Raw genomic sequence first — 56375 nt, 5'->3', positions numbered from 1 at the left:
CAGCGGCTGGAACAGCGTGTCGCGCAACGCGGGCGGCACCCCGGCGCCGTCATCGATCACGTCCAGCCGCAGCGCGCTGCGCAGCATCCGCTCGCCCAGCCGCACGCCGTGTTCGGCCCGCGTGCGCAGGGTGAGCGTCTGCGCGCCGGCCTCGCGCGCGTTGCGCGCCAGGTTCAGCAGCACCTGCAGCAGGCGGTCGGCGTCGGCGGGGAAGTCCGGCAGGCTGGGGTCGTAGTCGTGGCGCAGCGCGAGCGGCGCGGGCTCGGCCTCCAGCAGATCGTCCAGACGCTCCAGCAGGTGATGGATGTTCACCGGCGCCAACCGCGGCGCGCCGTCGTGATGCAGCAGGCGGTTGGCCAGCGCGGCGAGGCGGTCCGCCTCGGCGATCACCATGCCGGCCAGCGCCTGCAGGTCCGCGTCGTCCAGCCGCCGCTGCAGCAGCTGCGCCGCACCGCGCAGGCCGGCCAGCGGGTTCTTCACCTCGTGCGCGAAACCGCGCAGCGTCGCCGACAGCGGCGAGGCCGCCGCGGCCGGCTCGGCCAGCGCGTGCACTTCCAGCAGCAGTTGCCCGTCGAACGGCTGCAGGCTCAGGTCCGCCTGCCACTCGGTGCCGCGCTGGGTGGTCAGCGCCACGCCGCGCAGCTGCAGCGCGCGCTCCTCGTCCAGCGCCCGCCGCGCCTGCGCCAGCACCGCCGCGTCGTCCGCAAACATCAGCGCCGCCGGCTGCCCCACCAGGCTGCGCGTCCCCAGCGCCAACCGCTCGGCCAGCGCCGGATTCAGCCACGTCACGCGCAGTTCGGCGTCGACCAGGGCCAGCCCGGTCGCCATCTGCTCCGCCAGCGGACGCCAGGATGCGTTGCTCATTGCACCATCATGGGGAATGGATCGATGTGGTGCAATGCGTGCGGATCGGAGGGATCCTTACCGCTACCGGCGTTGTTCCCAATCACATAGTTTGTGCGGCTTTTACAGACTTTGGCGTTCGGCCGCCGAACAAACTATGGCTTTCAAGCAAGGACGCTTTACCACGCAAATTCAATGCGTTGCTTGGAAATCGCGGCCGGATATGGCGCTCCATGGAATGTCATCGGTACTGACGCAGCTAAAGTGCTGCCGAACCTGAAGTCCATCAGTGCGGGCGCCACTTCCGGCCAGATGGAAGTCGAACCCTCTCAGGTGCCGATCAGCCCACCCATACTTGCCTTGGGCGACCGATCACCCGCAAGCAGCCCCCCCCACCGGCATACGCAACGCCGGCTTTCGGCCAGAAGCGGTCAGTCAGTGCCTGATGACAGGGTGTATGGGGATAACGTGTCTTTGGGGTACGGTTGCGGGTCTGAGCGGAAGCCGAGTGATGGCACGGTATGAGATCAGCGATCTGCAATTTCCACGCGCAGTGTGTATGGAGTGTCATCGTCCTGATCTAGCCAGGTGCCAGTCAGTACTTTGGTCCCGCCCAGCCCGCCAACCAGCTGGAGCTGGGCCTCAATGGCAGAGCGACAGGGCTCTTCATCAGGCACCTCGAATCGACCCTCGCCTCGAAAATGCCACCCTCGCTCGCGATCCAACTGACATGAGCCTCGGAACGATCCTTCCTCGGCATGGACGCCCTCGAAGTAGATCGTAAAGAAACGGTCCTGGTCGCTCTCCCAAGTTACGATCGTCGCCTCATAACGGTCCGTGCGACTCTGGCCGCGCTGCAGGGTGAGGGTTCCACAGTCCATGCTTTTCTATTTCTTTTTGTTTTGACGTTCGCGCAGTGCCGCCCCTGCGACACTCCGGACTACCTTTGACTTGGATGTTTTTAGCAAGTGACCAGCTTCTTTTGCCACTCGCTTGCTCGTTCCAGCACTCTTCTTCGCGGCCATGTCACTCTCCTGTTGTAGGTCTTGCAAAAAAATAGCGCTTAGTAGAAACCGAACCCCGGGGTTCTGCACGGCATTTTCGGCTACGCCCGGCACCTTGTTAATTCGCCTTCTTAAGTAGAAACCGGTGCTCACCTTTTAGTGGGGCTTGCTCTGGCTGCTCAGGTAACCTCGCATATCAATGGCTTAGTGAGCGTAACGATTTGTGCAGACGAGAACAATGGCCTAACGAGCACTGCATTGGCCCTCCGTCCTTTTTAGCGACTGTCCGCCTTGGTCGAAAGCAGATCTTGTAGATCAAAGGTCGAAAGGCCCGCTTAGCGCCAAGGCGCGGGCAATCGCCAGCGATCGAATCCGAGAATAGTCTTCGGTTCCCAAAACGCGGCGAAGCTCCTTCATAACCAAATGCTGTAGATTGACCACAACCTGATCTGCATCGGCTGGCTGGGACTCCTCAAAGAGCGGCTCGAACTTCAGACCTACCAGCTCGCACCAGTTTCGATGCGCTAGTTCGTACTGCGCATTCCATGTCTGGCCACGATCGGCAGCGTTTTCGGTGTACCCGGCAGCGACTGCCATCTTCCAAATGCAGTCTTCAAGTTTCAGCAGTTCTTTGTCGGTCTCAGAAGTGACCCACAAAGAGTGCTCTCGTCGCACAGCCGACAACCTCTGCGACAAGCCTAGATGACCGCCGCGCGGGCCCTCTCTGACGATCTCTCCAATAACATTAGACAATTCGTCGGCGTACGCTTTTGCGAACACCGCATAGTTTTCGAATGCCGCTTTTGCCATGGGGGATCCCACACCGAGCGCAATCGCTGAATTTCTATCTGATAGCTCAATAGCCCGCTCGTGGGCTCGCTGATCTCGGAAGAGTTGCCAAGGGATCGCTGCCAAGCTCACTGCGCCAGGCGCTGCAACGATTGCCCCAAGCAACGTCGGCCCAATGCAGTAGGCCAGCAATCCGCATCCAGCAGCGATCGCTACGAAAAGTATGTAACCGACAACGGTTCGCCAGTTCTTCTTCATCAGTGCGTTTCGCTCCTTTTTACGACAGCACAAATGATCCCGAGAACGTCCGCTTCGGGTCGAAAACGGACTGCGTAGAATTCATTCCGGCTTGAAGTCCGTGTCCATCATCATCCGATAATGGTCTCCCTGCTGAAGGTTGTCGAAGATGCGTCTGAAGACCTTTAGGTAGAGAACATCCGCGTCACCGTTCGGAACCATGTACAGGTCATCGTGGACCGCATGAGACCCATCATTTGCCCATGACAGCAAGGCCCTGGCCGCGATCTTCTCGTCACCGACAAGGCCATCGCAGGCTTTGTCGACGTCCAGCCCACCGAGAAGCTTGAAGTAGCTGTCGAAGATTCGGCGCATGGTGTTCGGCAAGGTCAAGGAAGAGCGTGTGCAGAATTTTGTGTAACCGGGATTCGAGTTACAGCTGAGGGAGTCGTTCCTCGAACTGGATCGTAAAGCGGTTGAGCGCGGCCTTCCAATCACGGATCGGCAGCGTCCATTTCTTGCTGATGTTGCGCAGGGCCAGATAGAACAGCTTCACCAGTGCCTCGTCGCTCGGGAAGGCCCCGCGGTGCTTGGTCAGCTTGCGCAGGCTCATGTTCACCGACTCGATGGCGTTGGTCGTGTAGATCACCTTGCGGATCTCTGGCGGGTAGTCGAAGAACGGGATCAGGCGCGGCCAGTTGCGTCGCCAGGACTGCCCGATCGGCAGGTATTCCTTGTCCCAGCGGGCCTCGAACTCGGCGAGCCGCTGCTCGGCCTCCTCGGCGGTGGCACAGGTGTAGATGCGCTTGAGGTCGGCGGCCACCTCCGGCCGTCGCTTCCACGACACGTAGTTCAGGCTGTGCCGCACCATGTGTACGAGGCACAACTGCACCGTCGTGTGCGGGAATACGGTCTCGATCGCTTCGGGGAAACCCTTCAGGCCGTCGACGCAGGCGATGAAGATGTCCTGCACCCCGCGGTTGCGCAGCTCGGTCACCACCTGCAGCCAGAACTTGGCGCCCTCGGTCTGCGCCAGCCACAGCCCAAGGACCTCCTTCTCGCCGGCCATGGTGATGCCAATGGCCAGGTAGACCGCCTTCACCCGCACCGCGCCCTCGCGCACCTTCACATGGATGCAGTCCAGGTAGACGATCGGATACACCGGATCGAGCGGCCGGCCTTGCCAGGCCTTCACCTCGTCGATCACTGCATCGGTGACCGAGGAGATCAGGCTCGGCGAGACCTCCGTGCCATACATCTCTTCCAGGTGCGCCTGGATCTCGCGCACCGTCATGCCGCGGGCGTAGAGCGACAGGATCTTGTCGTCGAAGCCGCTCCAGCGAGTCTGGTGCTTGGGAATCAGCTTCGGCTCGAAGCTGCCGTGCCGGTCGCGCGGGATCTCGATCGGCAGCTCGCCGAACTCGCCCTTGAGCGTCTTGCGGCTGCGGCCGTTGCGGGTGTTGCCGGCCGGGTTGGCCACCGGCTCGTGCTTATCGTGACCGAGGTGCTCGGTCATCTCCGCATCCAGCGCCTTCTCGACCAGCAGCTTGGTCAGCTGCTTGAGCAGGCCGTTCTCGCCGATCAGGTCTTCGGGCTTCTTGTAGTTCGCCAACAGGCTGCTAAGCAGCTCGTCGGGCACCTCGTGTTTGCGTGGACTCATGGTCTCTCCGGGTCTGGCGGCAGTGTCCTGCCTGGGACCCGGTTACACAAAATCTAGGACACGCCCTATCCAGACGTCACATTAGACGTCCATCTGGACAATGCTTTCGCGGATCTCGTGAGCGGGGGCTATGACTTGGGTTTCAGGCTAGGCGAGTACGTCAACCCGGAAACCGTTGCGTTCCCGGTCGGACCATGGCTGCGACAAATCGCCGTTGCGTCGCCATCTTATGTTGCTGCACATGGAATTCCTCGCCATCCCCGCGATCTGACGGAGCACAGTTGCATCAACTGGCGACAGAGCGTCGGCGAGACTCCCTATCATTGGGAGTTCAGTCGGGGCGCTGAGCGTGTGGCGGTCGCTGTGCAGGGGCCTTTGATTCTGAATGATCGAGGAGCGGCAGTTCGGGCAGCTGTGGATGGAATCGGCATTGCCATGTGGGTTGAGCACAGACTGCGGCACTGGATCGACACAGGACAACTCATACCGCTACTGGAAGACTGGTCGCCGCCCTATCCGGGGTTTTACCTGTATTACTATCGTGATCGTCACATGAGTCTTGCGACGCGCGCGGTGGTTTCGTTTTTGCGTAAGACAGATGAGCTCGACCGCGACAGCACTCTTTGATCGCGGGCATCACAAGCCAAACCCGGTAGCCATGTTATGGCTTCCCAGCTTGCATCAGCGAAGCGGGCGGAAAAAAGCACGGACATCCTCGACCAGAAGCTGTGGCTGCTCAAGCGCCGCAAAGTGGCCACCACGGGGCATGGACGTCCAACGCTGCACATTGAAGACGCGCTCGACCCACGATCGAGGCGGTGTAGGCAGTTCGCGCGGGAAAGCGGCCACTCCCAATGGGGTGGCTAAGCGTTCTGATGCCTCGAAGGTCAGTGGACGAAGTCGGTTCTCCTTGTAGATCCGGAACGATGCATCCAGCATCCGACCGAACCAATAGATGGATACGTCGGTCAGCAGTTCATCCATGGTGAAAACACGCTCGACGTCACCATCGCAATCGCTCCAGGCGCGGAATTTCTCCACGATCCATGCCGCCAAGCCCGCAGGAGAGTCGGTCATCGCATAAGCCAACGTCTGAGGCTTTGTCGCCTGTTCGGCCGCATAAGCACCCTCCGAACTTGACCACGCTGCAGCCGTATCAAGGTAGGCCTGCTCTTGCGTCGTTACGGGAGGCGATCCAGGCCCGAGTGGTGGCCGGTAGCTGCCCGGGATGTAGTTCACATGGACACCGATGACCCGTTCTGGAAAGCAGCGTGCCAGCCACGTCGACACCCCTGCTCCGATGTCGCCACCTTGCGCCGCGAAGCGCTCGTAGCCTAGCCCGTTCATGAGCTTGACCCACCATCCGGCAATGCTGAATGCGCTCATGCCTGGCGAAGCCGGTGGCGCGGAAAAGCCAAAGCCCGGCAATGATGGGACGACGACGTGGAATGCATCGGCAGGATCGCCACCGTGGGCGCCCGGGTCTGCGAGCAACGGAATGACCCGCTCCATCTCGATGAAGGATCCCGGCCACCCGTGCGTGAGCACCAACGGCATGGGTGACGGGCCATTGCCTGGCTGATGGATGAAGTGAAGATCCTGTCCGTCCACCGTCGCCATGTACTGGGGCAAACGGTTTAGACGTGCTTCCTGGGCGCGCCAGTCAAACCGATCCGACCAATGTTCGACCAGGCGACGCATAAATGTGAGGCTGGCCCCGTCATCCCACTGATCGGCATCCATTGCAGCCGGCCATCGCGTCGCACGTAACCGCCTTGACAGATCTTCGATGCTCTCATCGGGGATGTTGATCTTGAAATCGCGCAGGTTCATCGATTGGCACTCTATGACGGCTCGTATGGGGACAGGGGCTTTTGCACCGGCTCTCGGTATTCCACGAGCAGTCCCCTCGTATGGTCTTGAATGGACGCCTGCAGAATGGATGGTCCCGAGAGGCGCACGATCTCAGTTCGGTAGATCACATCATGCGGATACCGCCGTAACGGCCACAGATAGCCCGAATTTTCAGCAGCAGGATGCGACGGAGAATATCGGGGGCAGTTCTATTCCAGGTGGCCTGTGACAAACGCGGTTGTGAGCGCATCGAAGACCGCTGATGAGCGCTGCAGGCGTGCGACAGTTCGCGCCCCCTCGGCAGCGGCGACCACCGCATTGGCGATGGAATAGGCGCGGCTTTTAGGATGACCACATGCGCGGAAGTGATCGGAGATGATCTCCGTGGTGTCCGCAAATCCACGGGCAACACGCTTGGTCAGGTCAGCATCGATGGATGGCAGCTCATTCGCGAGGTTTTGCATCAGGCAGCCATACTGATAATCAGTCGCTGCCATCTCGGCGGCGAATACCTTGAAGAGCTCGCGGATGAATCCAGCCGCGTCCCCCGAAGTCCGGGAGGATATCTGACGCAACACGGCCTTGCGGGCGTCGACATAATGATCGATCGCCTCCTCTGCGAGCTGCGCTTTCCCCCTGGGAAAGTGGAAGTAGAAAGATCCCTTTGGGGCTCCGCTTTCCGTGAGGATCTGCGTCAAACCGGTCGCGGTATATCCCTGGATGCGAAAAAGGCGCTCGGCGGTAGCGATCGCGCGTGATCGGGCCTCAGTCCTGGTTGTCATGCGTGGATCCGTGGGCAGCACTGAATGCAAGGTATGGCGATTGACATAGTATGTCAATCGCCATAATATGGCATTCGCCATATGTCTTGCCGCCGGCGGCCTTCGCTACGGGATGGGTCGCTCGATGCAGTGACCGGCCGAGCGGGCAATCGCTCGCCACACGTTCCACAAGATCCTCAGGAGAAGTTGGCATGACCCTTCCGTCCTTCGCCGCAGGGCAACTACCTCAAGGGATCCGCTCCCGCCTCATCCCGGGGGTCAACGGACTCGATATGCATATCCTCGAGGCCGGTCACGAGCTGCCAGGCAGACCTCTAATTGTGTTGCTCCACGGATTCCCTGACCTGGCCTACGGCTGGCGCTTCCTGCTTCCAATCCTGGCTGCATCCGGTTGTCACGTCGTTGCGCCTGATCTTCGCGGATATGGCCGTACCACGGGGTGGCAAGACGCTTACGACACACCCTTGGCCCCTTTCAGCCTTCTCAACATGGCCCGCGATACCCTCGCGTTGGTCTTGGCCCTGGGGTACCGCCAAGCCGCCACGGTGATCGGGCACGATATCGGCTCGCCGGTATCGGCTTATTGCGCGCTTGCCCGGCCCGATGTCTTCCGCTCCGTCGTGTTCATGAGTGCGCCGTTTCCAGGTCCTCCGGCATTTCCTTTCGACACTGCGCAACATGACGGGTCTTCGGCCATCCCGAACGCTGGAATGGCAAATCTGGCTAAGGCCCTGGGTGCGCTTCACCCTCCCAGAAAGCATTACCAGCAGTACCTGAGCTCAGAGCAAGCTGATGCGGACATGTCCGATCCCCCGCAAGGCCTGCATGCCTTTCTCAGGGCGTTCTTCCACGTCAAGAGCGGCGATTGGCCGCAAAACGACCCGCATGTACTGCCGGGCAGCGCTGCTGAGGACATCGCCCGGATGCCCGCGTATTACGTCATGGACCTGGAAAAGACGATGCCAGAAGCGGTTGCACCCTTCCATCCGTCCGCTGCCGAGGTTCGAGCCTGCACCTGGCTCAGCGAAGCGGAGCTTGAGGTCTATGTCGAGGAGTACGGGCGCACTGGCTTTCAGGGCGCCCTGCAAGCCTATCGGGTCCTTTCCGATCCGGCTCTGAACGACGAACTCAGGCTGCTTTCGGGTAAGACCATCGACGTGCCGTCCCTCTTCATCGGTGGGGAAAAGGACTGGGGAACGTATGCGACGCCGGGGGCCTTGGATTTGATGAAGTCGAGGGCGACCACGCGCCTGCACGGCATCGAGATGATTGATGGCGCCGGTCACTGGATTCAACAGGAGCAGCCGGTTCGACTAGGCGAGCGGCTGCTTGACTTCATAAAGGGAGCCGGTGCGGGGCCATAGGGTCAGTACCAGTGTCGATCGATGCACAGGATCCTGGACTTGCCTGCTCGGGCTGTACCCCGATCGCAACAATCGGTGTGGACGGTACGTCGATCTTGCTGACCACCCTGACGGCACAGTCGCGCGGTGGAGGGTGTAACGGGTGGCGGAGTCGGTTCACCTCGCCACCCGCATCAGTCGCAAGGGCACTCGGAGCTACCCATCCGTCGACCGCGTCACCTCCTCCCAAGTCTGGATGTCCTCGGCCATCGCGGCGAGTTTGTCTCGTACAAGCGAAAGCGCGTCACTCCCCAGCAGCAGGTGTGCGGGCGGGGCTGGATGATCGATCAAAGCCAGAATGGCCTGGGCCGCCTTCGCGGGATCCCCCAGCTGCTTGCCGCTCTTTTCGCGCCGGGCAAGCCGGATGGGATCAAACATGGCGTCGTAGTCGGAAATGCTCCTGGGAGATCGTTGCATCGATCGCCCAGCCCAGTCGGTCCTGAAGCTTCCCGGAGCCACGGCAGTCACATGCACGCCGAACGGCTTAAGCTCCTTGCCAAGCACTTCGCTGATGCCCTCGAGCGCAAACTTGCTGCCACAGTAGTAAGCGATACCCGGCATCGTGATGAAGCCACCCATCGAGGTGATGTTCACGATGTGGCCACTGCGACGCTTGCGAAAGCGCGGCACGAACGCGTGCGTCATTGCCACGGCACCGAAGACGTTTACTTCGAACTGGTGCCGCATCTCCTCAAGCGGAGATTCCTCAAAGATCCCTTCGTGGCCGTACCCGGCGTTGTTCACAAGGACATCAACGGGTCCGATCGTGGATTCCGCATCGGCAACGACATCCGGGATTGCATCGATGTGGGTGATGTCAAGCAAAAACGCGTGGGCGCGGTCACTGTTGAGGGCCTCAAAGGCCCGACGGGATTCGGCGGTACGGACAGTACCGATTACCCTGTGGCCGGCAGCAAGGGCCTCGCGAGCGAGCGCGAGGCCAAAGCCACTGCTCACGCCGGTAATGAAGAGGGTCTTCTGGGACATGGATGGACTCCTGGTCAAGTTCGGAACCAATGTAGGTGCCGAAGAAGGCGCTGCCCATGGCCCTCGGTGTGGCAAGATTGCCTGATCCTATGACTCCTGCTTGCGCCATGAGACTGAGAGCCGGAGAGTAGAGATATGGGCATTTCTTCTCGCCAGCGCATGATCGCTCTGCTTCGCAAGCTTGCGACGACCGAGGGCTACACATTGACGTCGCTGCCGGACGTGCGTCTTCTTCGATCCGATCGACCACTTGGCCATACCCCGGTGCTCTACGAACCAGGCATCGTCGTGGTGGCGCAGGGTCGAAAGCGCGGAATGCTAGGCAACGACGTATTCGTTTATGACGAGCAGCACTACCTCGTCGTTTCGGTGCCGGTGCCTTTCACCATGGAGACGGATGCGTCGAGCAACAAACCACTACTGGCGATCTACTTTCGGCTCGACCACGCGGTCGCCGCAGAAGTCTGCATGCAGATCGATGAGCGGCTTGGGGTGTCGCACGCGCCGCCGCGAGGGCTGTATTCCTCACTGATGGAGGACGCGTTGGCAGAATCGATCCTGCGTCTGCTCGAAGCCCTGGCGCATCCTCCGGATGACGAGGTTCTTGGCCCCGCGCTCGTGCGTGAAATCTACTATCGGATACTGGCCGGCGCGCAGGGAGGATCGATGCGCGCGGCGCTGGCGCAACAAGGCAACTTTGGCATGGTGGGTCGTGCGATCCGCCTCATTCATCGCCGTTACGCCGAAGCGCTAGGCATCGACCGACTCGCATCCGAAGCGGCGATGAGCCCGCCGACCTTCCACGCCCATTTTCGGGCGATAACGGGCACCTCGCCCATGCGTTATGTGCAGTCGACACGCCTGCATCAGGCTCGCCTACTTATGCTTCGGCACCAGCTCACGGCGTCAGCGGCAGCGTCTGCCGTCGGCTACGCGAGCGCATCGCAGTTCAGCCGTGAATTCAAACGACTATTCGGTAGGCCACCGCTCGAAGAGGTTGAGCGGATGAAGCGCAACTTCGCCATGCCAGTCGCGCATGGGCAGTCAGAATTTGTCTCATCGCACTGATTTACACATAAGGAGATATCCGGGGCGTCACGACAAAACAACATGATCCTACGCACCCGCCTTATGTCGCCGCGTGGACCGGCAGGCTGTTTAAAGGTACCCGCACGCACGGCTCCTGATAGCGCTTATCCCTGCTCCGGTGATCTGCTCCTGCGGCAGTGGCACTGATGCGATTGAGTTTGCTGTGCATCGCACGTGCCAACGTCTGAAAGTCACTGGGGGCGATCCTCGCGCCGTGATCGCGATGTCGGGCAAAGATGTTCTGCCCGACATCATGGCCAGGCCTCAGATCTGCGAGATACCACCATCGACGACCAACTCCGCGCCGACCACGTAGCTGGATTCGTCGCTGGCAAGGTAGAGGGCCGCGGCCGCGATATCCTCGGCTTCCCCGATACGACCGATGGGGACTGTCCGAGCGGCCTTGTCCCTGAATGCCTGGACTTCCTCCGGGCTGCGATGGCGACCAATCAGTGGCGTGTCGACGAAACCGGGGGAGATCGTGTTGACGCGAACCCTGCGATCGAGGAATTCGCGCGACCAGGTTCTTGCCAGCGACCGGACTGCGGCTTTCGCGGCCGAAAGCAGGGAAAGCCCGGGCCGGCCGACATGGATGATGAACGAGGTCGTCAGGATCACCGAGGCGCCCGGACGCAGGATCGGTGCCACGGCCTGCATCGAGAAGAAGACGCCCTTGACGTCAATATCCATGATCTCGTCGTAGCGGGCCGCGTCGGTTTCGGCGAGCGGGGTGGCGTAGGCGATGCCCGCATTGACGAAGAAGATATCGAGCTCACCAAAGGCCTCGGCAATCTCCTTGCGGACTGCCTGCATGTCAGGGATCGAGCGGGCATCGGCCTGGAGAATCAGGGCCTCTTCGCCAAGCTCGGCACGCACGGCCTCAAAGCGACTCGCATCGCGCCCGGTGACGGCGACGCGCGCGCCCTCGCGCAGGAAGAGCTTCGCCGTGGCGAGCCCGATGCCGCTGGTACCACCAGTGATAAGGGCTGTCTTGTTCTTCAGTCTCATGAGGATGTTCCTTTTTTGAAAGAGCGTTCAGCCGGCATCGCGTAACTGCTCGGCGACTATCGCGATGCGCCGCGTGGCATCCGCGACCCCATGGGAGAGCCGGGCATTTACCGCCTTCAGGACGGATGGCGGCGCCGTTTCGGGGAGGCCCGCGTTGAAAGGAGGTTCGGGTGCGTATTCCAGTAGAAGCTGGGCGCCCTGTGCGGCGGCCGCCCCGCGCAGTTCTGCGATCAGGGCGAGGGCGAAATCCGTCCCGGCGGTTACCCCGCCACCGGTGATGCAACGACCGTCACGGACCACTCGCCCCGCGTCCGGGATCGCCCCGAAGGCGCGCAGAAGCTCCCGAAAGGCCCAATGACAGGCAGCACGGCGCCCGTCGAGAAGCCCTGCCGCGGCCAGAATCAGCGAGCCGGTACAGACCGAGGTGACATAGGTCGCGTCCTTAGCGAGCCGGCGAATTGCGGCGAGGAAGCGCGAGGTCTCCAGCGCCGCAACGCAGCCAAGGCCACCGGGGACGAGAAGAATGTCGCAAGGCCCGATCCGTTCCAGATCGCCCAGTGCGCCTAGGGTCAGACCGTCCGCCACGATCTCTTTCCGGTCGATCGCGGCCAGCGTGATGTCCATGTCCGGCAGGGCATGGAGAAGTTGATAGGGGCCCGCGAAGTCGAGCGGGGTCACCCCTTCGTAGAGGGGGATGACGACATGTGTCATGGCAGATCTCCTTTTGCCGGTCAGATTGGCGCAGAGGAGATATGGCGTAAATGACGTATATCCCTTAAATTAGGCCACAATGCATCGCATCGGTTTCTACCTGTATCCGGGCCACCAGATCCTGGACTTTGCCGGCCCCTTCGGCGCGTTCGAGTCCGCCGCCAAGATCGCGGGTCGTGCTCTTTATGCGTTGGAGGTGCTATCGCAGGGGGGCGGCCCGGTGCGCGGCAGCGGCGGGGCAGTCGTAGAGAGCCTCCCTGCAGCGCGGCCAGATCTGGATACGCTCATCGTGGTTGGCGGGGACCTCGCGCCGATGCGGGCGCCTGGCGACATCGCCGCCGTGCGTGCGCTCGCCGGCAAGACAGCGCGTGTCGCGAGCGTCTGCACCGGAGCCTTCCTTCTGGCCGAGGCGGGACTGCTGGACGGGCGTCGGGCAACGACCCATTGGCGAGTGGCTCACCTGTTGCAGCAGGACTACCCAAGGGTCCGGGTCGAGGCGGATCACATCTTCATCGCCGACAAGAGCATCTGGACGTCGGCCGGGATTACCGCGGGGATTGATCTGGCGCTTGCGCTGATCGAGGCCGATCATGGTGCTGATATGGCGCGGGAGGTCGCCCGCGAACTGGTTGTCTACTATCGTCGGTCAGGCGGACAATCGCAGTTTTCTTCGCTGTCGCAGATGGAGCCCTCGAGCGATCGCATCCGTCTGGCGCTTGCCTTCGCGCGTGATCATCTGTGCGAACCGCTCGACGTCCAGCGTCTGGCAGAGGCGGTTCATCTCAGCCCGCGGCAGTTCAGCCGCGCGTTCCGTCGCGAGACAGGGGAGACTCCTGCACGCGCCGTGGAACGGTTGCGCGTGGAGGCCGCGCTCGCAAGGCTCCAAGATGGAGCTGAGCCGGTAGAATCGATCGCGCGCGCCGTTGGATTCACCGATCCCGAACGCATGCGCCGGGCGTTCGTGAAACTGCATGGCGTTCCGCCTCAGGCCATCCGGCGGGCCGCGCGAACGTAGGCAAGACAATCTCGCAGCGTATGGTTCGGCAACGAAACAACTCCCTACAGCGCGTGCTCTCAAACTCGCACTATTACCTGTCTTCCAGTTCCATGCGTTGTTGACGCACGCCGGGATTTGACCAGATAGCCGAAAATTGATTGACCAAGGTCGGCGTCGTCTGACCTTCGCGCGTGGCGGGAGTTCGCCTTCAGTGGAGGTGGTCTGTTGAAAGCGAGCACGCCGGTCAATATGCCGCGCGCGCCAAAAGCGTGAGCTTGATCTCGCGGAACGTATCGCTGAGCTGAAGTGCCGCGCTCCTGCGATCGCCCATATCGACCAGCTGAGGAATAGTGAATTTTGATACGCGGGTCATCCAGCCGCCAATTGGCTGTAAGCCGTAGGCGACATCCCTGTCGCGCGGTTGAACGCGGTGCTGAAGGCGCTAACCGATCCATAGCCTGCAACCTTCGCTACGTCGATCATCGGACGCTTGGTCGACACCAAGGCAGCTTTGGCCAGCGACATGCGCCAAGCCGACAGATAGCCGATGGGCGAGACGCCGACGATCTCGGCGAACCGGGCGGCGAACCCGGCTCGCGACATGTGCGCTTCCCGCGCGAGCTGGGCAACAGTCCAGGGGTGTGACGGCTCCCTGTGGAGCGCCCGCAGTGCGCGGCTGATGCGCGGATCGGCCAGACCCGCCAACAGGCCTGGCTGCATGCCTTCCACCTGATTGGCGCGATGACGCAGTGTCTCGACGAGGATCACCTCCAGCAGGCGATCCAATGCCAAAGAACGGCCTGGCCGGTCCGCCGTGGCCTCGTCATCCAAGAGACTTAGCAGCCGTCCCAGCCGCTGAGCGGCCACATCGGCCGCTCGGACATGCACGATCGGTGAAAGCAAACCTGCCATTTGATCCGCATTTGGCTCGGCGAATAGGAAATGGCCTGCAAGGAAACGGGCAGCGGGCTTGGTGGGATCGTCCCCTTGGAGTGCTTTCGAATCGGCGAACAGCACCTTCAAGTCGATCGGCTCCACCTCCGGACCCGATCGCATGGTCCACTCAGGGGGGCGGGCCATCATCATGAAGTCACCGGGCCGCAGCTCCAGCTCGACCTCGCCTCGTTCGAGCGCGCATGTCCCTTCGATCATTTGCCCAAACACCACCGCTTCGACGGCCGGAAAGCGGATGGCCCAGGGCTCCCGTACCGCAATCATGCGCCAGCTCAACTCGCGTGGCCGCAGCAAACTGATGACTTGCGATAAGGGATCCAATTGGACGCTCAATAATCAGAAGTGGATTTTCAATTGTAGATCGTCTCTGCCGTTGCCGGTACCGTTGGCTCAGGACACTGGGAGTTCGACATGCGAGTATTCGTCACCGGCGCAACCGGTTTTATAGGTCAGGCGGTTGTCAAAGAGCTGATTGGCGCCGGCCACCAAGTCACCGGCTTGGCCCGTTCGGATAAGGCTGCCGAGAAGCTGGCAAAACTTGGCGCGAGAGCCCATGCAGGATCCCTTCACGAGCCTGAGACCCTCAGAGCCGGGGCCGCAGGCGCCGACGGCGTCATCCATCTGGCCTTCATCCATGGTCCGGGCGACATCCCGCTCGGGCGGCGGCTTGGTGTCATCTTCGGCGGCTCGCCGTTCGGGATCGTCGGCCGGTTCGGCACGGCAATCACCGCCGCCGACCGACGCGCGATCGACGCCATGGCCGGGGCGTTGAAGGGATCGGGTAGGCCCCTGGTGACCGTGTTCGGCACCATGGGCATGGCTGAGGGGCGAACGGCGACGGAAGACGACGAGCCCGACCCGCGCTCTCCGGGTTGGATGCGCTCCCAGACCGAAGCGGCTGTCAAGGTTTGGGCCGAACGCGGCGTCCGTGCGACGGTGGTCCGTCTCGCGCCCTCAGTGCATGGCGATGGCGATCACGGTCTCGTCCCAAGGCTCATCGCCGTTGCGCGTAAGCACAAGAGTGCCGGCTACGTCGGCGACGGCGCGAATCGGTGGAGCGCCGTCCATCGCCTCGATGCTGCGATTCTGTTGCGCCTGGCGCTGGAGGAGGGACAGGCCGGCGCGCGCTATCACGGCGTCGCCGAAGAGGGCGTTCCCTTTCGCCAGATCGCTGAGGTTATTGGACAACGCCTGAATCTGCCTGCGGTCAGCATGACGCCCAATGAGGCCTGGCGGTTCAGTTGGCTCGCCGCGTTCGCAGCTTACGACAACCCGGCCTCCAGCCAGAGCACCCAGGAACGGCTGGGATGGCGGCCGACCCATCCAGGCCTGCTCGCCGACTTGGATCGCGAGGCATATTTCCGCGCGTGAGCACCCCTCCGGGATGCATGGGAGCCAAGTGTTGGCAGAGCACTGCACGATGTGGATAGTTCGAATTTTTACCTCGCCGTATGACGCCTAAGAATATGCCGACTTCAGCGCTACGCGCCAAGGGCTCACTCAGGCTAAAACTGCCAATTCCGGAGATGCCCGCAAGCGGGCAACGTCTCGCGCCGGTGGTTCGCCGAAGAGCCGGCGATATTCCCGACTGAACTGCGACACACTCTCATAGCCCACGCGAAAGGCGGCCGTCGCCACGTCGATCTGCTCTACCAGCATCAGGCTGCGCGCATCTTGAAGTCTGAGCTGCTTTTGGAATTGAAGCGGCGTCATCGCCGTCACGGCACGGAAGTGGTCGTAGAGGCTCGACGGACTCATCCCAACTTCTGTTGCCAGCCGATCAATGCTGAAGTGCTCTCTGAAATTCTTCCCGATCCACGCTATCGCACGGCCGATTTGAGCCAACCGACCTTGGCTGGACGTCACATGGCGCATTCGTCCACCTTCTGGCCCGGCCAGCAGGTGATAGAGGATTTCCTGCTCGGCCAGAGGCGCGAGGACCGGCCGAGCAGCCGAATCGTCCAGCAGGAGCAGCAGGCGTAGCACTGCGTCGAGCAAAGCAACACTCGCGTCGGAAACCGTCTTGCCGATTGGTGTCGAGGGCACGGCCGACGATGGCGGCACGCGCAGCGCCAAGTCGGCCAGCAAGACTGGGTCGAAGTCGAGGTAGACGCAGAGGTAGGGCTGCTGGGGAGTCGCATCAATGACGCGTCCAGTTGCCGGCAGATCGTACGTAATCACACCGTAGCGACCGGGCGCGTACTGAAAGACGCGATCCCCCAGCGTGACTTCCTTTCGTCCCTGCGCAACCAGGCAAAGCTGCGGCCGGTACACATTCGGCATGGGCATGGTCACCGTGGAGGATCGCACAAGTGTCAGGCGCTCGATGGGGGTTGCCTGAAACCCGTCTTTCGAGACATTGCGGGCGATGATTGCCGCGATTTCGGCCAGCGCTTCCATGGTGCCTATGATGACACGTTAGCCCGGGAGCGGCGTCAGAATTCGCATGCCCTGGAGGATCAGGCACTAATTTCGGCACATCAGGCTTATGGCGTGATCGCGCCACGCGCAAGGATGGCGGCCGAGCCAGGGTCAAGTCGATCGTGGTCAAAAACTAAGGATGAGAACAACATGAGTGGTGAGCATTTGACGATTCCTACTGCCGCAATCGGCACTTGGGCGTGGGGCGACAACGGCGAGCCGGGCTATGGCTACTTCGGCAGCGGCATTTCTCGAGCGGGTCTAGAGGAGATCGCCGACAAGGCACATGCTGCAGGATTGCACTTGTGGGATACCGCCATCGTGTACGGGATGGGGCGTGCCGAAACGCTGCTCGGAGAGGTGCTCAAGCGGTTCGCGCGCAGTGACTATCAGCTCTCGACCAAGTTCACCCCGCAGGCGGCGGGGACGAGCGACCATCCGGTGGCGGACATGCTTGAGCAGAGCCTGGCCCGTCTCGGCACGGACTACATCGACATGTACTGGATTCATAACCCGGCCGATGTGGCGCGGTGGACGCCACAGCTGATTCCGTTGCTGGAGAGCGGAAAGGTCAAGCATGTAGGCGTGTCGAATCACAACCTCAGAGAAATCGAGCTCGCCAACCGGTTGCTCGGAGAGGCCGGCTTTCGGATCGAAGCGGTCCAGAACCACTACAGCCTGCTTCACCGCAGCTCGGAGCGCGCCGGCATCCTTGATTACTGCCGCAGTCAAAGCATCCCGTTCTTCGCCTACATGGTGCTCGAACAGGGCGCTCTGACTGGGAAATACGGCCCAGCGAACCCGATGCCGAGCGACAGCGATCGTGCGGGTACCTACAACGCCCTACTCCCGCAGATCTCCGCGCTCACCCAAAAGCTAGCGTCTATCGGTGAGAGGCTGGGGGCAACAACCCCAGAAGTCTCTACTGCCTGGGCGATCGCCAAGGGAGCAACGCCAATCATTGGCGTGACACGGCCCAATCATGTCGATGGACTGGTCCGCGCCAGCCAGATCACGCTGACGCCTGAGGACCTGGTGGAGCTGGAAGCTGTTGCCGATACGGTCAAGGTAAGCACGCGAGGTTGGTGGGAGCGAGAGATGGTCGTCTGACGTCAAGCTGAGCCCAATCGATAGATGGATGGCATGGCGACAGGCTGGCCAAGACTGCTGTTCAAACTGGTAGAAGCGGGGACGGCGAGACAGGCTCATTCAAAGGGCGCGTGCATTCAAATGCGTCCTATCCCCGGCAACGCAGGCCAATCACTAGGCCCGAACGCCATTATCTGGGTGTGAGCTCAACGCGCCGATCGGCTGAATTCACGTGTGCCAACGGACGTACGGTCCGTTGGCAAACTGAACCCGTGTTAGGTATCTATGCAGTCATGCCGATCGGGCAGCGTGGCTGTAATCCCTCTGGATGAGGAGTGTTGGCACATGGCGTCGATAGCTTGCGTTGCTCCACCCTCGGTTACGGTCATTTCACCGGTTAGGTAGTGATTAGATCGAGATGCCCAATCGCGCCGCGACTTGCCGCGCACTACGCTTCCGCTGATCGCTGATAGCAGCGTACTTGCGGTGCGCACGATCCAGGATACGCGCCGGCGCGGCGTCCGGTGTGCCGCAGTCGAAGGGCGGTTCGGGTGCGTACGCCATATCGAGCTCGATGCATCGGGCCTCGTCTTCATCGCGCAACAACGCTGCCATGCGCAGCGCGCCATCGATCCCCGCTGTGACCCCCGCTGCAAACACCCAGTCATCCTCCACGACCACCCGTGCGTTCACGGGCGTTGCGCCGAAATAGGGCAGCAAGTGCTGGCAACTCCAATGTGTCGTTGCACGTCGGCCCCGCAGCAAACCGGCAGCACCACACAACAAAGCGCCGGTGCATACGGACAAAACCTTGTACGCGGTGGCAGCTTGGCGGCTGATCCACTCGAGCACCGGGCCGTTCTCCATCAGACGCTCCTGACCGAAACCACCCGGCACGACCAGTACGTCGAGCCGAGGGGCATCGGCCATCGCTGCGTCAGGTAGTAGCTGCAATCCGTGCATGTCGCGGATGGGGGATTTATCGATCCCAAACGTATGAAACGTCGCATCGGAAAGCCGCGACAGGACTTCGAGCGGACCGGTCAGATCAATCTGATCCATCCCGTCATAGATCAAAGCGCCCATGCTCAGTTGACCGACGTGCGTACTCATGATGATCCTCGCCTGACGTAGACTTTGGACAATGATGCGGACGCCTCACGAGCAATCCTTGCCAAAACCGCCTCCATTTGCGCCAGGGCGAGCTGGGTGGGACGCAACGCGGACCATCGAGATCGTGGTGTTCCCTGCGGTGCAGATCCTGGACCTCACCGGGCCGGTGCAGGTGTTTGCTTCAACTAATGATGCCTGCGCAGCAAGTGCGCACGTTCCTCCTTATGCATGGCGCATGGTCGCCACTCAGCCGGCACACGTAACGGCGTCCAGCGGTATCGAACTCGGCACCCAAACTCTGCCAACCGACAACGAACCTGTAGACACACTGCTGATCGCGGGAGGCCCCGGTGTAGCCGCAGCCTGCCAAGATGTGGCTCTGTTGGATTGGCTGCGCGCGCGTTCGGGTCAGGCACGACGCGTGGGGTCCGTCTGTACCGGCGCTTTCCTGCTTGCCACTGCGGGTGTTCTTGACGGACGCCGTGTCACCACCCATTGGTCGTTCTGTGCGGAACTTGCACATGCATTCCCGCAGGTGAGAGTTGAATCCGATCCCATCTTCGTGCGTGATGGTGAGATCTGGACATCGGCAGGAGTGACCTCGGGAATTGATCTGGCACTCGCCATGGTGGAAGAGGACCTCGGCCGCGACATAGCGTTGGCGGTAGCGCGCCATCTCGTGGTCTATCTGAAGCGGCCGGGTGGGCAAGGTCAGTACAGCGCGGCATTGTCACTGCAGGTCGCCGAAGATTGTTTCGGTGACCTGCACGACTGGATGGCTGCGCACCTTGCGTACGACCTCTCGTTGCCGCGTCTCGCTGAGCAGGCCGCGATGAGCTCACGCAGTTTTAGCCGCCGCTATCGCGAAGCTACCGGGATGACCCCTGCACGCGCCGTGGAGCACTTGCGTATAGACGAGGCTCGGCGGTTGCTGCTGGAAACACGGCTGCCGATGAAGCGAATCGCGCAACGCTGTGGCTTCGGTTCGGAAGAAACCCTGCGCCGCAGTTTTATGAGACTGCTGAAGGTCACTCCAAACGACTACCGGAGTCGATTCGGCACCACTCTTTGATCTATCCCCTGCACTGACGCGTCCGTGCAGCGCAGGCTCTGTAGCCAATTGCATCCGTCTGCTGGTCGAGTTGGTTAAGGTCAGGGTCGACACGCCGATGACGATGAGCGCGGCGCCGGACATCCATGCGTTGGGCATGACTGCGGCAAATGTGAACCACATACCAAAAGGCGCCGCGCCTCCGAACAGAACATCAAACTCAGACTTCTTCCGTTCCGCGGCGAGTAGAGCGCCTGGGAGTGTGCCGGCCGCTATGAGTGACGTCAGGAGCCCGTACTTACCGGTTCCACCGTGAAAGAGGCTGCAAGAGGGACGCCTTTGCTGGACACGAAGAGGGAAGAGCTTGCCCCGGCAAGATGTAGACACTCAGGGATCGAGCGCAACGGGTCCGCCGGCGTAGTAGCCAAGCTGATCGAGATCGGCGAGCAGATTGGGGCCTTGGGGCTTCCAGCCGAGCAGTTCGCGCGTGCGGAGGCTGGACGCCGACATATCCGCGCCTGCCATGTTGGCGAACCATCCGAAGTGCTCTCGGTCGCGTGACTCGACTGGCACACCCAAACGGCTGCCGATCACCTCGGCAATCGCCTTGAACGGCACAGCCTCATCCGCTATCGCGTGATAGACCGTCTCGGTGACGCCTTGCTCCAAGGCAAGGCGATAGACCCGCGCGGCATCACGCCGATATACACCTGCCCAGCAGTTGTTGCCTTCACCGAGGTAGGCCGATACGCCTTTTTGCTGCGCCAACCGAATGAGAAGGGGCACAAAACCATAATCACCTAACCCATGGACGGAAGGTGCAAGGCGCACCGTTGCCGCGCGCACCCCGCGCGATGCTGCAGCCCGAGCGGCCTCCTCGGACTTGCGGGGTGAGGCCGGATTGGGCAGGTCGGCTTCGGTAGCGCCGCGCGGCAAGCCCGAAAGGCCAGAGGTGACAAGCAGCGGCCGATTCGAGCCTTCCAGCGCAACGCCGAGTGCCTGGATCGCGCGGCGATCCTGCTCCGCGCTCTCGATGAACTTTGAGAAGTCATGGTTAAACGCGGTATGGATCACCGCATCTGCTTTCGAAGCGATGGAGCGCAATGTGTCCAGGTCATCGAGCGTGGCTTGAACTATCTTCGCGCCTGCCGCGGAAAGCGGAGCCGCCTTATCAGCCGAACGGGCCAAGCCCGTGACCTCATGTCCGGCAGCAAGCAGATCCTCGACCACGGCAGAGCCAACCCAGCCTGTGGCACCAGTGACAAATAGGTGCATTGCAAAATCTCCTATAGGGAGTATTGAAAAGGAGGTGCGGAGTTAACTCAGCTCAGCCGAATCGAGAGTTCCACATCTGCGCCGAACGGAACGGACAGAAAGCCGTTGCCCGGGGAACGAACGCGTGCGAGGTAGTCCGGACTGTAGTCGGCGTTGTCAGCGACGATTAGCGCACCGGGTCGCAAGCGACTCTCGACCAGATCCAGGACGTCGCAGTAAAGCGACTTGGCGCCATCGAGCAGCAGCAGGTCGATGGAATCGGGGAGGTCTGCGGCCAATGTTTTCAGGGCATCGCCGTCGCGAATTTCAACCAGGTCATCGACGCCACCTTCAACGAGATGCTGGCGGGCTTTGGCGACCTTCGATGGCTCGAACTCGCTGCCGATCAGGTGGCCACCGCCGTTGTCGCGCAGCGCCGCCGCCAGGTAAAGGGTCGACAGTCCGAACGAAGTGCCGAACTCGACAACGGTACGCGCGCTCATGCTGCGGGCAAGTTGGTACAACAGCACGCCGGTTTCGCGCGAGACCGGCAACCACAGGTCCTTGGCGCGGCCGTAGAAGTCGAGATATTCGGTCTTGCTGCGCATCAGTCGCTCGCGCTCCTCGCGCGGGATGCCGGCCACTGCCGGGCTGGTGGCGCGATCGGCTTGCTCGAACAGGCGATCCAGCAAGGGGGCCAGTGGTGCCGTGGTCAATGTTGAGGTCATGGAATGTCCGATCCAGGTTGGGAAGATGGGGAGGCGTAAGTGACGCGGACTCAAAACGTGACGATTTATTCGCGTTATCGAAATAATATGACGAAAAATTCGCGTTTAAAATTCGCATTGGTATTCGCGTTTTCCGCCCTCCCCAGCCGTCGCGCAAATCGCCTTTGTTCCCTTGTAAGCATTGCGCTCATGCAGCCCGACGGCGTCCGCAGAGAGTCGATGGGTTGCCAAAGCATCAGGTTTTCCGTCAGGTAAGCAGGCGCCCTTCTTGGCGCAGTTCAAGAGTGCTCTTCCAGCAGAGGTGAATTGAGTGGGATGGCGAGGAGGATGTCGGAGTGGTGGCTGTCGAATTGCTCGCCCTTGCGACCGTCTTGATCGTGTACGCCATTACCGGGGGACTAGGTCATGCTTCGTGTTGCGCTAACATGCGAAGACTCGATCACATTGAGGAATCTGATGGATCGACCGCGCTTCTGCGCGCCGAACCCCCGGATCGCCGCACCGCCATGACCAGTCGTCGCCGTCCACAAATTGCCTCTCGCAAGCAGCCCCAACAGGCGCGTTCGACCGAACTGCTTGCCGCTATCCTTGAAGCCGCCACGCTGGTGCTAGCGGAGGAGGGCGCGGCTCGATTCACCACAGCGCGCGTCGCCGACAAGGCCGGTGTCAGCGTGGGCTCGATCTACCAGTACTTTCCCAACAAGGCGTCGATCCTGTTTCGTTTGCAGACCGATGAATGGATGCAGACGACCCAAATGCTGCGAAACATCCTCGAAGACGCCGGCACCCCTCACTTGGAGCGATTGCGTGTTCTCGTGCATGCATTCCTTCGCTCAGAGTGCGAAGAAGCCGAGGTTCGCGGCGCGCTCAATGATGCAGCGCCGCTCTACCGCGACAGCCCGGAGGCTCATCGCGCTCAGGCCGAAGGCGACCAGATGATCGATGCCTTCATGATGGAAGCCTTGCCGAGGGCGTCCGCTGCGTCCCGTGATTTGGCGGGCGATCTTATCTTCACGACGCTCAGCAGCGTGGGCAGCAGCTTCTCGAAGAAGCGGCGGACCAAGGCTGAAGTAAAAGTCTATGCCGATGCGATGGCAGACATGTTCGGTGCCTATCTTCGGGCGCTTGGGCTAGCAGGCGGTTGAAAAGCCCAGCCGCTTTGAGTGCCGGATCGGCCTAGAGTCCGGGATTGCTTTGATCCACCCTTGATAACAGCGCCATCAGCCGGTAGAGATTCCGACTGATCGCCTAGCTGTATTAGATCAAAATACTGATGCAAGGTCGCCACGCTCACTGGTGAAGTGGAGATGTCCCCTCGCCAAGGCGAACGCGCACGCGTCCGTGCTTCATGAGATAGGTCAGTGCGACGATCGCCGCGATGAATCCGGATGCGGCACCAACGCCCAGTGCCCATGGCGGGCCAAAAGCATCAGCAACCCAGCCAACAACAGGGGCGCCGATCGGGGTAGCTCCCACGCCCATGGCAAGACGCAATGCCATGACTCGTCCGCGCATCGTGGGCTCAGTGGATAGTTGCATCAGGCTGCTGGTTGAATTGGTGAAGGTCAAGGTCGACACGCCGATGACGACGAGCGCGGCGCCGAACAGCCATGCGTTGGGCATGACCGCAGCGAATGCGAGACCCATACCGAGAACGGTAGTGCCTACGAACAGCACATCAAAGCTAGGCTTTTCCCGTCCCGCGGCGAGCAGCGCGCCAGCGAATGTGCCAACCGCCATGACTGACGTCAGGAGCCCGTACTGACTAGCTCCGCCGTGAAAATACTTGACCGACATAGTTGAGATGAAAATCGGAAAATTGAGTCCGAAGGTACCAATCAGAAAGAGCATCCAGAGCATTGCTCTCAGGTCCGGGCGCGATCGTACATAACGGAGAGCTTCAACGAGGCTGCCACGAGAACGGGTGGCTCGGACATGGGGATGAAGCTCGCCTGCACGCAGAAGCCCTAGCGATGCAAGTACAGCGCCGAAAGAGGCTGCATTGATCAAAAACGCCCAGCCGCAACCAAGAGCGGCGATCACGATACCGGCTACAGCGGGACCTACCATTTGGGCAAGATTGATAGAGCTCGAATTCAGTGCCACCGCATTTGAAAGGTTATCGTCACTGACCAGATCCGAGACGAAAGTCTGGCGCGCCGGCATATCGATGGCGTTGACGCAACCAGACAGGAACGCCAGGACGTAGACATGCCACAGTTGGACAAGGCAAGTGACAGCCAAAAAGCCCAATACTAGAGCCAAGAGGCCTGAGGCCGCCTGGGTGGCCATCAGAAGCTTGCGCCTGTCAAAGCGGTCAGCTGCATAGCCTGACCAGGGCAGAAGGAGAAGCTGTGGCCCAAACTGAAGACCCATGACGATGCCGACAGCGCTCCCGCTGTGATGGGTTAGTTCCGTCAGCACCAACCAGTCTTGGGCGGTGCGTTGCATCCATGTTCCGATATTGGACACAAACGAACCCACAGCCCAGACCCGATAGTTGAAGATCTTCAAGGAATGGAACGTGCTCGTCGCCATGGCATCAGAAACCTTCAGGCAAAGTCCCGACACGAAAAGACCCAAACGTGCTGGTATCCCTTACGCCAACCAACGAAACGCCCGGACCCTTTGCAATCACCTGATCGGCGGCATGGAGGTCAAAGTTACCCACGCAGGCGAGGAGTAGGTGGACAGCGATGAGGTTCGTGAGACCCCGCGACACTCTCACCGTCGAGCGAGAGGGCCCCTTGCATGCAGATGTGACGCACGGGCTCCGAGAAGATTCCCCCCACGATGCCGTTGACGAAATGCGGAAGGGCACTCGCAAGGAATGCACCGCCGAACAGGTGGGGCATATCGTGACGTAAGTTCATCACGGGTCGTAGTTTTTCAGCAGTTCAATGATCTGCTCTGTCGTGCCGGTTTCACCGATTTTGGGGAAAACGCGTGTCGCGCTGTAGATATGCGCATCCGCATCCATGTCGGTCATGGCGTCCGTCGCGAACGTGACGTTGAAGCCGAGTTCATAAGCCTGGCGCGCGGTGACCTCGACGCCGTTGCTGGTGGAGACGCCGACAATCACGACTTGTGTGACTGCCAGGGATTTGAGATGAGCCTCGAGGTCGGTGTTTGTGAATGCACCCGGCGTGTGTTTCGTCACCACATGGTCCTGCGGCTGTTGGTTCAACTCGGCAACGAGGTCAGTCCAGCCGGAGGGGAGTTCTCGATGTCTTCTCGGTTGCTCTGTCCGGCCCGGTGCCCCGCCGGCGACATTGACCAGCACGACTGGCAACCTGTGTTTACGAAAGGCGTTCGCAAGCAACCCTACCCGTTTCAACACATCGTGCATTGGATGCACGGTCGGAAGTGAAACAATGCCTTTCTGCATATCGACGACGATGAGAGCGGACTTGGGGTCTAGCGTGGTCACGGACACTACGTTTTCTCCGGATGATCGGGGTGGCAAAAATTACGCGTTGCACATCGTGCTTAAGGCCCCTTGCACCTTTAATCGACCACGCTCAAGCGCTTGATCAGCGCGGACGCGGCCACGAGTGTCTGTCGTTCATCGGGCTTGAGGTCGGCCATGGCGGCCATGAGCCAATGCTGTTTCGCGGCATTACGCTTCCGCCTTGCCTCGACGCCTTCGGCTGTCAACGCAAAGAGGACCTGTCGCCCGTCTGTAGGATGGCGATGACGTTCTACCAGGCCTTCTCTCTCCAGCTCAGCGAGGGTGGCCCCCATGGATTGGGGTTTGACCGACTCAGCGCGCGCGAGGTCCGCTGTCGTCATCGGTCCCATCTTCTCCAGCCGAGCAAGGGCCATGGTCTGAGACCAAGTCAGGCCGTCAGGATTTGATTCCGAGCGTAAGCGCCGCAAAAGCTGTCCAACGGCTAGCGAAAGCTCGGTAATGACCGCTTCGAGCGACATCGATGTGTCAGAGGGAGGGTTCATGAACGCACTATAGAACTACACAGTAAAACTTGCAAGTTTACCTGTCTAGTTTGACGCGCGTTCTGCCAAAGCTGTAAGAACCTCCAGTGGTACAAGTAAACGACTTGCTCCGAGTGGCTACGCCAGAGAAGGCTATTGCGGGGAGACTGACGTCCGTTGTTCTTGCTCAGCGAGCGCTGCTCGCAGGACGTCGCTCGACTGGTTGACGCGCAAACGAGCGACGCCGGACCTTCGCAGAATTCTGCTACTCACCCCCCTCGACGCAGTTATCGCCCGCCCCTCTAAGAGCGGTAGAGATTGCATGTGCCATCGCGCGGACATCCGACCTGGTGGGGGTACGTCCAATCACCACCATTCGCCAATAGAGCGTCGCCGGCAGCAGATCGAGTGCCAATTCCCTATCAAGGGACGCAGGCAGCTCGTTGCGTGCGATCGCGCGATCGATAAGCGCTCGCCCGAGCTCGCGACGGATCGCCGCCACACGCGTATTGATTGCGCGCATCTCTTCGGATCGAGCGGCCTCGGCGTGAAGGTCCGGCAGGATTCTGCGGATCAGCGGATGGCGAAGCACTGAGCGAAGACTCATGAGAAACGACAGCACATCCGATTCCAACGAACCGAAATCCTGCGGCAGCGCCACTCTGGGCCCGAGATTAGCCAGCGCAGCCTCAGCAAAGGCGAGCTTTGAGTGAAAGCGGCGGTAGATCGCGGCCTTGCCCGCACCAGCACGTGCCGCAATCCGCTCGAGGCTGAGCGCGGCGAAGCCTCGCTCAGCCCATTCTTCGAAGAAGGCGCGGTAGAGCTGATCGGTGAGCGCAGCGCTCTGGACTGCCGCGCCCGACGGTATGCGCGTCTTTTTTTCGTTGGAACGGTTGCGTTCCATTCAATCACCCATACTATCGTTGGAACGGTACCGTTCCAACCATAAGAGGGCCGACCATGACACGCAAGTTCGACAGTTTCTCTGAGCTGCTGCGCAGCGCTCTTGACGAAAACCTCGGGCCTGGAAAGGAGGTCAGCGATCTCTTCGCCGAGGACATCGTCTTCGAGTTTCCCTATGCCCCCAAGGGGATGTCCCGGCGGCTGAGTGGGAAGGCCGCGCTGATGAACCACCTTGGTCGCATTTCGCCGCTCCTGGAATTCGGCGAGCTGACCCTGCAGAGGGTGCACCCGTCGGGGGAGACCTTCGTACTTGAGTTCTCCTGCGAAGGCACCGGGGTGCAAACCGGCGCGCCCTACCATCAGCAGTACATTTCAGTCGTTACGTTGAGCAACGGGCGTATCGCCCGATATGTCGATTACTGGAACCCGCTGGTGCTCCTGTCAGCTCTTGGTGGCGCCGAGGCCGTGGTGTCTGCCTTTGCGGAGAGCGCGGTCGATGGCTGAGCGAATCCTTGTAACCGGCGGCACTGGCAAGACAGGGGCTCGGGTCGCCGCAGCGCTGGCACGGACGGGCCGGGATGTGTGCATCGGCACCCGCCATCCGGTGGGAAAGAACGACCGACGACTTGACTGGTCGGACGCCGAGACCGCGGCGGCCTTTGAGGGCTGCACCGCAGCCTATCTCGTCGCACCAACCGACAGCGTCGATCACCTTGCCCACATGCGCCCGCATCTTGAGCGCGCAATTGACAGGGGCACGCGGCGTTTCGTGCTGCTCAGCGCGTCTTCGCTGGAGCGGGGCGGGCCAATGATGGGGGCGGTACACGACTGGCTTGCTCAGAATGCGCCGGAATGGGTTGTGCTTCGGCCCTCGTGGTTCATGCAAAACTTTTCCGACGGACCCCATGCCGTGACGATCCGCGAGGAGGGTGCAATCTACAGTGCGACCGGGACCGGACGCGTCGGCTTCATAGATGCAGGGGACATCGCCGCGGCTGCAGTGGCAGCACTGGTCGCACCGGCTGCGCTAAACCGGGATGTCGTGCTCACGGGTCCAGAGGCGTTGAGCTACGACAATGTCGCCGAGATTCTTTCACGGGTTCTACGCCGGCCGGTCCGCCACGTCGCGCTTGACTCGGACTCTCAAGCACAGCGCTTTGAGGCACAGGGTCTTCCCCCGGAATACGCGCGCATGCTTAGCGCGCTCGATCAAGGGATCGCTGGGGGCGCCGAGGACCGGACGACTGACGGGGTCGCCCTGCTGACAGGCCACCCGCCGACAGGCTTCCGTGCCTTCGCAGAGGCTGCTGCGCCGGCCTGGGACGGAGCCGGGTCCGAATGAAAGACATCGCTGAAGCGATGGTTCTGCTGTATCGCTCGCCGGCGCCACCCCTGAACGAATGGAAGCGGGTTGCGGCCGGGGCCCACATGAACCAAGCACTGTCTGTCTCCGCGGACAAGACGGCCTTTGCCTTGGCGCGCCCCACTTGGACACCCTCGAGGCTGAGATGATCGCCGCAGCGCACATTCTGCTGCGCCCGCTAATCCGGATCGATGGGCGAATCGCTCAAGGGGTCCGCTACATGGGCACATGGTACGGATCGGACACATTGAGCCTTGTTCGCCTTGGATCGATGCCTGACTGGGAAGTCAGCCGCTCGAGGCCATCGAAGGATGGTCTGGTGGTTCACCTACTTTGCCCGTTTCCTTCGACCTTCTTGAGTAGGTCAAGGGCTACGTAAGTCGCTGAACCTACGGTGCGCTGACATACTATTCGCCTCTACCAAGACACAAAGTGCGTATCGGAGCCAGGGCATCCAGACCGACTATGGCTAAATTTCCGACACCAACTTTGCTACCGGGATCAGCGTGTGTTCACGGCACCAAACATCTGTGTGCGTTGCACCAACTGTTGTGATACCGCCCGTGTGCAAACTATGGTGCTCAAGTGGGTCCGATCTATCCGGACAAGTCGAACTAGAACGCGTACATCGAATCGTTCGCCGGGTCGGCATGCCTCAACGAGCACTGGTTTCCCAGCCTCCTGCACGCGCTCGCCGAGATTGAACGCCGATGGCGGGCATACAACAGCGACCGAAGAAGTTGTTGGGTGGGCTGACACCCGTCGCGTATGGACAGCCACTCGCCCTCAGGTCACCAGACATCCTTCCCGCTCGGCCAACTGGATCGTCGCCTTCATCCCGGCATTGAACTCCAGGAAATCCGCTTCGATGCCGTCGCTGAAGATCACCCCGTAACCGGCCATCTGGGACACCAGCTCGAGCGGCTGGCGACGGGTGATCTGTCCGAACACCAGGTCGGCCTGGGTGGTCCGGCTGGGGAACGGCTCCCGTACGGTGAATTGGAGGCGCTCCGCGTCCCAGGGAAAGCCGCTACCCCGCATCGCTTCGACGGCCTTGGGCAACGCATGCCTGCCGATCCCCGCGGCTCCGGCTAAGAGGCTCTGGAACCAGCCGGTCGATCCCAGGCCCGTCGACACGATCAATCCGCTGGAGGAGTGGGTTTCCACCTGCTCGCCCAGACGGATCTGGTAGCGCGCAGAGACATGGCTGCGGGGCCCGATGAAGAGGTCGTTGACCGCGAAGAGCTCCTGCCCATCGCTGAGCGAGGCCTGCGCCATCGTTACCCGCCTGGCTTGACGCCGCCGGGCGATGGCTTCGGGTACCAGCCGCTCCAGATCGTCGACCTCGAACGGCAGCAGCACGCCGTCCCAGCGACCGGGGTCGGGATTGACCCCGACCACCGGCTGCCCGTCCTTGAGGTACTTGAGGGTATTGGCGACCAGCCCGTCCTGCCCCAGCACCACGACCAGGGCGTCCGGCGCGAACAGATAGTTGGCCAGGAAGCCGCGGTCCAGCCGCTGGACCCGGCCGAAGCGGGCGAGCACCGCCTCGGCGCGCTGCACTGCCAGCTGGTAGACCCGGTGTTCCCCGGCGTAGTCCGAGAAGTCCGCGCCCAGGTGCTCCACGTAGAAGCGCGCCTGTTCGACGGTGTTGAAGCGCACCACCAGGTCTTCCAGCCGAGTGTGCCGGGTCACCAGCACGATGCGCTGATCGAGCGCGTTCATGGCCTCAGGCCTTTGCCAGGTGCTTCGGACGCGCCTGGGTCAGCTGCTGCAGCAGCTCCGGCGAGATGTTGAGCTCGCCGATCCGCTCCGCGTTGGCCGCCAGCCCCTGGAATGCCTGGGCGATCAGCACGCCGGGATCGGCCTGGCCCACCATCAGCGCCTGCAGTACGCGCGGGTCGATGTCCTGCACCGCCTTCATGGTGGCGGCCATCGCGTAGGCCTTGGCGTCCGCTTCGGTGCGGGCGTTGTCGCTGCGCAGGGTGGTCAGTCCCTTGTTCTTCTCTTCCATCGCGATGCGGCCGGCCATCTCCTGGTCGCGGATCGCCTGGCGCTTGCTCAGCTCGGCCTGCTCGGCTTCCAGCTGGGCCTCGCGGATCTGCCGCTTCTTCGCTTCCACCGCGATCTCGGTGTTGAGTTCGTTTTCCTTGACCGCGCGTTCCTGCTCGATCGCCGCATTGCGACGGGCATAGGTGGCGTCGTCGGCCTGCTTGAGGATCTGCTCGCGCACCTGCGCCTCCAGCGCCCGTGCGGTCTCCGGATTGGGCTTTACGGCGAGGATCGCCAGGTTGACCAGTTCCAGGCCGAGGCTGGGCAGGCCTTCCGGGCGCTGCAGGCCGTCACGGACGGCCTTCACCAGGTGATCCGAGCCCTGCAGCAACTCCTGCAGGGTCTTGCCCTGCAGCACCGAGCGCAGCTGCACCTGCACCGCGTTGACCACGCGCTGCGGAAGCTTGGTGTGGTCCTCGGAGACGTAGCTGCCATCGGGCTTGAGGGTGAAGTTCATCAGACCGGCGAGCGTGATCGGCGCGGCCACGCGGTAGGTCACCTGACCCTGCACGGTGACCACCTGAAAGTCGCTGCTCACCTCCTGGAACATGAAGGGCGCATCCACGCTCTCGAGCGGGATCGACACCAGCGAGGCGTTGGGCGCGAAGTACCAGAAGGACAGACCGGTGCCCTCGCGCATGGCTTTGCCGTTCTTGTACTGCAGCAGGTAGGTGCTGGGGCTGGCTTTGACGTAGCGGAATCCAAACATGGCAGTGCTCCTTCCTTGAGGGTTAGATGATTTGGCTGCGGGCGCGGACGTCGTCGAACGACTCGTCGCGCACGAGCTGGCCGTTTTCCCAGACGGTCTCCAGGGCATGCGCCCAGCCGGCCGGCGGCGGGTAGGCCTCCACGGTCGGGACATCGTTGGGGACGGTGACGGTCTTGTAGGTGCCGTACTCGCGGTGCCGCAGCAGGGCCAGGCGGCCGCGCTGCGAGGTCTTGCCGGCGTCGGTGGCCGGTGCCTTGTAGACGTCGATCCACTGACCGTCGATGCGGGCGGCCGAGCACTTCAGCGCGAACTTCTGCGTGTCGCGGTTCATGTGCTGCAGCAGCGCGCCGCCCATGCCGAAGGCGAGGTTGTCGGTGGCGTAGCCGGCGGCGGTGATGCGCTCGAGGATGGCCGCGATGCTGTGCGGATTGACCCCGTCGCCCTGGATCAGCCGCACGTGGTTGAGCACTTTGTAGCCCTTGCCATTGACGGTGCTGCCGAAGGCGGCATCCAGACGCACCAGGCACTCATGGACGACTTCCACCGGATCGCCCGAGTCGGGGCGGACCACCACGGTGGCGCCCGAACGGATCACCTCGTCCTTGAGCGTCTTGCCCCAGTGCTCGTCGATCGCGCGGTAGATGTCGTAGCTGTCCGACACCACGGCCAGCAGCGCGCCGGGCTTGCCGAACTGGGTCAGCATGTTGCGGAAGGCGTCCACCTCGCGGTCGCGGCCCCAGCTGGTGATGGTGCTGTGCTCGGCCGCCGGGATCGAGAAGCCGGCCATCGGGGCGCCGTAGAAGCGGCGGGCCGCCAGCACGCCCGACACCGTGTCGCTGCCCTGGAAATTCACCAGGTGCGCCATGCCGCCGAGCGCCGCCGACTCGGCACTGGAGACCCCGCGGGCACCGAAGTCGTGCAGCTTGAACGGCAACTGCTCGTCCGGCGCATCGCTGGTCTTCTCCAGATAGGCGCGCAGGGTCTGCTTCACGTGCCAGCTGACCGTGGCCACCGTCACCGGGTACCACAGGCGCAGCAGCAGGGTTTCCAGGTAGCTCGGCAGCCAGAAGGCGTCCGGGTCGGTCGACTCGATCGTGACGAGGGCCTGATGGGTGGGCACCACGCTGCCTTCGGGCACCGCGCGGATGCGCAGCGGCAGCCGTCCGCCATGGACGTCGACGATGCGGCGCCACCCGGCCTCGTTGAAGGGTTCGCCGTGCGCGGCGAAGAAGTCGCGCGCCTCATCCACGTCGGCGTGGGTGACCGGAGCGCTCAGGTATTCCTTGAGGATGGCCTGCAGGCCGAAGAACACCGTCTTGTCGTACTCGCCGCCGCGCGACTCGACGTAGAAGAAGGTCTGGTCGGTGCCGGGCGGGTACTGCAGCCAGTGGCTGGCCTTGTAGCTGTCGGTGTTGAGGAGAAGGTTATTGAGGTAGTGCATGACGGAAGCTCCTTCGCGTCAGGTGAACCGGCGGTCTATCCGCCGGCGGGAAGACGGGGGAATCAGCCCCGTCCGAGGAAGAACTCCAGGATGTAGAGGTGGTCTTCGAACAGCTGCGGGCCCATCTCCAGCGCCTCGCTGACCGGGAACCAGCGCGCCTTCTCGGCGTCGTCGCTGCCCTTCACGGGCGGCAGCTCCCCGGTGGGGAAGTCGAAGTGGAAAGCGTGGGTGATCGTGCGACCGCGCAGCGAGCGATCCGGATGGTCGAAGACGTGCTGGTTCTTGAGCGAACCGCGCAGCACGGGTACCGGGATCTTCAGCCGGGTTTCCTCGCGCAGCTCGCGCAGGCAGCTGGTCAGGATCGTCTCGTCCGGCTTGATGAACCCGCCCGGCAGTGCCCACAACCCTTTGCCGGGCTCCGAACGACGGCGGACCAGCAGCACGTGGCCTGAGTGCACGACCACGGCATCGGTGGTAACGAAGGTCGGTGCATAGGGTGCGGCCGACCAACCGGCACGGTAGTCCTCGATGAAGCGGTACTCGTTGAGCAGTTGCTCGAAGGCACCACCGTTCTTGCGGAACGCCTCGAGCATCTCGAACACCGGTCCCGGTACGTTGCTGCGGAGCATAAGCAGGCCACCGTGGAAGTCGAGCTTGCCGGCCTCGAACAGGTAGCGGCGCAGCTCGGTGGCCGACAACGTTTCGGTGTGGCGCACATCGACCAGCGGCCACTGCGGGAATTCCTGCAGGTAGTAGCTGCTGGCGTCCTTCTCCTGCCCGATCAGGCCGATCCGGCTGTCCGCCGGACCGCCATCCTCGCGGATCGCCTCGTTGACCTTGCGCTGCACGGTGGCGACCCACTGCGCCTCGTTGTAGAGGTGATCGCGCAGTGGCAGGGTGATCAGGCGATCCACCGCATCATCCAGCGCGGCGCGAATCATCACCGAGCGCTCGGCGACGGTCCAGGGATTGCGGATGGAGCGGGGGGTGTCGGCCGAACCGATCAGGAAGATCAGCTTCTTCGCCTTGCTCAGCGCGTGGCGAGCGACGGCAGCATGCCCAATGTGGAAGGGCTCGAAACGGCCAATGAAGACCAGGTAATCGAAGTCCATGAGAATCCCTCACGGTTGTTGGATCTTCCGGGTCTGTCCCAGAAGGTGAGACATAGGCTACGCCGCCCGTGGACTAAGTCAATGATCAGCAGTGACCCGCCGGGAGGCTGGCCTCAAACATCGGCGCAACTCAAAAGCATGGCGCGTCGCAACAGTCACGAGACATGCCTGACGCGTCAACTCGGGTACGTCCGCGCCAAAGACGTGGACGTCGCACTGGAGCCGATTGCTACAAGCAATACAGCTACCGCCACTCGCCATCAGACTTGCCGTCTTCTGGGCCGACGAACGATGAGATGGTTTCCTGCAGGATCGCCTTCTTGGCTTCCGTCAATGCTGCGGATTCTGACGCGAACGTGTCGTCCCAAACCGTGGAGTTGTTGTACTCATCCACCACCTCCAACGTCCACTGCGACTCGCCAACCAAACGGTAGATTTCCACCTGCACCGTGCGGCCACCACTCGAGAGTGGCCCGCTGAGAGAGGATTCTTCGAGCTCTGGTTCAATATTCATGGACACGTCGCAAAATCCTTCTGTGGTCTTGATGGCTTATAACGCTGGGATTGGGCGACGGCAGAGCTGTCCGCCTCGAATGACTGGTTAGTCACCACCGCCGCGAGGCCCGTTTGCCAATTGAGCCACGTAGTGGGCACGCGCCGACCCCGTCAACGGAACATTTCGCTCACGGCACCATTCTGACATGGCCAGCACATCGACAAAGACGCGTTCAACTTTGCGGCCGCTGGACTCGATCTCGCGAACAGCTTGGCGCGCAGATTGCTGCCATTGCTCGTACGTATCATCGAGCTCGCCGCGATCGGGTACCAACGCGCAAAGTAGTTGCCATTGCTCCTCGTCGTACCAAGCCAGGCGCATAACATAACGATCTTGTTGAGGGATCATCGTGTGCCTCAATTCGCCGAGGTGGCGACACTGGTGCCAAATGTCCGAGTTAAGCCGCGCCGCGAAGCGGCGTCGGCAAGGACGAATCGTTAGTTGCGCTCATGCAGCACCACCGAGAACTGCTCTTCGGGGCTCGGCGAAGTGAAGTGAGCCAGCAGCGCGTTGAACGTGGCCTCATCTTGCAGCGGATCGCCGCCGTTTGTGGCCCGCCGCTGCGCCAACTGCTGTCTGCACGTGGCATCAGGAACATTGAGGTAGTGCAGCTGGTGCTTGGCCCCTGAGCTATCGACGAGCTCCCGGAACCATGCTCGCTGCCGGACCGTGTTGCCCGGGAAATCCAGCACCACGGACGTGCCGTGGCGCAGCAACGCGCAGATGTGCCCGGCCAAGGCTTGCTTGATGCGGCCAGACAGGGTGACGTAGCTGGCCAAGTCCGTGACGCCGCCGGGATAAAGATCGCGGAGCAAGTCGTCTTCAGACAGCAGGACTGCCCCGGATGAGGCCGCCAGCGACCGTGCGAAGGTTGACTTGCCCGCACCCATCTTGCCGCAGAAGACGTGTAGCGTTGCTGTTTCGATCACCGGAGTGCTCCCGAGCGCACCTAACGCTTGAGTTAAGCGGCGCGCGTAAGCGCGTCCGCCTTGAACGATATGTTAGGCGCCACCTGATACTGACGGGGGCCCCGGCTTACCAACCCAGCCGCTTTCGACGGCTTCAACGGCGGCAAGAATACGCTCTGCAAATGCTCGTGCCTGAGTGACGTCGAACTCGACCGCGCCCTCAAACGGCATGGCGACAACCTTGATGAAGACGACACCTTCGTCCTGGCGTGCCTCACATGACACGGTCTCTTCGTAGGGCTTCGGAGGTTGCTCGGACATGCCTGTTGTGGCGCCTAACGCTGGAGTTAAGCGGCGGCGGTACGCCGTCCGCTTGGACGAGTGGTTAGGTGCGACCATGGATGCCCAGGCGCACCTTTGCTGCGTAAGGAAGATACCTTTGCTGAAGCTCGTACTGGACTGCTGAGATTGTGCTCGGCAGCTCTTCTGGCTGCCACCCTTCGAGTTCACGCACGGCGACGAAGCCCATGGTGAGATCTTCGAGGCGCTCGGGTGGCTCAGTGCCAGAAAGAACGGCCTGACAGTACTGAAGCTGGCGCAGGACTGAGACACGCCAAGACAGCTCGTGCGGAAGCGCCTCAACCTGCTTTGCTGCCCATTCGATTTGCTGCGCAGTGTCCATTGCACCTAACGCCCGAGTTAAGCGGCGCGCGGTACGCGCGTCCGCTTGGACGAAGAGTTAGGGGTGCCGACAGAGTAGCTAGCCTGTGAGCGTTGCATTTAGCACCTCAAGGTGATCGGCGGCGACGGCGTAAACCTCTGCGTCGAAATCGCAGGGAAATGGTGTGTGCACGACGAGCTCGACCCGAAACCAAGGACTGTCGCTTGAGGTTGCGACGTACTCGCCCACAACGGGGATGCGAGAAAAATCGCGCTCTTCGTTGTACCAGTCGCGCTGCTGCGGACTTCTAGTGTGAAAGAAAACCTTCATGGAACGCTTGCTCCCTTTGGACGCCTAACGCTGGAGTTGAGCGGCGGCGCAGCCGTCCGCCTCGAACGAATTGTTAGGCGTACACGCATTCAGTGCCATAGTTTCCACCAAGGCTTGGCCTGAGCTTCTGGACTAGCTTGTCTGCCGGCGGCTGGTTTAGCGCTAGGGCTTTTCGGATAAGTGAATTCAACATTGAAGGACCACGATCCATCTTGACGAAAAAAATGGATGGAAGCCCTGACCCACCAGTCGCCAGACTGCCGCATGACAACGTAGAGATCTTCGCAAAGCTGCCTCAATGCGCCACTGATTTGAGCCTTGTCCTTCGCCTTCTCATTTTTGAGCGCGTAGTTCATGTACGACCCATCGCAGTCAATGCTGAGCCAGCCTTCACTCCAGCTCTCAGGGGAGCATGCGATGGCTTCTTTCATGAGCGTGTTGAGCTGTTCCGTGTAGCGATCGAACTTATCGGTCACGCAATTCCCCTTTGCGCCTAACGCTGGAGTTAAGCGGCGGCGAAGCCGTCCGCCTTGAACGAGATGTTAGGCGCCGACTACAGCGGGCGCCTGCTCACCACAAACCACACAGCGACCTTGGCTCTTCGCGCAGTCAACGCATATCGTCCAGGCGGTGTTGCAGTAATTTCTGCTCGCATTGCCACCTTGGCTATTCCAGATTGAGCCGCAAAGCGTGCAACTGCGCACCGACCGATTGAGTTCAGTCTTTTTACAAGCTTCCGAGCAAAAGAGTGGTTCTTCCTGAGTCGCCATGATCGTTGATCGTTGCCTTGGTGCCTAACTACTATTTATACGGACGCTACGGTCCGGTTATACATCCAGTCGGCTACAACACGTATTGACCCACAAGCCGATGATCTTAGTGGAGTTTAGGATGCGGATGTCCGCTAAACAATCCGACGCAAACCCGGACAGCGCTGGCTAGGCCTTTCGGCTATCGTGCTGCTTTTCCCAGCAAGCCAAAGGAGCCAAGGAAATGGGGTAACAACCCGATCTCTGCCCAGCCCCCGCGCCTCATGGATCGTGTTTCTCAGGTCTGCCGGCGGAGGCACCTAAGCCGTCGTACGGAAGACGCCTACCGCTATTGGATCAGGCGCTACATCTACTTCCACGCTAAGCGACACCCTGTCGAGGTCGGCGCTGCAGGCATCACGCCGTTCGTCAATTTCCTGGCCTGCGAGCAAAGGGTGGCCGCGTCGACCCAATCCCAGGCGCTCAACGCCGTCCTGTTTCTTTACCGAGAAGTATTAGACGTCGACGTTGGCCACCTTGATGGGCTTCGCCGCGTCCAACGCCCGGCCCGCCTGCCAACCGTCCTTACGGTGGGGGAAGTTCGGGACGTACTGGCCCAAATGTCTGGAACGCCCCGCCTCATGGCCGAGCTGCTTTACGGTGCGGGCCTTAGGGTGTCTGAGGCCATGTCTCTGCGCGTGAAGGACTTGGACATGCAAGCCGGCACTATCCACATCCGAAGTGGCAAGGGGAGCAAAGATCGCACTAGCGTCCTGCCTCAGCGGCTGAGGGCACCTCTTCAGCAGCATCTGTTACGCGTTGCGGCATTGCATAAGCGAGACTTGGCCCGAAGCAGAGGGTTTGCCCCACTTCCCGATGCTCTGCATCGCAAGTACCCGAATGCCTCTCGTAGCCTCGCGTGGCAGTTTGTCTTCCCATCGAAGACCCAACGCGCCTGCCCGGAGACCGCGCGCTGGCTGCGGTGGCATGCCTCTGAGACCACCGTGCAACGGGCGTTTAGGACCGCGCTCGTTGCCGCAAGGGTCGTTAAGCACGCAAGCGTGCACACACTTCGCCACTCGTTTGCTACGCACCTGCTGGCCGATGGCACCGACATCCGGACAATTCAGTTGCTGCTGGGCCATCGCAGCTTGAAGACCACCATGATCTACACCCACGTTCATCAGGCGATTCGAACAACTATTAGTCCCCTGGATCGACTCTAAGGTTGCGTCGGTCGCCGCCCCTAAACACTTGGGGACGGTGCTCACCGTCAACAGGAAGGGCCCACCGCCGGGCGATGCCGACGGTGGGTTAGAAGCGGAATTCCACAGACATGCTATCCACGCCGAGCACAGACTATGCCCTCGCAAATGGCGTGCCTGGGCCATGTCTGGCCTACCGTAACTATTTGTTATGAGCGAGGTCGGACCTACTATGGCCTCGCTCCAGGACCCAACGTGAGTACTTGGGTCTATCAGTCCGCACAAACTACGGGCTAATTTTCGGCACCGACATTGCTTCTGAGATCAGCGGGCGTCGATGGCCGCGACCGGCCATGGTGACCGGCCGGGGAGCACCGCGAACTTAAGGCCGGGCGCCCGCCGGCGCGTCGCTGCCCGCGGAGGCCGGGAGCCACAACTCGATCACGGTGCCGCTGGACGCCATGGACGCCGGCAGCGGCAGTGCCTGCACCGTGCCGAGGTCGCTCTGCATCCAGCGCGCCAGGGCCTGCGCGCAGGCAAGGCCCTCCGGCCCGTACAGCAGCGTGGGCCGGCGCCAGGGGATCGGTGGCTTGCTCTGGTTGCGCTGCGCCGTCGCGGTGACGTTTTCCACGCCTTGCACCACGATGCCCAGCGGACGCACCCGCGACAGCAGGTCCAGCGCCGCCGCGCGCTGCGCTTCGTCGTAGATCTGCGTGTAGAGGGTGAACGAGCGACCGTCGCTGCGCGTGCACTTCTGGGCGACCTCCGTCGTCCGGGTGGCCGGGGCGGCCGTTGGGGCCGCCTCGGCCGGCGGCGGCGGGGGTGGTGCTGGCGGCGGGGTGCGCGACAGCGGTGGCGGAGTCCGGGGGCGCGTGTGAGCGGCGGACGCGCTCGCTACCTCGACCGGAGGCGGCGGCTCGCCGGCTGCCGTCACCGGCACCCCCGGCATGGCCATCGGCGGCGGGGGAGGCGGCGGGGCCGCCATGGTGGGTGCGGGCTCCGGCGCCATCGCGACCGCGGTCGCCGTGACCTCGGCAGCGCTGGGCCGGGTCGGCCAGTTGGCGTACGTGGCCAGCGAGTTCTTCCAATAGCTGCTGACGCCGGCGCCCACGCTGCTCCAGCGTGCCGCGACATTGCCGCACTGGTTCTGCAGATCCTCGTCGGCGGTCTTTCCGCACAGGGCACTGACCTGCTCGGCGATGTCCCTGAGGGTCGCCTGCTGGCCGCTCGAAAGATCGTGGCGATTGGCGAAACCACGCAGGACCTCGATCTGGAAGTCGAGCTTCTTGGTGAACGTGCTGCCGGCCCGGCTGATTTCGTCGAAGACGGCGTTCGCGTCGCGGACGAACTCGGCATCCTGGGCGTCCAGGTGCTTCTGGTAGTCGCTCCAGGCCTGCCAGCCCGCCAGCACGCTGGTGAGGACCGCGCCGGCGCCGAGCGAGGTACCGATGGTGGCCGCCAGCCGCCGCGGCGCCTTCGGCGCATCGCCGGCTTGCGGGCCGGGCGTCGGCGCGGGCATCGGCGCCACGTCCGCCTGCCATGCCCAGCTTGTCGCCGCATCGAGCACGGACGCGTCGATCAACCCGCCCAGCGAGAGGCCCAGGGCGCAGTAGGCCTCCCACTCCTCCTCGCTGAAGAACTGGTTGAGGGTGCTCTGCTGGGGAAAGTCCGGATGCCGCCCGCCGTAGCCGGCGATGTCCAGGTCCAGGTCGGACACCACGCGCGGCTTCACCACCAGCAGCGCACCGCGGAGTCCTTCCGCGTAGGTGATCCGGGCCAGCGACAGGCAGGCCTGCCCGTCGTCCGTGGCCATCGACGCCGGGGTCGCGAAGCGCGCCGCCAGCGGCCCGGCCACCGCGGCCAGGCTGGCCGGATCGACGAACTCGATCAGCGCGCCATGGTCGATCCGCGCCTTGCGCACCAGGTTCTCCACGTCGCCGAAGCGGTACTGCGGGTCGGCGCCGCAGTCGGCCAGCACGATCAGCGGCAGGCGGCGCTTGAGTAGCGCATAGACCCCGGTGTTGTCGAAGTGGCCACCGTCGGAGAGATACCAGTACGGCGCATTCAGGCCCGGGAAGCGCGCGAACATCTCCTGCAGCATGGACACGTACTTGGCCAGGCCGACGCGGGACCTCGCCGCGTTCGCGAGCAGCGAGCGCTGCCAGTAGCCGAGGCGGAAGCCGCTGAGGAAGGTCATCGCGGCGACGCCGGGCCTGGTGAACGAGCCCATGCCCGAACCCACTGCGGCGCCGGAGATCGCCACCCACTCGGCCAGCGTGGTGCCTTCCAGCGTCGACGGCGAAGACACGTCCGGCAGCTGTGTGCCGGTCTCCACGCCCAGCGGTCCGACGGTGAGGCTGACGCCCTTGCGGTCGGCGTTGTACATGCCGGTGCGGTCGTCGGTGGTCTGGTTGATGCAGCAATTGATCAGGTGCACCGGGCCGCCTGCGGCGTGCGGGCGGTAGTCGCCCAATGCGACGTCATCGCCGGGCAGCAGGTCGGTCACGCGCTGGGTCGCCGCGCTCAGCGCGCGGCTGGTCTCCACCAGCGGGCTCGCGGGGAAGCGGCCGGCCGCATCGCCTTCGGCGGCGGCGACGTTGCCCACCGACAGGTAGGTGCGCGCGAGCCGCGAACGGTAGAAATAGTGCAGCGACGAACGGTTCAGTTGCTGCAGCTGGTTACCGGTCAGCAGCAGGAACAGCAGGCCGGCCACGACCACCACCGGCAGGTAGAGGTAGGCCGAGGGCAGGCCCATCAGCGAGGTGTCGTCGTTGGGCAGCAGGATCATCTGGAACACGCCCAGCCAGAACACCGTCACCAGCAGCACCAGCGCCATGCCGATCAGGTTGCCCAGCGTCTCCAGCGGCAGGCCGGTGGCGGCGATCCGGTCCTTCGACGACAGCAGCGGGGCGATCGCCCGGGCAATGATCACCAGCAGCGAGGTCCAGCCCACCCCCCACGGCAGCGCGAACTGCCACTCCCCGTGCAGCACCGCCAGGAACACGTCGCGCAGCAGCCAGCCTTCCGTGTCCAGCCCGCCGAGCAGCAGGAATATCCCCGCCGCACCGAACGACACCGCCAGCGCCTTGGTGTACACGACGCGGCTCTCCTCCTGGCTGCGGCGACGGTTGCTGACCGTCGCGAACAACCAGCCGACCACCACCGGCAGGATCACCAGCGCCACGCCGCGCACCACCCACAGCAGGGCGCCATCGAGCGGCGTCGACGAGGGAAAGCCCAGCCAGGCGAGGTAACCGCCGAGCACGGTGGCCAGCAGGGCGACGGCGAAGCCACCGCCGGGGCCCATCCCCAGCATCCAGTAGCCGTAGCTGGCCGCCAGCGCCGCCGCCGCCGGCAGCGGCAGCAGCCACCACCACAGGGTGACGCCGACCAGCGGCACCGAACTGGGCCCCAGCACCCAGGAATAGGCGGCGTGCGGCAGCACCACCGCACAGGCCAGGAACATCGACACCACCATCACCTCGAACTGGGTGGCGACGAAGCTGCGGCACTGGCCGGCGAAGGCCTGCAGGATGTCCTTGCCGCCGGAAGGCAGCAGGAAGCGCCCGTTGTTGCGCAGCCACCACAGCAGCAGCGAACGGTCGTCGGCAAGGCCGGCCTCGACGTCGCGGGCCGTGCCCGATCCCCGGTGGAACAGCCGGCCGAACATCGCGCCGATGTAGCCGCCACCGGACACGGTCGAGAGGTAGTCGAAGCGATGCAGCACGCCGCGCTTGGCCAGCGCTCGCAGCAGGCCGAGGCAGAAGGTGGCGCTGCGGATGCCACCACCGGACAGCGCCAGCCCGATCACCGGCGCATCCGCTGCCAGCAGCGGCTTGCCGTCGGCGTCGGTCAGTGCCGCGCGGCGTTCCGCCACGGCGTCACGGTCGCGGCTGGCGCCGGCCGGCAGTGTCTGTTCGATGCCCATACGACGCGTCCCCCGTCAGGCGGCACGGCGCCCCCGCGCGCGCGCCGCGATCCCGCACCACCCGGACGGGCAACATCCCCATGTCGGCCGTCCATCCCTGTCGCCACCGATGGTCGTGCGCTGGCAACCGGTTCGAGGGTCCACCCCCCAACCCTATTGCCCAGACAGCCCCCCGGCTTGAGCGCTCTCTGTACTCCTAGGGGCACGGACGCGCAAGGACATGCGGTGATGGGGTCCGCGGCCGGCGGGGGCTCCGCTTCAGGTCGGGGATGATCAGCGGCAAATGCTACCCAAGCGAACGAAAGTCGACTCTGACTCCTGTTTTCGCGCAAGTCTGTCGCGGAGTTGGATGGGGATTAATTACCTCCGTCCCCTTTTATCTCACGAGTTAGATAAGTCAATCTGACCCGTTCTTTGATCGGTAGTCTCTTACGCAATTGTTAGGCATCACCCCGGCCTCCGGAGAATCTTTCCGCCACAATACAAAATCCCGTGGCAATCAGAGCGTCTCGGGCTGCAATCGCGGCGTGTTTGAGTTCACTAGCGGGAGAGTTGTTCTTAGGCGTCCAAATCCACTGATCATTTACAAGCTCGCGCTCATGCAAAGGGCAGATCGATGCAAACGCCGACTCAGCAATACTTAGAGCGTTTTGATCATGGGAAGAAAAAGTTATGATAACATCTCTGTCATCATCATACACATAGATACTTGCGTCATGAGCATGCGGATTTAGTCTGACCGTCTCGGGCATGGCAAGCTTTACCCAAGCCAGTGATTCTATGTCCCTGTAGAATACTGAGTCGTCGGGTGACCAGCCCGATCTAATTGCCAAATCTGCAGCAGCTGAAATACTTAGGCATGTGAAGAATCCGGCCTCGACGGGATGGTTGTCTCTAACAAGTGACTCTGTCACCAATCCAATGGCGAGCCCCGCTTCGTCTATCACAGGGCCACCGCTGAACCCCCCCCTAGAAGTGGCCGAGATAACGTATGTAAGGTAACTACTACCTCTAACCCTGACCAGTGCATTGATCTTCCCATCAACTGCGACTTGAAAAGGATGCGTTGTCAAAGGTATTGGTGGATAGCCAATGCAAATTACGGGAGAAAGGAGACGGATATCTTCAGACTGATAAATATCATGGATTGAGTCCATCTTAATCGCTGGAATATCCTCCGCTGCGTCCACGCGAATGACAGCAACGTCGATATCCCCATCTGCTAGCCACGGTCCCCCGATAACCTTAAGCGTGCGTGGCCTGATCTGCTCGTTCAAATGATTGTCGTGATAACAGGTATTAGCGATTAGCGGCTGCGTAATACTTACCTCTTGGACTCGGTTGCCGTCTAAGACATGCTTGGCTGTGACGAAGTAGCCGTCACCGATATGAAAAGCCGTTCCAATAGATTCGTCGCCATCACTCGTCTCAACTGCGACGTATGCGATAGCGCTTTTGGCTTTTAGGTAGACGTTGCGCATCATGCCCCCAATGCTCAATGCTTAAATTCAATGAACCACGTTTACGACACCAATGTTTGTGCGTTTTGTACAACTATGGTGTCGGTAGGCGTGTACTGACTTTAGCGATCAGCCAAGTCGTGGCAACCAGCGGAAAAAAAGGGGCCAGGTTCGCCTTTGGCAGCTAGATAAGGCGGCCCGATCCAGGCTTTCTCCAACGACAACTGCTTACTGCTGTAGTGACAGATCAGCCGTGATCAAAAGAGGTGCGGAGCACCGGCCCGGCACCTTCGGTATAGCTGCCGTCGTCGGCGAGCGCATCGGCGGTGGCCATGTTGGGTTTGTCGACCCACGGCGCCGGCGTGTACGGGCCGGGCACATAGGTTCGCCACACGCGGTCGACCCGGGGAGCACCCACCTCGTTGAGGGTGTAGACGATCGGCACGTGCACGGTCCAGCTGTCCTGGCTGGCGAGCCGACCGGTGGTCGGCACACGGTAGGTCCAGCGGCGGGCGGCATCGAGTGAGGCCTGTGCCATCAGCTTGCGATATTTCCGCAGCACGCCGTCCGGCCCGGTGTTTTCCAGGTTGACCTGCTCGGCCACCGCGTCGCTTACGTGGCCCTCGCGATCGATGTGCAGCGCCAGGTAGACCGATCCCTGCACGCGGGCCTTGATGGCGGCCATCGGATAGCGCGGACGGATCGTCTGCTGGTTCTCGCTGTACAGGCTGTCGGGCGTGTCCGCGTTATCGCCGCCAAACGTGGCGCCCTTGACGCGTGCGGTGAAGTTGCCGTCCGCGTTTTTGGTGAGGATCACCCGCACGTGCATGCTCGCCTTGGCGATGACGGGCACGCCATCGCGCAGTACCGGATCAAAGTGCCACGTCAGCGCCACCTTGCGCACCAGATCGGCGATGGGCTGGCCGTATTTTTCCGGGTGCTCCACGGTGGCGAGCTGCACTGCCCCGTCCTTGGCCAGCACGATGGAGCCGTCGACCACGGCCGAGGTTTCCAGATTCTTGCTGGGACCCGCATGGGCGGCTGCCGCGACGAGGGCGAGCAGCGCTGCACACATGAGCTTCTTCATCGGCGCCTTCCTTGGTGAATGGGTGGTGTTCGCGCGGGCGAGGCGGTCCCCAGCCCTGGCTTCGCCGCAATGTCGAGCGAAGCACCTGGGCTGTCAACAATGGTCGGGACGGCTCTCCTGACGGCACCCACCCGTTCCGACGCCCTCCCTGCGAGACGTCTCATGCGGTGAGACCCGCCACCGCTCTACTGCGACGCCCGCCCTTCCACGAGCCACGCCATGAACGCCCTGATCGATCCGGCCCACCGCGCCGACGAGGCTGCTGCCGATGAACGGGTGCTGCGCGGCCCGGCTGACGGCGGCGCGCTGGCGGCGCGACTGGCCAAGCGTTACGCCGGCCGAGTGACCGGCTCGTTCGTGGTGCCGGGGCGCGAAGGCGCGTACGAACCGCTGCCGGACGACCTGCCACCGGCGCTGGCCGATGCGCTGCGGGCGCGCGGTATCACCCAGCTCTACAAGCACCAGGGCGAGGCGTGGGCGGCGGCGCAGGCGGGGGCGCATGTGGCGGTGGTGACGCCGACCGCTTCGGGCAAGTCGCTGTGCTACACGCTGCCGGTGATCGCGGCGGCGATGCAGTCCAACGCCAAGGCGCTGTACCTGTTTCCCACCAAGGCGCTGGCGCAGGATCAGGTGGCCGAGCTGCTGGAGCTCAACCGCGCCGGCGAGCTGGGGGTGAAGGCATTCACCTTCGACGGCGACACGCCGGGCGATGCGCGGCAGGCGATCCGCCTGCACGGCGACATCGTGGTGAGCAATCCGGACATGCTGCACCAGGCGATCCTGCCGCATCACACGAAGTGGGCGCAGTTCTTCGAGAACCTGCGCTACGTGGTGATCGACGAGGTGCACAGCTACCGCGGCGTGTTCGGTTCGCACGTGGCCAACGTGATCCGCCGGCTCAAGCGCATCTGCGCGTTCTATGGCGTGCGCCCGCAGTTCATCCTGTGCTCGGCGACCATCGGCAATCCGCAGCAGCACGCCGAGGCGCTGATCGAGGCGCCGGTGCATGCGATCACCGAATCGGGCGCACCCTCGGGCGACCGCCACGTGCTGCTGTGGAACCCGCCGGTGGTGAATCCCGATCTCGGCCTGCGCGCCTCGGCGCGATCGCAGAGCAACCGCATCGCGCGGCTGGCGATCAAGGCGGGGCTGAAGACCCTGGTGTTCGCGCAGAGCCGCAGCATGGTCGAGGTGCTCACCAAGTACCTCAAGGACGTGTTCGACCACGACCCGCGCAAGCCGCCGCGCATCCGCGCCTACCGCGGCGGTTACCTGCCGACCGAGCGGCGCGAGGCCGAGCGGGCGATGCGCGCGGGCCACGTGGACGGCATCGTCAGCACCTCGGCGCTGGAGCTAGGCGTGGACATCGGCGCGCTGGATGCGGTGGTGCTCAACGGTTACCCCGGTTCGGTGGCGGCGACCTGGCAGCGCTTCGGCCGCGCCGGCCGGCGGCAGCAGGCAGCACTGGGCGTGCTGGTGGCCAGCTCCGATCCGTTGGACCAGTACCTGGTGCGCCATCCGGAGTTCTTCGAGGGCGCGCCGCCGGAGCACGCACGCATCGCGCCGGACCAGCCGCTGATCCTGCTCGATCACATCCGCTGCGCCGCGTTCGAGCTGCCGTTCGTCGGCCACAAGGTGTTCGGCAACGAGGTCGCCACGCCGTGGCTGGAGGTGCTGGGCGAGGAAGGCGTGCTGCATCGCGAAGGCGAGCGCTGGGAATGGATCGCCGACAGCTACCCGGCCAACGCGGTGTCGCTGCGCGCGGTGGCCGACGGCAATTTCGTGGTGGTGGACCGCACCGGCGGGCGCCAGACCATCCTCGCCGAAGTGGACTACTCCGCCGCCGCGCTGACCCTGTACGAAGGCGCGATCCACCTGATCCAGGCCACGCCCTACCAGGTGGAGCGGCTGGACTGGGAAGGGCGCAAGGCCTACGTCACGCGCACCCACGTCGACTACTACACCGACGCGATCGACTACACCAAGCTCAAGGTGCTGGACGCCTTCGGCAGCGCGCCGGCCGGCCGCGGCCAGGCGCACCACGGCGAGGTGCACGTGGTGCGCCGCGTGGCCGGCTACAAGAAGATCCGCTACTACACGCACGAGAATATCGGCTACGGCCCGGTGAACCTGCCCGACCAGGAGCTGCACACCACCGCGGTGTGGTGGCAGCTGGACCAGCGCACGCTGCAGCAGGCCTTCGACGAACGGCAGCAGGCGCTGGACGGTTTCCTCGGCGCCGCCTACGCGCTGCACATCGTCGCCACCGTGGCGGTGATGGCCGAATCGCGCGACCTGCAGAAGGCGGTGGGCAGCGGCGACGGCGCGTGGTTCGTCAGCAGCGATGCCAGCGGCCGCGGTCAGCTGCGCGGTGCCGACGGCCAGCCCACCGCGTTGGAACCCGATGCGCCATTCACGCCCACGGTCTATCTGTATGACGCCTTCCCCGGCGGCGTGGGGCTGAGTGCCCCGCTGTTCGAGCGGCGCGAGGATCTGCTCGCCCAGGCGCGTTCGCTGCTTGAGCGCTGCGACTGCCACTACGGCTGCCCGGCCTGCGTCGGTCCGGTACTGGCGGTGGACGAGGCCGCCGAGCGTGCACCCAAGGCCTTGGCCGAGCGCGTGCTTTCCCTGCTGGCCAGCCTGTGAGCGCGCTGCGCGATCGCCTGCGCGGCCTGCGCGCGCAGGCCGGCCAGGCCGTGGCGGCACCGGCGCCAGTGCCCGCGCCGCGCAAGACCACCACCGAGGACCTGCGCTGGCTGCTCGGCGTGCGCGCCCGCTCGCACGCGCGACCGAGCACGCCCTTCCCCGCACGCGACCGCGAGCTGTTCGGCGAGGAGATCGCCCCCGGCCTGCGCTACACCGAGGAACACGTCGACTGGCCCGGCCCGCCCGCGTCCATCGACACCCGCTTCGCCCGGCGCGAGGACCACATCGACCCGGCGCGCCTGCTGCACTTCGACACCGAGACCACCGGGCTGGCCGGCGGCACCGGCACGCGCGCCTTCATGATCGGTGCCGCGGATTGGCAGAACGGCCGGCTGCGGCTGCGCCAGCTCACCATCACCACGATGGCCGCCGAGCCGGCGATGCTGCGCTCCTTCGCCGGCTGGCTCGACCCGCAGCGCGTGCTCGTGAGCTACAACGGCAAGTGCTACGACGCGCCATTGCTGGCCACGCGCTACCGCCTCGCGCGGCTGGCCAATCCGCTGGCCGGGCTCGATCACCTGGACCTGCTGCATCCGGTGCGTCGGCACTGGAAGGGCCATTGGGAGAACTGCCGCCTCGCCACCGCCGAACGCCAGCTGCTCGGCGTGCTGCGCGAGGACGACCTGCCCGGGTCCGAGGCCCCGGCCGCCTGGCTCACCTACCTGCGTGGCGGGCCAGCGACCAACCTGCGCCGGGTCGCCGCGCACAACGCGCAGGACCTGAAGAGCCTGGCCGGGGTGCTGTTGCGGCTGTCGGCACTGGGCGGGGCGGGCGCGGACAGGCCAAGCTAGGCAGGCCGTCGGGGCCTGCATTAGGCTCGGCGCTTGCCCGTGCAGTACCCGCAGGTTGCGAACATCATGAACGCCACGCCCATGAGCTCTTCCCGCGCGTCGCTCCGCACCCCGGCCGGGGCGGCTGCATGAACCGGCGCGGCACGCCCCCCGACCCGCGCAAGCGCATGCAGATGGCCGACCTGGCCCGGCTGGCCGGGGTCTCGGCCTCCACCGTGTCGCGCGCGCTGGCCGGCAGCCCGCTGATCAGCGAAGACACCCGCGAGCGTATCCAGACCCTGGCGCGCCAGTTCAACTACACCGTCAACAGCGTCGCCACTGACCTGCGCTCCGGCGTCAAGCGCACCATCGCCGTGGTGGTGCCGTACGAACCGGGCACGCGACAGAGCTTCGCCGACCCGTTCCTGCACGGGATGATCGGCGCGCTGGCCGATGCCCTCACCGAACGCGGCTACGAGATGCTGCTGTCGCGCATCGACGCCGAGCGACTGGACGCCGCCGCCTCGCTGGTGGACGGCGGACGCGCCGCAGGGTTGATCCTGATCGGCCAGTGGCGCCACCACGACCAGCTCAACGCAATGGCCGAGCGCGGCCTGCCGCTGGTGGTCTGGGGTGCCAAGCTGCCGCGCCAGCACTACTGCACGGTAGGCGGCGACAACGTGCAGGGTGGCCGGCTGGTGGCCGAACACCTGATCGCGCAGCGCCGGCAACGGCTGGTGTTCCTCGGCGATACCGGCCTGCCCGAGGTGGCCCAGCGCTTTCGTGGCTTCACCGCGGCGCTCAAGGAGCACGGCGTGGAACTCCGGCTGCGCGCCAACGTGCCGTTCCTGGTCGAGAGCGGGCGGCAGACCATGGCCGCCCTGCTCGACGAACAGGCCGACATCGACGGCGTGTTCGCCAGCAGCGACCTGCTGGCAATGGCCGCGATCGGCGCGCTGCGCGAGCGCGGCCGCCGCGTACCCGAGGACGTGGCGGTGGTCGGCTACGACGACGTCGAGCTGGCCCGGCACTTCAATCCCCCGCTCACCACGGTCAGCCAGCCGATCCACGAAGGCGGTGCCGCCATGGTGGAGCAGCTGCTGGCGCAGCTTGCGGGCGAGTCGGTGACTCGCGCCCGGGTGCTGGATACCCGCCTGGTGGAGCGCGAAAGCAGCCGCGCCGCCGGTTCGCCCGCCCACGGTTGATCGTGCAGCGCAGCACGAAGTCGTCTCTTGCGGGTCTTAGTGCAAACGATTGCAGAGAAGGCGGAGGCCGCATGGCCCGGCGACTTTCTTCGGCTGATGGGAGCTGCTAAAAACGTTTTCATGCAAGGCGCGGGAACCCTGCTGCAACGCGCATTGCAATCGATTGCACTGAGGCCGACGATGGATCCGCAAACGATCCGGAGGTCGGCCCGCCCGGGGTATCGAGGGGACGAGGCGCGGCTTCTTTCACCGCATGGGGAGAGAACGATGAACAAGCACGCTGTCCGCAAGCACGCGCTCGCCGTCGCCGTGGCGCTGGCCCTGCTGCCGGCCCTGGCGATGGGCCAGGATGCCGCGGGTGACGCCCGGCCGGGCAAGGGCGACACATCCACCGCCAAGGCCGAGAAGAAGGCGGTCAACCTCGACCAGATGGTGGTCACCGCCTCGCCGGGCGCGCTGAGCAAGATGAGCTCGAGCATCTCGGTGAGCTCGCTGGAGGCCGACCAGCTGGCCGACAGCGGCGCGCAGAGCGCCTCGGACATCCTGCGCGACGTGCCCGGCATCCGCGCCGAGTCGTCCGGCGGCGAGGGCAACGCCAACATCTCGGTGCGCGGCCTGCCGGTGGCCTCCGGCGGCGGCAAGTTCGTGCAGTTCCAGGTGGACGGCATGCCGGTGCTGGAGTTTGGCGACATCGCCTTCGCCACGCCGGACACCTTCCTGCGCCCGGACTTCAACATCGACCACGTCGAGGTGGTGCGCGGCGGCTCCTCGTCGGTGTTCGCCAGCAACGCGCCCGGCGCGGTGTTCAACTTCATCACCAAGACCGGCCAGGAAAAGGGCGGCGACATCGGCCTCACCACCGGCCTGAACTACGACAGCAAGCGGCTGGACTTCGACTACGGCCAGCCGGTGAGCGACAGCACCCGCTTCCACTTCGGCGGCTTCCTGCGCAGCGGCGAGGGCCCGAAGAGCGTGGACTACACCGCGCAGTCCGGCGGCCAGCTGATGGCCAACGTCACCCACGACATCGACGGTGGCTTCCTGCGTCTGAGCGCGCAACTGCTGGACGACAAGGCACCGGTGTACCTGCCGGTGCCGGTGTCGATCACCGGCAGCAACGGCAACCCGACGGTGCGCTCGCTGCCGGGCTTCAACCTGCGCGACGGCGCGCTGCAGTCGCCGTACTTCCTGCGCGACCTGGCGATCGACGCGAACGGCAACCGCAAGGTCACCGACCTGTCCGATGGCTACCACTCCAAGGTCCGCGCGTTCGGCGGCGAGGGCAAGTTCGACCTCGGCGACCAGTGGACCCTGCACGAGCAGTTCCGCATCGCTTCCAACAGCGGCGACTTCGTCGGCCCCTACCCGGCCGAAGTGAACACCGCCAGCGCGCTGGCGCAGGAGATCGGCGGCGCCGGCGCCACCCTGGCCTACGCCACCGGCCCCAACGCCGGCCAGCCGGTGGCCGCCGGCGCGGTGGGCGGCAACGGCCTGGCCACGCGGGTGCACCTGTTCAACGTGACGCTGCCGAACATGGACAACGCCACCAACGACATCAAGCTCAAGCGCGACTTCCAGCTCGACAGCGGCCCGCTGTCGCTGCTGCTGGGCTACTACCACTCGCGCCAGGACATCGTGCAGGACTGGCACTGGAACACCTACCTGGAAACCGTGCAGGGCAAGGACGCGAGCCTGCTCGACGTCTACGACGCCAACGGCAACAAGCTCACCCAGAACGGGCTGGTCGCCTACGGCACGCCGTACTGGGGCAACTGCTGCGTACGCTCGTACGACGCGCACTACGACACCGACGCGCCGTACGTCTCGCTATCGTGGCAGCCGGGCGCCTGGCAGATCGACGCGGGCCTGCGCTACGACCGCATGCGGGCGCGTGGCAGCTACGCCGGCGCCAGCGGCGTGACCCCGATCGACGTGAACAACGACGGCACCCTGCAGGTGCCTGAGCAGACCGTGCCGGTGGTGGACAACAACGCCGCCAAGCCGATCCGCTACACCAAGAGCCACCTGGAATACTCGTTCGGCGCGAACTACCTGCTCACCGACGAACTGGCCCTGTTCGGCCGCGCCAGCCGCGGCGCGCGCTTCAACGCCGACCGCCTGCTGTTCGGCGGCGGCCTGCTCGACAACGGCACCGCGCCCGACGGCGTGGCGGTGAACGTGGTCAAGCAGTACGAGGGCGGCGTGAAGTGGAACACCCGCCACACCAGCCTGTTCGTCACCGCGTTCTATGCCACCACGCAGGAGCAGAACCAGGACGTCACCTCGCAGACGCAGTCGCTGATCAGCCGCAACTACAAGGCGCACGGCCTGGAGGTGGAAGGCTCGGTCGACTACGGCAGCTTCAGCGTGCGCGGCGGCGTCACCTGGACCCACTCGCGCATCACCAGGGACGCGATCACCCCGGCCAACGTCGGCAACGTGCCGCAGCGCCAGGCCACCTGGGTGTACCAGCTGGCGCCGACCTGGCACGTGGGCGACTTCGACCTCGGCGCCACCGTGCTGGGCACCACCAAGTCGTACGCGACCAACCCGAACGGGCTGGTGATGCCGGGCTACACCCAGGTGAACGCGTTCGCCCGCTACAACGTCAACGACCGCAACGCGATCACGCTGCAGGCCGACAACCTGTTCAACGCCACCGGCCTGACCGAGATCGACCAGAGCCCTGGCAGCGTCACCGCGAACGGCCTGAACACCGCGCGCTCGATCCTCGGCCGCACCATCTACGCCAGCTGGCACTACCGCCTGTGACCTTGAACGAAGCCGACTCCCCCGCGGCCGGGCCGTCGCGATCCGCCTGGATCGCGACGGCCCGCGGCCGTTTCCTCGAAGCCATGTCCGCCGACCGCCAGGCCGAGGGGGCGCAGCGATTCGACCGCGCCGGCGAGGCACTGGTCGACCGCCTCGCCTCGCTCTATGGCGAGCGCGGGGATTTCGCCGAGTGGCTCGGCGACTTGTGCCAGGCGCTGGGTACGCTCGCGGTGGCGCGGCCGCACGACCTGGCCGCGCTGGACCGCCAGCGCGAGTCGCGGCCGGACTGGTTCATCGAGCAGCGCATGCTGGGCTACTCGGCCTACGTGGACCGCTTCGGCGGCACGCTGGCCGGCGTCGCCGGGCGGATTCCCCATCTGGCCCGGCTCGGCGTGGACTACCTGCACCTGCTGCCGTTCCTGCGCGCGCGCAGCGGCGACAGCGACGGCGGCTTCGCCGTGGCCAGCTTCGACGAGGTGGAGCCGGCCTACGGCAGCATGGCCGACCTGGAGGCGCTCACCGCGCAGCTGCGCGAGGCCGGCATCAGCCTGTGCTCGGACCTGGTGCTCAACCATGTCGCCGACGACCACGCCTGGGCCCGCGCGGCGATGGCCGGCGATGCGGACAAGCGGGCGTTCTTCCACGTGTTCGCCGACCGCGCGCGGGCGGACGCCTACGAGGCCACGCTGGGTGAGGTGTTCCCGCAGGCCGCGCCGGGCAACTTCACCCACGTGCCGGCGATGGGTGGCTGGGTGTGGACCACGTTCTATCCGTTCCAGTGGGACCTCAACTACGCGCACCCGCCGGTGTTCGCCGAGATGGCGCAGGCGATGCTGCGGCTGGCCAACCGCGGCGTGGAGGTGTTCCGGCTCGATTCGGCGCCGTTCCTGTGGAAGCGGCCCGGTACGAACTGCCTCAATCAGCCCGAGGTGCACGTGGTGCTGGCCGCCCTGCGCGCCTGCGCCACGCTGGTGGCGCCGGGCGTGCTGCTGAAGGCCGAGGCGATCGTCCCGGTCGAGCAGGTGATGCCGTATTTCGGCGAGGGCGACCGACGCGGTCAGGAGTGCCAGCTCGCCTATCACAGCGGGCTGATGGCCAGCGCGTGGGCGGCCCTGGCCGAAGGCGACGCGGCGCTGCCGCGGCAGCTGCTGGCCCGCACGCCGGCGACCCCGCCGGGCACCGGCTGGATCACCTACGTACGCTGCCACGACGACATCGTGTGGAACGTGCTGCGCCCGCTGGTGGAATCGGCGGGCGGGGATTTCCATCAGCGGATCGGCCGCGCAGCGGCGTTCCTCGAGGGCCGGGTGCCGGGCAGCTTCGCCCGTGGCGCGGCGTTCCAGGCTGGCGACGACGACGCGATCCACGGCAGCAACGGCATGGCCGCGGCGCTGGTCGGCTTGCCGGACGATCCGCACGTGGCACCGGACCCGGCGGCCGTGCGCCGCTTCGTGCTGATGCACGCGCTGGCCCTGTGGGTCGGCGCGGTGCCGCTGCTGTACATGGGCGACGAACTGGGCCAGGGCAACAACGCCGACCCGGCCGACCGCGGGCGCATCGCCGCGGACGGTCGCTGGCTGCAGCGGCCGCACCTGTCGGCCGCGGCGATGGCGGCGCTGGAGCAGCAGCGCGGCGTGCCCGCCACCACCTTCGCGGCGCTGCGGGCGCTGGTCGCGGCGCGGCGACGGCCCGGCTTCCCGGCGCGCGAAGCGGTGCAGGTGGTCGATGCCGGTCACCCCGGCCTGCTCGCGCTGCGGCGCGGACCGGGCGCGCTGGCGCTGTTCCACTTCGGCCGCGAGCCGGTGGCGGTGGACCTGGCGGCGCTCGGCCTGCCGGCAGATGCGCGCGGCGCGATCTCCAGCGGCGTGGAGGACACCGGCCGCCTGCGCACGCTGGCGCCGTGGGCCACGCTGTGGATCATTCCGGAACGGGAGCCGGGCGATGCGTGAACCCTCGCGGCCGCTGGTATTCGGCGAGGCGCTGGTGGACGCCTTCGCCGACGGCGTGGTGCCCGGCGGCGCACCGTTCAACGTGGCCTGCCACCTGGCGGCGCTGGGTTGTCTGCCACGGCTGGTGACGCGGCTTGGCCGCGATCCGGCGGGCGACGCGCTGCGCGCCGCCGCCGCGCGCTTCGGGCTGTCGCTGGACGATGCGCGGGCGGATGCGGAGACCGCACGCGTGCTCGTCCACGAGCAGCCGCAAGGGCACGCGTTCGAGATTCCCGACGCGCAGGCGTTCGACCGCATCGACGCGGCCGACGCGGTGGCGGTCGCGCAGCGCGTAGGGCCCGGCGCCTGGTTGTACTTCGGCACGCTGGCGCTGCGTGCCGGCCCGTCGCGCCAGGCGCTGGCGGCGATCCGCACGACGCTGTCGCACCGCGCCTACGTCGACCTCAACTGGCGCGAGGCAGGGCCTGCGCCGTCGGTGATCCTCGATCTGCTGCGCGACATCCGCGTGCTCAAGCTCAGCGACGACGAACTGGGGCGGCTGCTCGGCTGGCTCGATCTCGATGGCCCCGCCGAAGTGCCCGTGCCGGGCGACCGCGACGCCGGTATCGCCGCGCTGTGCGAGCGCACCGGCGCGCGCACGCTGCTGGTGACCCACGGTGGCGAGGGTGCCGTCGCCTGGGACGCCGGAGGGCATTGCACGGCCCGCGCGCCGGCACCGCCGCTGGCGCGGATCGTCGACACCGTCGGCGCCGGCGACGCTTTCAGCGGCATGATGCTGGCCGGGCTGGCGCAGGGCGAGGCCGCCGAGGCGGTGCTGGAGCGGGCGGTGGCCTTCGCCAGCGCCAGCTGCGGCTGGCGCGGCGCGCTGCCGGCCGATCCGGCCGTGTACGCTCGCTGGCGCAGGCCGGCCCATCATGCCGACTCCGGGGAAGCCACCGCATGACGATGCACAAGCCACGCCTCGCGTTCTGGCAGATCGTCAACATGAACGTCGGGTTCTTCGGCATCCAGTTCAGCTTCGGGCTGCAGCAGAGCAACATGAGCCCGATCTACAAGTACCTGGGCGCGAACGACGCCACCCTGCCCTACCTGTGGCTGGCCGGGCCGATCACCGGCCTGCTGGTGCAGCCGCTGATCGGCGCGATGAGCGACCGCACCGACAGCCGCTTCGGCCGGCGCACGCCGTACTTCCTGATCGGCGCGCTGATCTGCAGCCTGTGCCTGCTGGCGATGCCGTTCAGTCCGGCGCTGTGGGTGGCGGCCAGCCTGCTGTGGATCCTTGACGCGGCCAACAACGTGACGATGGAGCCGTACCGCGCCTTCGTCAGCGACCGCCTCGACGCCTCCCAGCACAGCGCCGGCTTCCTCACCCAGAGCGCGTTCACCGGGCTGTCGCAGACGCTGGCCTACCTCACCCCGTCGCTGCTGGTGTTCGCCGGGCTCGACCTGACCGCCACCAACGCGCACGGCATCCCGTATGCGGTGGTGACCGCGTTCGTGATCGGCGCGGTGTTCTCGATCGGTTCGGTCGGCTGGTCGGCGTGGACCACGCCGGAGCTGCCGCTGGACGCGGCCGAGCGCGCCGCCCTGCGCGCACGGCCGCGCTCGCTGCGCGCCACGCTGGCGGAGATCGTCGACGCGGTCCGGCAGATGCCGCCGACCATGCGCCAGCTCGCGGTGATGATGCTGTGCCAGTGGTACGCGATGTTCTGCTACTGGGAATACATCACGCTGTCGCTGGCGCGCACGCTCTACGGCAGCACCGACGCCGGCTCGGCCGGCTTCGGCGAGGCGGTGCTGGTCACCGGGCGCATCGGCGGCTTCTACAACGCGGTGGCGTTCGTCGCGGCGCTGGCGATGCTGCCGCTGGCGCGACGGATGGGCGCGCCGGTGCTGCACGCGATCTGCCTCACCCTCGGCGGCCTCGGCCTGCTGGCGCTGCCGCTGATCCACGATCCGTGGTGGCTGCTGCTGCCGATGCTCGGCCTGGGCCTGACCTGGGCCAGCCTGATGGGCAACCCCTACGCGATGCTCGCCGGCTGCATCCCGCCGGAGCGCGCCGGCGTGTACATGGGCATCTTCAACGGCTTCATCGTGCTGCCGATGCTGATCCAGATCCTCACCGTGCCGCTGCTCTACCACCGCGTGCTGGGCGACAACCCGGAGAACGTGATCCGGCTGGCCGGCATCGGCCTGCTCGCCGCGGCGCTGCTGGCGCTGCGCGTGAAGCGCCCGGCGCACTGACCGGCGTCCGCCCACGAAAAAGGGGAGCCTCGCGGCTCCCCTCCTTCGTCGCATCCGACCGCGGCGGTCAGATCGCGTAGTACATCTGGAACTCCAGCGGGTGGGTGCTGGCGCGGTAGGCGGTGACTTCCTTCATCTTCAGCTCGATATAGGCATCGATGAAGTCGTCGGTGAACACGCCACCAGCCTTGAGGAACTCGCGATCCTTGTCCAGCGCTTCCAGCGCGGCGTCGAGGCTGGAGCACACCTGCGGGATGTTCTTCTCCTCTTCCGGCGGCAGGTCGTACAGGTCCTTGTCCGACGGCGCACCCGGGTCGATCTTGTTCAGGATGCCGTCCAGGCCGGCCATCATCAGCGC

52 protein-coding genes and 1 pseudogene (2 of these 53 running past the window's edge) are annotated in these 56375 nt (G+C 64.0%); 19 read left to right on the top strand and 34 right to left on the bottom strand.

The features are described 5' to 3' along the window. The 5 genes from ATSB10_RS14815 to ATSB10_RS14800 all read right to left on the bottom strand — a co-directional run. On the bottom strand, window positions 1–864 hold the 5' portion of the coding sequence (locus tag ATSB10_RS14815) for a two-component system sensor histidine kinase NtrB (protein ID WP_063673522.1). Its footprint begins 183 nt before the window's first position; only the first 864 of its 1047 coding nucleotides appear in the window; its start codon is at window positions 862–864; the stop codon falls past the left edge of the window. A gap of 866 nt (window positions 865–1730) precedes the next feature. Further along, a complete protein-coding gene (locus tag ATSB10_RS19445; RefSeq protein ID WP_157469289.1) occupies window positions 1731–1868 on the bottom strand; it encodes a hypothetical protein in 138 nt (45 codons plus the stop codon). 294 nt (window positions 1869–2162) lie between these two features. Next, entirely contained in the window at window positions 2163–2894 is a 732-nt protein-coding gene (locus tag ATSB10_RS19440) for a hypothetical protein (protein WP_157469287.1), read from the bottom strand. Window positions 2895–2975: 81 nt separating this feature from the next. Further along, window positions 2976–3248, bottom strand: coding sequence for an AAA family ATPase (locus ATSB10_RS14805; protein ID WP_063673520.1), 273 nt, complete (start codon window positions 3246–3248; stop codon window positions 2976–2978). A 58-nt stretch (window positions 3249–3306) separates the two neighbouring features. Further along, window positions 3307–4533, bottom strand: a complete 1227-nt coding sequence (locus tag ATSB10_RS14800) for an IS256 family transposase (RefSeq protein ID WP_063670059.1) — start codon at window positions 4531–4533, stop codon at window positions 3307–3309. 117 nt (window positions 4534–4650) lie between these two features. On the opposite strand from ATSB10_RS14800, the gene ATSB10_RS19055 reads away from it, so the two are divergent. Beyond that, on the top strand, window positions 4651–5160 hold the full coding sequence (locus tag ATSB10_RS19055) for a LysR substrate-binding domain-containing protein (RefSeq protein WP_236886434.1): 510 nt from the start codon (window positions 4651–4653) through the stop codon (window positions 5158–5160). A gap of 54 nt (window positions 5161–5214) precedes the next feature. Here the strand turns inward: ATSB10_RS19055 and ATSB10_RS14795 are convergent, their stop codons facing one another. Continuing rightward, complete coding sequence (locus ATSB10_RS14795) at window positions 5215–6366, bottom strand: epoxide hydrolase family protein (RefSeq protein ID WP_063673519.1); 1152 nt, start codon at window positions 6364–6366, stop codon at window positions 5215–5217. 230 nt (window positions 6367–6596) lie between these two features. Continuing rightward, window positions 6597–7169 carry a TetR/AcrR family transcriptional regulator gene (locus tag ATSB10_RS14790; protein ID WP_063673518.1) on the bottom strand — a complete coding sequence of 191 codons (573 nt, stop codon included), beginning with the start codon at window positions 7167–7169 and terminating at the stop codon, window positions 6597–6599. A 191-nt stretch (window positions 7170–7360) separates the two neighbouring features. Between ATSB10_RS14790 and ATSB10_RS14785 the strand changes: the two genes are divergently transcribed. After that, on the top strand, window positions 7361–8533 hold the full coding sequence (locus tag ATSB10_RS14785) for an alpha/beta fold hydrolase (RefSeq protein ID WP_063673517.1): 1173 nt from the start codon (window positions 7361–7363) through the stop codon (window positions 8531–8533). Window positions 8534–8728: 195 nt separating this feature from the next. On the opposite strand, the gene ATSB10_RS14780 is transcribed toward ATSB10_RS14785, so the two are convergent. Then, window positions 8729–9559: an oxidoreductase gene (locus tag ATSB10_RS14780; protein ID WP_063673516.1), complete on the bottom strand. Its 831-nt coding sequence runs from the start codon at window positions 9557–9559 to the stop codon at window positions 8729–8731. A 135-nt stretch (window positions 9560–9694) separates the two neighbouring features. On the opposite strand from ATSB10_RS14780, the gene ATSB10_RS14775 reads away from it, so the two are divergent. Beyond that, entirely contained in the window at window positions 9695–10627 is a 933-nt protein-coding gene (locus tag ATSB10_RS14775; protein ID WP_063673515.1) for an AraC family transcriptional regulator, read from the top strand. A gap of 285 nt (window positions 10628–10912) precedes the next feature. Here the strand turns inward: ATSB10_RS14775 and ATSB10_RS14770 are convergent, their stop codons facing one another. Further along, complete coding sequence (locus ATSB10_RS14770) at window positions 10913–11656, bottom strand: SDR family oxidoreductase (RefSeq protein WP_063673514.1); 744 nt, start codon at window positions 11654–11656, stop codon at window positions 10913–10915. A gap of 27 nt (window positions 11657–11683) precedes the next feature. Further along, window positions 11684–12367 (bottom strand): DJ-1/PfpI family protein, encoded by a 684-nt coding sequence (locus ATSB10_RS14765; RefSeq protein WP_063673513.1) that lies wholly within the window; start codon window positions 12365–12367, stop codon window positions 11684–11686. Between the two features lie 79 nt (window positions 12368–12446). Between ATSB10_RS14765 and ATSB10_RS14760 the strand changes: the two genes are divergently transcribed. Further along, on the top strand, window positions 12447–13382 hold the full coding sequence (locus ATSB10_RS14760) for a GlxA family transcriptional regulator (RefSeq protein ID WP_063673512.1): 936 nt from the start codon (window positions 12447–12449) through the stop codon (window positions 13380–13382). A gap of 351 nt (window positions 13383–13733) precedes the next feature. On the opposite strand, the gene ATSB10_RS14755 is transcribed toward ATSB10_RS14760, so the two are convergent. After that, window positions 13734–14582, bottom strand: a complete 849-nt coding sequence (locus tag ATSB10_RS14755; protein ID WP_063673511.1) for an AraC family transcriptional regulator — start codon at window positions 14580–14582, stop codon at window positions 13734–13736. A gap of 147 nt (window positions 14583–14729) precedes the next feature. Between ATSB10_RS14755 and ATSB10_RS14750 the strand changes: the two genes are divergently transcribed. Next, window positions 14730–15689 (top strand): SDR family oxidoreductase, encoded by a 960-nt coding sequence (locus ATSB10_RS14750; RefSeq protein ID WP_063673510.1) that lies wholly within the window; start codon window positions 14730–14732, stop codon window positions 15687–15689. Window positions 15690–15818: 129 nt separating this feature from the next. Here the strand turns inward: ATSB10_RS14750 and ATSB10_RS14745 are convergent, their stop codons facing one another. Continuing rightward, window positions 15819–16718 (bottom strand): AraC family transcriptional regulator, encoded by a 900-nt coding sequence (locus tag ATSB10_RS14745; RefSeq protein ID WP_063673509.1) that lies wholly within the window; start codon window positions 16716–16718, stop codon window positions 15819–15821. A gap of 171 nt (window positions 16719–16889) precedes the next feature. On the opposite strand from ATSB10_RS14745, the gene ATSB10_RS14740 reads away from it, so the two are divergent. Further along, window positions 16890–17849, top strand: a complete 960-nt coding sequence (locus ATSB10_RS14740; protein ID WP_063673508.1) for an aldo/keto reductase — start codon at window positions 16890–16892, stop codon at window positions 17847–17849. 387 nt (window positions 17850–18236) lie between these two features. Here the strand turns inward: ATSB10_RS14740 and ATSB10_RS14735 are convergent, their stop codons facing one another. After that, the gene (locus ATSB10_RS14735) at window positions 18237–18941 is read right to left on the bottom strand and encodes a DJ-1/PfpI family protein (protein WP_063673507.1); all 705 of its coding nucleotides are present in this window, start codon (window positions 18939–18941) and stop codon (window positions 18237–18239) included. A gap of 139 nt (window positions 18942–19080) precedes the next feature. Here ATSB10_RS14735 and ATSB10_RS14730 point away from each other — a divergent pair, with 139 nt between their 5' ends. Beyond that, window positions 19081–20013 carry a GlxA family transcriptional regulator gene (locus ATSB10_RS14730; RefSeq protein WP_205631061.1) on the top strand — a complete coding sequence of 311 codons (933 nt, stop codon included), beginning with the start codon at window positions 19081–19083 and terminating at the stop codon, window positions 20011–20013. Between the two features lie 366 nt (window positions 20014–20379). Here the strand turns inward: ATSB10_RS14730 and ATSB10_RS14725 are convergent, their stop codons facing one another. Beyond that, on the bottom strand, window positions 20380–21222 hold the full coding sequence (locus ATSB10_RS14725) for an SDR family oxidoreductase (protein ID WP_236886433.1): 843 nt from the start codon (window positions 21220–21222) through the stop codon (window positions 20380–20382). 92 nt (window positions 21223–21314) lie between these two features. Then, window positions 21315–21974 (bottom strand): O-methyltransferase, encoded by a 660-nt coding sequence (locus ATSB10_RS14720; RefSeq protein ID WP_063673505.1) that lies wholly within the window; start codon window positions 21972–21974, stop codon window positions 21315–21317. A 425-nt stretch (window positions 21975–22399) separates the two neighbouring features. Here ATSB10_RS14720 and ATSB10_RS14715 point away from each other — a divergent pair, with 425 nt between their 5' ends. Continuing rightward, complete coding sequence (locus ATSB10_RS14715; RefSeq protein ID WP_236886432.1) at window positions 22400–23119, top strand: TetR/AcrR family transcriptional regulator; 720 nt, start codon at window positions 22400–22402, stop codon at window positions 23117–23119. A 145-nt stretch (window positions 23120–23264) separates the two neighbouring features. Here the strand turns inward: ATSB10_RS14715 and ATSB10_RS14710 are convergent, their stop codons facing one another. The 4 genes from ATSB10_RS14710 to ATSB10_RS14695 all read right to left on the bottom strand — a co-directional run bounded on the left by ATSB10_RS14710 (window position 23265) and on the right by ATSB10_RS14695 (window position 26811). Then, window positions 23265–24512: an MFS transporter gene (locus ATSB10_RS14710; RefSeq protein ID WP_063673504.1), complete on the bottom strand. Its 1248-nt coding sequence runs from the start codon at window positions 24510–24512 to the stop codon at window positions 23265–23267. A 334-nt stretch (window positions 24513–24846) separates the two neighbouring features. Further along, on the bottom strand, window positions 24847–25410 hold the full coding sequence (locus tag ATSB10_RS14705; protein ID WP_063673503.1) for a cysteine hydrolase family protein: 564 nt from the start codon (window positions 25408–25410) through the stop codon (window positions 24847–24849). A gap of 71 nt (window positions 25411–25481) precedes the next feature. Further along, window positions 25482–25928, bottom strand: coding sequence for a MarR family winged helix-turn-helix transcriptional regulator (locus tag ATSB10_RS14700; protein WP_063673502.1), 447 nt, complete (start codon window positions 25926–25928; stop codon window positions 25482–25484). A gap of 244 nt (window positions 25929–26172) precedes the next feature. Continuing rightward, complete coding sequence (locus ATSB10_RS14695; RefSeq protein ID WP_063673501.1) at window positions 26173–26811, bottom strand: TetR-like C-terminal domain-containing protein; 639 nt, start codon at window positions 26809–26811, stop codon at window positions 26173–26175. A gap of 56 nt (window positions 26812–26867) precedes the next feature. On the opposite strand from ATSB10_RS14695, the gene ATSB10_RS14690 reads away from it, so the two are divergent. The 3 genes and pseudogenes from ATSB10_RS14690 to ATSB10_RS19760 form a co-directional block, all read left to right on the top strand. After that, a complete protein-coding gene (locus tag ATSB10_RS14690; RefSeq protein ID WP_063673500.1) occupies window positions 26868–27314 on the top strand; it encodes a nuclear transport factor 2 family protein in 447 nt (148 codons plus the stop codon). Further along, on the top strand, window positions 27307–28152 hold the full coding sequence (locus ATSB10_RS14685) for a Rossmann-fold NAD(P)-binding domain-containing protein (RefSeq protein WP_063673499.1): 846 nt from the start codon (window positions 27307–27309) through the stop codon (window positions 28150–28152). The genes ATSB10_RS14690 and ATSB10_RS14685 overlap by 8 nt, the downstream gene beginning before the upstream one ends. Window positions 28153–28791: 639 nt before the next feature. Further along, window positions 28792–29021 (top strand): annotated as a pseudogene (locus ATSB10_RS19760) (integrase core domain-containing protein); the annotation flags it as partial. Here the strand turns inward: ATSB10_RS19760 and ATSB10_RS14680 are convergent. The 11 genes from ATSB10_RS14680 to ATSB10_RS19425 form a co-directional block, all read right to left on the bottom strand. Then, a complete protein-coding gene (locus tag ATSB10_RS14680; protein ID WP_063673498.1) occupies window positions 28960–29898 on the bottom strand; it encodes a diacylglycerol kinase catalytic domain-containing protein in 939 nt (312 codons plus the stop codon). The pseudogene ATSB10_RS19760 and the gene ATSB10_RS14680 overlap by 62 nt on opposite strands. Before the next feature lie 4 nt (window positions 29899–29902). Further along, window positions 29903–30934: an SPFH domain-containing protein gene (locus ATSB10_RS14675; RefSeq protein ID WP_063673497.1), complete on the bottom strand. Its 1032-nt coding sequence runs from the start codon at window positions 30932–30934 to the stop codon at window positions 29903–29905. Between the two features lie 22 nt (window positions 30935–30956). Beyond that, window positions 30957–32375 (bottom strand): nicotinate phosphoribosyltransferase, encoded by a 1419-nt coding sequence (locus tag ATSB10_RS14670; protein ID WP_063673496.1) that lies wholly within the window; start codon window positions 32373–32375, stop codon window positions 30957–30959. Between the two features lie 62 nt (window positions 32376–32437). Continuing rightward, window positions 32438–33487: a bifunctional nicotinamide-nucleotide adenylyltransferase/Nudix hydroxylase gene (locus ATSB10_RS14665; RefSeq protein WP_063673495.1), complete on the bottom strand. Its 1050-nt coding sequence runs from the start codon at window positions 33485–33487 to the stop codon at window positions 32438–32440. 244 nt (window positions 33488–33731) lie between these two features. Further along, window positions 33732–34001, bottom strand: a complete 270-nt coding sequence (locus tag ATSB10_RS14660) for a hypothetical protein (RefSeq protein WP_063674517.1) — start codon at window positions 33999–34001, stop codon at window positions 33732–33734. 87 nt (window positions 34002–34088) lie between these two features. Beyond that, the gene (locus ATSB10_RS19435; RefSeq protein WP_157469283.1) at window positions 34089–34391 is read right to left on the bottom strand and encodes a hypothetical protein; all 303 of its coding nucleotides are present in this window, start codon (window positions 34389–34391) and stop codon (window positions 34089–34091) included. A gap of 89 nt (window positions 34392–34480) precedes the next feature. After that, window positions 34481–34972, bottom strand: coding sequence for a P-loop nucleotide/nucleoside kinase family protein (locus ATSB10_RS14655; protein ID WP_205631060.1), 492 nt, complete (start codon window positions 34970–34972; stop codon window positions 34481–34483). Window positions 34973–35044: 72 nt separating this feature from the next. Continuing rightward, a complete protein-coding gene (locus ATSB10_RS19430) occupies window positions 35045–35272 on the bottom strand; it encodes a hypothetical protein (RefSeq protein ID WP_157469281.1) in 228 nt (75 codons plus the stop codon). Between the two features lie 64 nt (window positions 35273–35336). Continuing rightward, on the bottom strand, window positions 35337–35633 hold the full coding sequence (locus ATSB10_RS14650) for an immunity protein Tsi6 family protein (protein WP_063673494.1): 297 nt from the start codon (window positions 35631–35633) through the stop codon (window positions 35337–35339). A 78-nt stretch (window positions 35634–35711) separates the two neighbouring features. Next, complete coding sequence (locus tag ATSB10_RS14645) at window positions 35712–35942, bottom strand: hypothetical protein (RefSeq protein WP_063673493.1); 231 nt, start codon at window positions 35940–35942, stop codon at window positions 35712–35714. An 89-nt stretch (window positions 35943–36031) separates the two neighbouring features. Next, complete coding sequence (locus tag ATSB10_RS19425; protein WP_157469279.1) at window positions 36032–36418, bottom strand: hypothetical protein; 387 nt, start codon at window positions 36416–36418, stop codon at window positions 36032–36034. Between the two features lie 557 nt (window positions 36419–36975). Here ATSB10_RS19425 and ATSB10_RS14640 point away from each other — a divergent pair. Then, a complete protein-coding gene (locus tag ATSB10_RS14640) occupies window positions 36976–37917 on the top strand; it encodes an integron integrase (RefSeq protein WP_063673492.1) in 942 nt (313 codons plus the stop codon). Between the two features lie 361 nt (window positions 37918–38278). Here the strand turns inward: ATSB10_RS14640 and ATSB10_RS19805 are convergent, their stop codons facing one another. The 3 genes from ATSB10_RS19805 to ATSB10_RS14630 form a co-directional block, all read right to left on the bottom strand. After that, window positions 38279–41824 (bottom strand): patatin-like phospholipase family protein, encoded by a 3546-nt coding sequence (locus ATSB10_RS19805; protein WP_063673491.1) that lies wholly within the window; start codon window positions 41822–41824, stop codon window positions 38279–38281. A gap of 440 nt (window positions 41825–42264) precedes the next feature. Then, a complete protein-coding gene (locus ATSB10_RS19050; protein ID WP_083966241.1) occupies window positions 42265–43308 on the bottom strand; it encodes a S1 family peptidase in 1044 nt (347 codons plus the stop codon). Window positions 43309–43531: 223 nt separating this feature from the next. Next, the gene (locus ATSB10_RS14630; protein ID WP_063673490.1) at window positions 43532–44371 is read right to left on the bottom strand and encodes an energy transducer TonB; all 840 of its coding nucleotides are present in this window, start codon (window positions 44369–44371) and stop codon (window positions 43532–43534) included. 219 nt (window positions 44372–44590) lie between these two features. On the opposite strand from ATSB10_RS14630, the gene ATSB10_RS14625 reads away from it, so the two are divergent. The 7 genes from ATSB10_RS14625 to ATSB10_RS14595 all read left to right on the top strand — a co-directional run bounded on the left by ATSB10_RS14625 (window position 44591) and on the right by ATSB10_RS14595 (window position 56017). Then, a complete protein-coding gene (locus ATSB10_RS14625; RefSeq protein ID WP_063673489.1) occupies window positions 44591–47017 on the top strand; it encodes a DEAD/DEAH box helicase in 2427 nt (808 codons plus the stop codon). Next, window positions 47014–47868: a ribonuclease H-like domain-containing protein gene (locus ATSB10_RS14620; RefSeq protein ID WP_063673488.1), complete on the top strand. Its 855-nt coding sequence runs from the start codon at window positions 47014–47016 to the stop codon at window positions 47866–47868. The genes ATSB10_RS14625 and ATSB10_RS14620 overlap by 4 nt, the downstream gene beginning before the upstream one ends. A gap of 128 nt (window positions 47869–47996) precedes the next feature. Next, window positions 47997–49052, top strand: a complete 1056-nt coding sequence (locus tag ATSB10_RS14615) for a LacI family DNA-binding transcriptional regulator (RefSeq protein ID WP_063673487.1) — start codon at window positions 47997–47999, stop codon at window positions 49050–49052. A 267-nt stretch (window positions 49053–49319) separates the two neighbouring features. Further along, on the top strand, window positions 49320–51824 hold the full coding sequence (locus tag ATSB10_RS14610) for a TonB-dependent receptor (RefSeq protein ID WP_063673486.1): 2505 nt from the start codon (window positions 49320–49322) through the stop codon (window positions 51822–51824). Window positions 51825–51907: 83 nt separating this feature from the next. Continuing rightward, window positions 51908–53773 (top strand): alpha-amylase family glycosyl hydrolase, encoded by a 1866-nt coding sequence (locus ATSB10_RS14605; RefSeq protein ID WP_236886431.1) that lies wholly within the window; start codon window positions 51908–51910, stop codon window positions 53771–53773. Beyond that, window positions 53766–54716, top strand: a complete 951-nt coding sequence (locus ATSB10_RS14600) for a PfkB family carbohydrate kinase (protein WP_063673484.1) — start codon at window positions 53766–53768, stop codon at window positions 54714–54716. The genes ATSB10_RS14605 and ATSB10_RS14600 overlap by 8 nt, the downstream gene beginning before the upstream one ends. Further along, entirely contained in the window at window positions 54713–56017 is a 1305-nt protein-coding gene (locus ATSB10_RS14595; protein WP_063673483.1) for an MFS transporter, read from the top strand. The genes ATSB10_RS14600 and ATSB10_RS14595 overlap by 4 nt, the downstream gene beginning before the upstream one ends. 67 nt (window positions 56018–56084) lie before the next feature. Here ATSB10_RS14595 and glnA read toward each other — a convergent pair whose 3' ends face one another. After that, window positions 56085–56375 carry the 3' end of a type I glutamate--ammonia ligase gene (glnA, locus tag ATSB10_RS14590; protein ID WP_063673482.1) on the bottom strand. Its footprint extends 1119 nt past the window's final position, so the window shows 291 of its 1410 coding nt (coding positions 1120–1410); its start codon lies beyond the right edge, outside the window; its stop codon occupies window positions 56085–56087.

The organism is Dyella thiooxydans (genome assembly GCF_001641285.1).
In the GTDB taxonomy this organism is placed as follows: domain Bacteria; phylum Pseudomonadota; class Gammaproteobacteria; order Xanthomonadales; family Rhodanobacteraceae; genus Dyella_A; species Dyella_A thiooxydans.
Note: the sequence above shows the minus strand (reverse complement) of the source record. Positions and strands in the feature narration are given on the sequence as shown.

Bases quoted from the DNA above. Each gene is read 5' to 3' on its own strand.
- ATSB10_RS14740 (WP_063673508.1), top strand. From the start codon at position 16,890: ATGAGTGGTGAGCATTTGACGATTCCTACTGCCGCAATCGGCACTTGG.
- ATSB10_RS14685 (WP_063673499.1), top strand. From the start codon at position 27,307: ATGGCTGAGCGAATCCTTGTAACCGGCGGCACTGGCAAGACAGGGGCT.
- ATSB10_RS14775 (WP_063673515.1), top strand. From the start codon at position 9,695: ATGGGCATTTCTTCTCGCCAGCGCATGATCGCTCTGCTTCGCAAGCTT.
- ATSB10_RS14670 (WP_063673496.1), bottom strand. From the start codon at position 32,375: ATGCACTACCTCAATAACCTTCTCCTCAACACCGACAGCTACAAGGCC.
- ATSB10_RS14735 (WP_063673507.1), bottom strand. From the start codon at position 18,941: ATGAGTACGCACGTCGGTCAACTGAGCATGGGCGCTTTGATCTATGAC.
- ATSB10_RS19435 (WP_157469283.1), bottom strand. From the start codon at position 34,391: ATGATCCCTCAACAAGATCGTTATGTTATGCGCCTGGCTTGGTACGAC.
- ATSB10_RS14780 (WP_063673516.1), bottom strand. From the start codon at position 9,559: ATGTCCCAGAAGACCCTCTTCATTACCGGCGTGAGCAGTGGCTTTGGC.
- ATSB10_RS14630 (WP_063673490.1), bottom strand. From the start codon at position 44,371: ATGAAGAAGCTCATGTGTGCAGCGCTGCTCGCCCTCGTCGCGGCAGCC.
- ATSB10_RS14770 (WP_063673514.1), bottom strand. From the start codon at position 11,656: ATGAGACTGAAGAACAAGACAGCCCTTATCACTGGTGGTACCAGCGGC.
- ATSB10_RS14760 (WP_063673512.1), top strand. From the start codon at position 12,447: ATGCATCGCATCGGTTTCTACCTGTATCCGGGCCACCAGATCCTGGAC.
- ATSB10_RS14805 (WP_063673520.1), bottom strand. From the start codon at position 3,248: ATGCGCCGAATCTTCGACAGCTACTTCAAGCTTCTCGGTGGGCTGGAC.
- ATSB10_RS19445 (WP_157469289.1), bottom strand. From the start codon at position 1,868: ATGGCCGCGAAGAAGAGTGCTGGAACGAGCAAGCGAGTGGCAAAAGAA.
- ATSB10_RS14710 (WP_063673504.1), bottom strand. From the start codon at position 24,512: ATGGCGACGAGCACGTTCCATTCCTTGAAGATCTTCAACTATCGGGTC.
- ATSB10_RS19430 (WP_157469281.1), bottom strand. From the start codon at position 35,272: ATGTCCGAGCAACCTCCGAAGCCCTACGAAGAGACCGTGTCATGTGAG.
- ATSB10_RS14660 (WP_063674517.1), bottom strand. From the start codon at position 34,001: ATGAATATTGAACCAGAGCTCGAAGAATCCTCTCTCAGCGGGCCACTC.
- ATSB10_RS14645 (WP_063673493.1), bottom strand. From the start codon at position 35,942: ATGAAGGTTTTCTTTCACACTAGAAGTCCGCAGCAGCGCGACTGGTAC.
- ATSB10_RS14610 (WP_063673486.1), top strand. From the start codon at position 49,320: ATGAACAAGCACGCTGTCCGCAAGCACGCGCTCGCCGTCGCCGTGGCG.
- ATSB10_RS14790 (WP_063673518.1), bottom strand. From the start codon at position 7,169: ATGACAACCAGGACTGAGGCCCGATCACGCGCGATCGCTACCGCCGAG.
- ATSB10_RS14785 (WP_063673517.1), top strand. From the start codon at position 7,361: ATGACCCTTCCGTCCTTCGCCGCAGGGCAACTACCTCAAGGGATCCGC.
- ATSB10_RS14720 (WP_063673505.1), bottom strand. From the start codon at position 21,974: ATGACCTCAACATTGACCACGGCACCACTGGCCCCCTTGCTGGATCGC.
- ATSB10_RS14665 (WP_063673495.1), bottom strand. From the start codon at position 33,487: ATGGACTTCGATTACCTGGTCTTCATTGGCCGTTTCGAGCCCTTCCAC.
- ATSB10_RS14605 (WP_236886431.1), top strand. From the start codon at position 51,908: ATGTCCGCCGACCGCCAGGCCGAGGGGGCGCAGCGATTCGACCGCGCC.
- ATSB10_RS19050 (WP_083966241.1), bottom strand. From the start codon at position 43,308: ATGATGCGCAACGTCTACCTAAAAGCCAAAAGCGCTATCGCATACGTC.
- ATSB10_RS14715 (WP_236886432.1), top strand. From the start codon at position 22,400: ATGCGAAGACTCGATCACATTGAGGAATCTGATGGATCGACCGCGCTT.
- ATSB10_RS14595 (WP_063673483.1), top strand. From the start codon at position 54,713: ATGACGATGCACAAGCCACGCCTCGCGTTCTGGCAGATCGTCAACATG.
- ATSB10_RS14690 (WP_063673500.1), top strand. From the start codon at position 26,868: ATGACACGCAAGTTCGACAGTTTCTCTGAGCTGCTGCGCAGCGCTCTT.
- ATSB10_RS19440 (WP_157469287.1), bottom strand. From the start codon at position 2,894: ATGAAGAAGAACTGGCGAACCGTTGTCGGTTACATACTTTTCGTAGCG.
- ATSB10_RS14680 (WP_063673498.1), bottom strand. From the start codon at position 29,898: ATGAACGCGCTCGATCAGCGCATCGTGCTGGTGACCCGGCACACTCGG.
- ATSB10_RS14795 (WP_063673519.1), bottom strand. From the start codon at position 6,366: ATGAACCTGCGCGATTTCAAGATCAACATCCCCGATGAGAGCATCGAA.
- ATSB10_RS14745 (WP_063673509.1), bottom strand. From the start codon at position 16,718: ATGGAAGCGCTGGCCGAAATCGCGGCAATCATCGCCCGCAATGTCTCG.
- ATSB10_RS14755 (WP_063673511.1), bottom strand. From the start codon at position 14,582: ATGATTGCGGTACGGGAGCCCTGGGCCATCCGCTTTCCGGCCGTCGAA.
- ATSB10_RS14800 (WP_063670059.1), bottom strand. From the start codon at position 4,533: ATGAGTCCACGCAAACACGAGGTGCCCGACGAGCTGCTTAGCAGCCTG.
- ATSB10_RS14675 (WP_063673497.1), bottom strand. From the start codon at position 30,934: ATGTTTGGATTCCGCTACGTCAAAGCCAGCCCCAGCACCTACCTGCTG.
- ATSB10_RS14650 (WP_063673494.1), bottom strand. From the start codon at position 35,633: ATGGACACTGCGCAGCAAATCGAATGGGCAGCAAAGCAGGTTGAGGCG.
- ATSB10_RS14625 (WP_063673489.1), top strand. From the start codon at position 44,591: ATGAACGCCCTGATCGATCCGGCCCACCGCGCCGACGAGGCTGCTGCC.
- ATSB10_RS14750 (WP_063673510.1), top strand. From the start codon at position 14,730: ATGCGAGTATTCGTCACCGGCGCAACCGGTTTTATAGGTCAGGCGGTT.
- ATSB10_RS14600 (WP_063673484.1), top strand. From the start codon at position 53,766: ATGCGTGAACCCTCGCGGCCGCTGGTATTCGGCGAGGCGCTGGTGGAC.
- ATSB10_RS14700 (WP_063673502.1), bottom strand. From the start codon at position 25,928: ATGAACCCTCCCTCTGACACATCGATGTCGCTCGAAGCGGTCATTACC.
- ATSB10_RS14695 (WP_063673501.1), bottom strand. From the start codon at position 26,811: ATGGAACGCAACCGTTCCAACGAAAAAAAGACGCGCATACCGTCGGGC.
- ATSB10_RS14640 (WP_063673492.1), top strand. From the start codon at position 36,976: ATGGATCGTGTTTCTCAGGTCTGCCGGCGGAGGCACCTAAGCCGTCGT.
- ATSB10_RS14765 (WP_063673513.1), bottom strand. From the start codon at position 12,367: ATGACACATGTCGTCATCCCCCTCTACGAAGGGGTGACCCCGCTCGAC.
- ATSB10_RS14615 (WP_063673487.1), top strand. From the start codon at position 47,997: ATGAACCGGCGCGGCACGCCCCCCGACCCGCGCAAGCGCATGCAGATG.
- ATSB10_RS19805 (WP_063673491.1), bottom strand. From the start codon at position 41,824: ATGGGCATCGAACAGACACTGCCGGCCGGCGCCAGCCGCGACCGTGAC.